At 62.5% G+C, this 56499-nt stretch carries 54 protein-coding genes and 3 tRNA genes (2 of these 57 cut by a window edge); 24 read left to right on the top strand and 33 right to left on the bottom strand.

Features of this window, described 5'->3' with window-relative positions; all coding sequences use genetic code 11:
• The 7 genes from Q0D44_RS02315 to Q0D44_RS02285 form a co-directional block, all read right to left on the bottom strand.
• Positions 1-533, bottom strand: partial view of a toprim domain-containing protein gene (locus Q0D44_RS02315; protein ID WP_294131736.1) — the 5' portion only. 394 nt of this gene lie to the left of the window's left edge; only the first 533 of its 927 coding nucleotides appear in the window; the start codon lies at positions 531-533; its stop codon lies off the left edge, out of view.
• Positions 534-658: 125 nt separating this feature from the next.
• Positions 659-1423 carry a Fe-Mn family superoxide dismutase gene (locus Q0D44_RS02310; RefSeq protein WP_294131734.1) on the bottom strand — a complete coding sequence of 255 codons (765 nt, stop codon included), beginning with the start codon at positions 1421-1423 and terminating at the stop codon, positions 659-661.
• Entirely contained in the window at positions 1420-2826 is a 1407-nt protein-coding gene (gene chrA / locus Q0D44_RS02305; RefSeq protein ID WP_294131732.1) for a chromate efflux transporter, read from the bottom strand. The genes Q0D44_RS02310 and chrA overlap by 4 nt, the downstream gene beginning before the upstream one ends.
• Positions 2823-3674, bottom strand: coding sequence for a sulfurtransferase/chromate resistance protein (locus tag Q0D44_RS02300; protein WP_294131731.1), 852 nt, complete (start codon positions 3672-3674; stop codon positions 2823-2825). The genes chrA and Q0D44_RS02300 overlap by 4 nt, the downstream gene beginning before the upstream one ends.
• Before the next feature lie 234 nt (positions 3675-3908).
• Complete coding sequence (locus Q0D44_RS02295; RefSeq protein ID WP_294131729.1) at positions 3909-5870, bottom strand: DUF3732 domain-containing protein; 1962 nt, start codon at positions 5868-5870, stop codon at positions 3909-3911.
• Positions 5870-6379 (bottom strand): three component ABC system middle component, encoded by a 510-nt coding sequence (locus tag Q0D44_RS02290; RefSeq protein WP_294131728.1) that lies wholly within the window; start codon positions 6377-6379, stop codon positions 5870-5872. Before Q0D44_RS02290 ends, Q0D44_RS02295 begins: the two co-directional genes overlap by 1 nt.
• Positions 6376-7545, bottom strand: coding sequence for an ABC-three component system protein (locus tag Q0D44_RS02285; protein ID WP_294131726.1), 1170 nt, complete (start codon positions 7543-7545; stop codon positions 6376-6378). The genes Q0D44_RS02290 and Q0D44_RS02285 overlap by 4 nt, the downstream gene beginning before the upstream one ends.
• A gap of 333 nt (positions 7546-7878) precedes the next feature.
• Here Q0D44_RS02285 and Q0D44_RS02280 point away from each other — a divergent pair, with 333 nt between their 5' ends.
• From Q0D44_RS02280 to Q0D44_RS02265, 4 genes are read left to right on the top strand one after another with little or no spacing between them, the layout of a single operon-like run.
• Positions 7879-9060 carry a Fic family protein gene (locus Q0D44_RS02280; protein WP_294131724.1) on the top strand — a complete coding sequence of 394 codons (1182 nt, stop codon included), beginning with the start codon at positions 7879-7881 and terminating at the stop codon, positions 9058-9060.
• A gap of 13 nt (positions 9061-9073) precedes the next feature.
• Positions 9074-11056, top strand: coding sequence for an AAA family ATPase (locus tag Q0D44_RS02275; RefSeq protein WP_294131720.1), 1983 nt, complete (start codon positions 9074-9076; stop codon positions 11054-11056).
• Positions 11057-11058: 2 nt separating this feature from the next.
• A complete protein-coding gene (locus tag Q0D44_RS02270) occupies positions 11059-12963 on the top strand; it encodes an ATP-dependent helicase (RefSeq protein ID WP_294131719.1) in 1905 nt (634 codons plus the stop codon).
• A gap of 33 nt (positions 12964-12996) precedes the next feature.
• Positions 12997-14010 (top strand): hypothetical protein, encoded by a 1014-nt coding sequence (locus tag Q0D44_RS02265; RefSeq protein WP_294131718.1) that lies wholly within the window; start codon positions 12997-12999, stop codon positions 14008-14010.
• A 187-nt stretch (positions 14011-14197) separates the two neighbouring features.
• On the opposite strand, the gene Q0D44_RS02260 is transcribed toward Q0D44_RS02265, so the two are convergent.
• The 10 genes from Q0D44_RS02260 to Q0D44_RS02215 all read right to left on the bottom strand — a co-directional run bounded on the left by Q0D44_RS02260 (position 14198) and on the right by Q0D44_RS02215 (position 25422).
• On the bottom strand, positions 14198-15412 hold the full coding sequence (locus tag Q0D44_RS02260) for a hypothetical protein (RefSeq protein ID WP_294131717.1): 1215 nt from the start codon (positions 15410-15412) through the stop codon (positions 14198-14200).
• A 149-nt stretch (positions 15413-15561) separates the two neighbouring features.
• A complete protein-coding gene (locus Q0D44_RS02255) occupies positions 15562-15984 on the bottom strand; it encodes a hypothetical protein (RefSeq protein ID WP_294131715.1) in 423 nt (140 codons plus the stop codon).
• Between the two features lie 29 nt (positions 15985-16013).
• Positions 16014-16487, bottom strand: coding sequence for a hypothetical protein (locus Q0D44_RS02250; RefSeq protein WP_294131714.1), 474 nt, complete (start codon positions 16485-16487; stop codon positions 16014-16016).
• Positions 16488-16626: 139 nt separating this feature from the next.
• Positions 16627-19938, bottom strand: coding sequence for an NERD domain-containing protein (locus Q0D44_RS02245; protein ID WP_294131712.1), 3312 nt, complete (start codon positions 19936-19938; stop codon positions 16627-16629).
• Positions 19939-20076: 138 nt separating this feature from the next.
• Positions 20077-20937 (bottom strand): hypothetical protein, encoded by an 861-nt coding sequence (locus tag Q0D44_RS02240; RefSeq protein ID WP_294131710.1) that lies wholly within the window; start codon positions 20935-20937, stop codon positions 20077-20079.
• A gap of 5 nt (positions 20938-20942) precedes the next feature.
• Positions 20943-21431, bottom strand: a complete 489-nt coding sequence (locus Q0D44_RS02235; RefSeq protein ID WP_294131709.1) for a hypothetical protein — start codon at positions 21429-21431, stop codon at positions 20943-20945.
• Between the two features lie 70 nt (positions 21432-21501).
• Complete coding sequence (locus Q0D44_RS02230; RefSeq protein ID WP_294131708.1) at positions 21502-21801, bottom strand: hypothetical protein; 300 nt, start codon at positions 21799-21801, stop codon at positions 21502-21504.
• 36 nt (positions 21802-21837) lie between these two features.
• Positions 21838-22389, bottom strand: a complete 552-nt coding sequence (locus Q0D44_RS02225; protein WP_294131707.1) for a hypothetical protein — start codon at positions 22387-22389, stop codon at positions 21838-21840.
• A 546-nt stretch (positions 22390-22935) separates the two neighbouring features.
• Positions 22936-24225 carry an integrase family protein gene (locus Q0D44_RS02220; protein ID WP_294131706.1) on the bottom strand — a complete coding sequence of 430 codons (1290 nt, stop codon included), beginning with the start codon at positions 24223-24225 and terminating at the stop codon, positions 22936-22938.
• Between the two features lie 534 nt (positions 24226-24759).
• Positions 24760-25422, bottom strand: coding sequence for an OmpW family outer membrane protein (locus tag Q0D44_RS02215; protein ID WP_294131705.1), 663 nt, complete (start codon positions 25420-25422; stop codon positions 24760-24762).
• Positions 25423-25557: 135 nt separating this feature from the next.
• Between Q0D44_RS02215 and hemN the strand changes: the two genes are divergently transcribed.
• Together hemN and Q0D44_RS02205 are read left to right on the top strand one after the other, a co-directional pair.
• A complete protein-coding gene (gene hemN, locus Q0D44_RS02210; RefSeq protein WP_294131703.1) occupies positions 25558-26865 on the top strand; it encodes an oxygen-independent coproporphyrinogen III oxidase in 1308 nt (435 codons plus the stop codon).
• Positions 26866-26887: 22 nt separating this feature from the next.
• A complete protein-coding gene (locus tag Q0D44_RS02205; protein ID WP_294131702.1) occupies positions 26888-27067 on the top strand; it encodes a hypothetical protein in 180 nt (59 codons plus the stop codon).
• Between the two features lie 57 nt (positions 27068-27124).
• Here the strand turns inward: Q0D44_RS02205 and Q0D44_RS02200 are convergent.
• From Q0D44_RS02200 to Q0D44_RS02190, 3 genes are all read right to left on the bottom strand, one after another.
• Positions 27125-27201: transfer RNA gene (locus Q0D44_RS02200), tRNA-Ile, on the bottom strand.
• Positions 27202-27233: 32 nt separating this feature from the next.
• Complete coding sequence (locus Q0D44_RS02195; protein ID WP_294131701.1) at positions 27234-28271, bottom strand: polysaccharide deacetylase family protein; 1038 nt, start codon at positions 28269-28271, stop codon at positions 27234-27236.
• 46 nt (positions 28272-28317) lie between these two features.
• The gene (locus tag Q0D44_RS02190; RefSeq protein WP_294131699.1) at positions 28318-30045 is read right to left on the bottom strand and encodes a HAMP domain-containing sensor histidine kinase; all 1728 of its coding nucleotides are present in this window, start codon (positions 30043-30045) and stop codon (positions 28318-28320) included.
• Positions 30046-30244: 199 nt separating this feature from the next.
• Here Q0D44_RS02190 and Q0D44_RS02185 point away from each other — a divergent pair, with 199 nt between their 5' ends.
• The gene (locus Q0D44_RS02185; protein ID WP_006950751.1) at positions 30245-30718 is read left to right on the top strand and encodes an Lrp/AsnC family transcriptional regulator; all 474 of its coding nucleotides are present in this window, start codon (positions 30245-30247) and stop codon (positions 30716-30718) included.
• Positions 30719-30762: 44 nt separating this feature from the next.
• On the opposite strand, the gene Q0D44_RS02180 is transcribed toward Q0D44_RS02185, so the two are convergent.
• Both Q0D44_RS02180 and Q0D44_RS02175 read right to left on the bottom strand, forming a co-directional pair.
• On the bottom strand, positions 30763-32004 hold the full coding sequence (locus Q0D44_RS02180; RefSeq protein ID WP_294131694.1) for a hypothetical protein: 1242 nt from the start codon (positions 32002-32004) through the stop codon (positions 30763-30765).
• Positions 32005-32091: 87 nt separating this feature from the next.
• Positions 32092-33366, bottom strand: a complete 1275-nt coding sequence (locus Q0D44_RS02175) for a hypothetical protein (protein ID WP_294131692.1) — start codon at positions 33364-33366, stop codon at positions 32092-32094.
• Positions 33367-33649: 283 nt separating this feature from the next.
• Between Q0D44_RS02175 and gyrA the strand changes: the two genes are divergently transcribed.
• Positions 33650-36325, top strand: coding sequence for a DNA gyrase subunit A (gyrA, locus tag Q0D44_RS02170; RefSeq protein ID WP_119748179.1), 2676 nt, complete (start codon positions 33650-33652; stop codon positions 36323-36325).
• Entirely contained in the window at positions 36322-36669 is a 348-nt protein-coding gene (locus Q0D44_RS02165) for a DUF952 domain-containing protein (protein WP_294131686.1), read from the top strand. Before gyrA ends, Q0D44_RS02165 begins: the two co-directional genes overlap by 4 nt.
• Here Q0D44_RS02165 and Q0D44_RS02160 read toward each other — a convergent pair.
• A complete protein-coding gene (locus Q0D44_RS02160; protein WP_294131684.1) occupies positions 36648-37781 on the bottom strand; it encodes a glycosyltransferase in 1134 nt (377 codons plus the stop codon). The two genes, Q0D44_RS02165 and Q0D44_RS02160, sit on opposite strands and share 22 nt — an antisense overlap.
• Positions 37782-37834: 53 nt before the next feature.
• On the opposite strand from Q0D44_RS02160, the gene Q0D44_RS02155 reads away from it, so the two are divergent.
• From Q0D44_RS02155 to Q0D44_RS02120, 8 genes are all read left to right on the top strand, one after another.
• Complete coding sequence (locus Q0D44_RS02155; protein WP_294131682.1) at positions 37835-38728, top strand: lauroyl acyltransferase; 894 nt, start codon at positions 37835-37837, stop codon at positions 38726-38728.
• 32 nt (positions 38729-38760) lie between these two features.
• The gene (locus Q0D44_RS02150; protein WP_294131680.1) at positions 38761-39405 is read left to right on the top strand and encodes a phosphoribosylanthranilate isomerase; all 645 of its coding nucleotides are present in this window, start codon (positions 38761-38763) and stop codon (positions 39403-39405) included.
• Positions 39406-39504: 99 nt separating this feature from the next.
• Positions 39505-40746 carry a tryptophan synthase subunit beta gene (trpB, locus tag Q0D44_RS02145; protein ID WP_294131679.1) on the top strand — a complete coding sequence of 414 codons (1242 nt, stop codon included), beginning with the start codon at positions 39505-39507 and terminating at the stop codon, positions 40744-40746.
• A gap of 60 nt (positions 40747-40806) precedes the next feature.
• Positions 40807-41187 carry an endonuclease domain-containing protein gene (locus Q0D44_RS02140; RefSeq protein WP_294131678.1) on the top strand — a complete coding sequence of 127 codons (381 nt, stop codon included), beginning with the start codon at positions 40807-40809 and terminating at the stop codon, positions 41185-41187.
• The gene (gene trpA, locus Q0D44_RS02135) at positions 41184-42002 is read left to right on the top strand and encodes a tryptophan synthase subunit alpha (RefSeq protein ID WP_294131675.1); all 819 of its coding nucleotides are present in this window, start codon (positions 41184-41186) and stop codon (positions 42000-42002) included. Before Q0D44_RS02140 ends, trpA begins: the two co-directional genes overlap by 4 nt.
• On the top strand, positions 41999-42850 hold the full coding sequence (gene accD / locus Q0D44_RS02130; protein ID WP_294131673.1) for an acetyl-CoA carboxylase, carboxyltransferase subunit beta: 852 nt from the start codon (positions 41999-42001) through the stop codon (positions 42848-42850). Before trpA ends, accD begins: the two co-directional genes overlap by 4 nt.
• Positions 42851-42877: 27 nt before the next feature.
• Positions 42878-44200 (top strand): folylpolyglutamate synthase/dihydrofolate synthase family protein, encoded by a 1323-nt coding sequence (locus tag Q0D44_RS02125; protein WP_294131671.1) that lies wholly within the window; start codon positions 42878-42880, stop codon positions 44198-44200.
• A gap of 68 nt (positions 44201-44268) precedes the next feature.
• Positions 44269-44712 (top strand): DUF6628 family protein, encoded by a 444-nt coding sequence (locus Q0D44_RS02120; protein WP_294131669.1) that lies wholly within the window; start codon positions 44269-44271, stop codon positions 44710-44712.
• Here the strand turns inward: Q0D44_RS02120 and Q0D44_RS02115 are convergent.
• Positions 44697-46022, bottom strand: a complete 1326-nt coding sequence (locus Q0D44_RS02115; protein WP_294131667.1) for an MFS transporter — start codon at positions 46020-46022, stop codon at positions 44697-44699. The two genes, Q0D44_RS02120 and Q0D44_RS02115, sit on opposite strands and share 16 nt — an antisense overlap.
• Before the next feature lie 76 nt (positions 46023-46098).
• Positions 46099-46557, bottom strand: coding sequence for a response regulator (locus tag Q0D44_RS02110; RefSeq protein ID WP_294131665.1), 459 nt, complete (start codon positions 46555-46557; stop codon positions 46099-46101).
• Between the two features lie 175 nt (positions 46558-46732).
• On the opposite strand from Q0D44_RS02110, the gene Q0D44_RS02105 reads away from it, so the two are divergent.
• A complete protein-coding gene (locus Q0D44_RS02105) occupies positions 46733-47722 on the top strand; it encodes a pseudouridine synthase (protein WP_294131663.1) in 990 nt (329 codons plus the stop codon).
• Positions 47719-48270, top strand: a complete 552-nt coding sequence (gene rsmD, locus Q0D44_RS02100) for a 16S rRNA (guanine(966)-N(2))-methyltransferase RsmD (RefSeq protein WP_294131661.1) — start codon at positions 47719-47721, stop codon at positions 48268-48270. Before Q0D44_RS02105 ends, rsmD begins: the two co-directional genes overlap by 4 nt.
• On the opposite strand, the gene Q0D44_RS02095 is transcribed toward rsmD, so the two are convergent.
• Positions 48255-48698 carry a globin domain-containing protein gene (locus Q0D44_RS02095; protein ID WP_294131657.1) on the bottom strand — a complete coding sequence of 148 codons (444 nt, stop codon included), beginning with the start codon at positions 48696-48698 and terminating at the stop codon, positions 48255-48257. The genes rsmD and Q0D44_RS02095 overlap by 16 nt on opposite strands.
• A 108-nt stretch (positions 48699-48806) precedes the next feature.
• On the opposite strand from Q0D44_RS02095, the gene Q0D44_RS02090 reads away from it, so the two are divergent.
• Entirely contained in the window at positions 48807-49280 is a 474-nt protein-coding gene (locus tag Q0D44_RS02090) for an Rrf2 family transcriptional regulator (protein WP_294131655.1), read from the top strand.
• Here Q0D44_RS02090 and Q0D44_RS02085 read toward each other — a convergent pair.
• Entirely contained in the window at positions 49243-49677 is a 435-nt protein-coding gene (locus Q0D44_RS02085) for a Fe-S oxidoreductase (RefSeq protein WP_294131653.1), read from the bottom strand. The two genes, Q0D44_RS02090 and Q0D44_RS02085, sit on opposite strands and share 38 nt — an antisense overlap.
• 213 nt (positions 49678-49890) lie before the next feature.
• The gene (locus tag Q0D44_RS02080; RefSeq protein WP_294131651.1) at positions 49891-50286 is read right to left on the bottom strand and encodes a GFA family protein; all 396 of its coding nucleotides are present in this window, start codon (positions 50284-50286) and stop codon (positions 49891-49893) included.
• Positions 50287-50389: 103 nt separating this feature from the next.
• On the opposite strand from Q0D44_RS02080, the gene Q0D44_RS02075 reads away from it, so the two are divergent.
• Positions 50390-52666: a UvrD-helicase domain-containing protein gene (locus tag Q0D44_RS02075; RefSeq protein WP_294131649.1), complete on the top strand. Its 2277-nt coding sequence runs from the start codon at positions 50390-50392 to the stop codon at positions 52664-52666.
• Between the two features lie 63 nt (positions 52667-52729).
• Here the strand turns inward: Q0D44_RS02075 and Q0D44_RS02070 are convergent, their stop codons facing one another.
• The 5 genes from Q0D44_RS02070 to Q0D44_RS02050 all read right to left on the bottom strand — a co-directional run bounded on the left by Q0D44_RS02070 (position 52730) and on the right by Q0D44_RS02050 (position 54702).
• Entirely contained in the window at positions 52730-53194 is a 465-nt protein-coding gene (locus tag Q0D44_RS02070) for a cache domain-containing protein (RefSeq protein WP_294131647.1), read from the bottom strand.
• Positions 53195-53462: 268 nt separating this feature from the next.
• Positions 53463-53927 (bottom strand): GAF domain-containing protein, encoded by a 465-nt coding sequence (locus Q0D44_RS02065; RefSeq protein ID WP_294131645.1) that lies wholly within the window; start codon positions 53925-53927, stop codon positions 53463-53465.
• An 84-nt stretch (positions 53928-54011) separates the two neighbouring features.
• A tRNA-Ala gene (locus Q0D44_RS02060) sits at positions 54012-54087 on the bottom strand.
• A 114-nt stretch (positions 54088-54201) separates the two neighbouring features.
• A tRNA-Ala gene (locus tag Q0D44_RS02055) sits at positions 54202-54277 on the bottom strand.
• Between the two features lie 89 nt (positions 54278-54366).
• Positions 54367-54702 (bottom strand): TIGR02300 family protein, encoded by a 336-nt coding sequence (locus tag Q0D44_RS02050; RefSeq protein WP_119748216.1) that lies wholly within the window; start codon positions 54700-54702, stop codon positions 54367-54369.
• A 181-nt stretch (positions 54703-54883) separates the two neighbouring features.
• On the opposite strand from Q0D44_RS02050, the gene aroA reads away from it, so the two are divergent.
• The 3 genes in view from aroA to cmk are tightly spaced (each overlapping or abutting the next) and all read left to right on the top strand, a layout consistent with a single transcriptional unit that may run on beyond the window.
• A complete protein-coding gene (gene aroA, locus Q0D44_RS02045) occupies positions 54884-56194 on the top strand; it encodes a 3-phosphoshikimate 1-carboxyvinyltransferase (protein ID WP_294131642.1) in 1311 nt (436 codons plus the stop codon).
• The gene (locus Q0D44_RS02040; protein WP_294131640.1) at positions 56191-56442 is read left to right on the top strand and encodes a hypothetical protein; all 252 of its coding nucleotides are present in this window, start codon (positions 56191-56193) and stop codon (positions 56440-56442) included. The genes aroA and Q0D44_RS02040 overlap by 4 nt, the downstream gene beginning before the upstream one ends.
• A protein-coding gene (gene cmk, locus Q0D44_RS02035; protein WP_294131639.1) for a (d)CMP kinase crosses the window boundary here: on the top strand, positions 56439-56499 show its beginning. 575 nt of this gene lie beyond the right edge of the window; the window shows 61 of its 636 coding nt (coding positions 1-61); the start codon lies at positions 56439-56441; its stop codon lies beyond the right edge, outside the window. Before Q0D44_RS02040 ends, cmk begins: the two co-directional genes overlap by 4 nt.

Here is a 56499-nt window from a genome sequence, read left to right as displayed (position 1 = left end):
GGTTCGTCAGGATCAAGAAATGTCCGCTGGAGCGCGACCAGGCGTTCCCGCTCGTGTAGCGCAGCGAGCATGGCGGGTCTGAACACCGCGTGCTGCCCTCGGCCAAGCGGCGTGCGTCGGTAGAAACGCAACGCAGATGGTGACAGGATGATCGAGCGGCGGCGCAGATACTGCTCGGCCGGCGTTCCCACGAGAGGGAGCGCACCATCCCATAGGCCCAGTGCTCGCTGCCGCAGCCATGCGGGGCTGAGAAATGTATGAGATGTCGAAAATGCCGTCGCGCCATTCAACGGGATGTTCCGATCGAGCCGCCTGATCGCCCGAATGACGTCAATCGTGTCGCAACCAGCGAAGCATTTGAACAGCATCGCTTTCTCGCCCACGCGGACGGACAAGCTGGGCGACCGGTCATCATGGGCGGGGCAATGGCACATCGCGCCATTCGAGGACCATTTGCCGCCGAGGCGTTTGACGAGATCGGCGGCTTGGGCTTCGAGGTCTGAGGCCCGTCCCACGAGGGATGGATTGTACATAAAGTCTCCCGAAAAGCTCTTAAGCCTTTCCCCCTTCCCTCCATGTTCTCGGCGTCAGGACCAGCCGATCACCAGCAAAACCGCACTGTACCGACCGCATTTTCTGGAACGCCGATCAGGATTACCTAACGACTGTCGGCCGCATGCGCAAAAGAGGCATCTGCGTGCGACCAATTCACCGCGCCCATGAATGCATCGACATAGGCCGCCGCCTTGGCACCGTAGTCGATGGCATAGGCGTGCTCATACATGTCGAGCACCAGGACCGGCGTTGCCCCGGCCAGCGCCATCGTGTGATCGGCAGCCCATTGATTGACCAGGCGATTGTCGCGGTGGCTGTAGGTGAGCACAACCCAGCCCGAGCCGCCGCCCAGTGCCTTGCCCATGGCAGCGAATTCGGCTCGCCAACGCGCCTCGCTGCCAAAACTGTGCTCGATCGCCGATGCCAAGGCGCGGCCGGGCCGGTTTGGTGCGCCAATCCCCGCGAAGTAGATTTCGTGGAGGATCATCGAGTTCCAGGCGATCAACTCTTCGCGCTTGAGGCCGTTCAAGGTGAAGTTTGGTGCCGTTGCCGGATCGAGCGCGGCAAGCTGGCTCTTGATTGCACCGAGTCGCTTTACCGCGCCGACGTAGTTGTTGTCGTGATGGCTGACGAGCAGCTTCTCGGACAGGCCGGTGATCGTCTTGGGATCGAATGGCAGGGGCAGCGCCTCCGGTGCGAACGCCGTGCCGCCACCCGGCGCGACAGCCCCTTGCGCGGCAGCCCCAGTCGATCCGAGCAGCGCGGCACCTGCGGTCAGCATGGCGCCTGCCGTCAGCAGGTCGCGGCGGTCAATCGCTCGCTCGGTCATGGCAGTTTCCTTTTGGTTGGCCGGAATGGATTTGGTCATGCCAGCACTCCGGCAAAATGCAGGGCAATGCCGGCGGCAGAGGCTCCGCCCAACGTCGCGAAGATGCCGATCTTCATGCGGAACATGGCGACGATCGCGGCCACCGAAATCGCCAGAGCCCAGAGGTCAACACTGGCCAGCATTGGCATGTCGAAATGGAGCGGACCGGCGGTGAATTGACGTACCTCACGGAAGATCGTGTGGATTGCAAACCAGATCGCGAGATTCAACACCACACCAACAACGGCGGCGGTGATAGCCGATAGCGCACCCGATAACGCCTTGTTGCCGCGCATGCGTTCGATGAACGGTGCGCCAAGGAATATCCACAGGAAGCAGGGGATGAACGTCACCCAGGTCGCCAGCAGCCCGCCCAGTGTCCCCGCCAGCAGAGGGGAGAGCATGCCGGGATTGCGATAGGCGCCCATGAAGCCGACAAATTGCAGCACCATGATCAGCGGCCCTGGCGTGGTCTCGGCCATGCCAAGCCCGTCGAGCATTTCACGGGCGGACAGCCAGTGATAGTGCTCGACCGCCTGCTGCGCGACATAGGCAAGCACGGCATAGGCGCCGCCAAATGTCACCACCGCCATCTTCGAAAAGAATGTGGCGATCTGGGTAAAGACGCTGCCTTCACCGGCGAGCAGGATCAGGGCTGCCACCGGAGCGAGCCAGAGGACCAGCCAGACCAGCGCCTGGCGCAGCGATTGGCCGATGGTCGGATTGGCATGGGCAGGCAGTTCCTCGCCGAGCAAGGTGTCAGCATCGGCAACGATCTTGCCGCTTGCAGCGCCATGCCCGCCACCAACCTGGAAAGCAGCGACGCCTGCGCGCCCGCCGAAAAAGCCAATCACACCGGCTCCCAGCACGATCAGCGGGAATGGCACGTTGAAGAAGAAGATCAGCACGAAGGCTGCTGCTGCGAGACTGCGCATCACCATGTTCTTGAGTGACCGGCTACCGATCCGGATAACCGCCTGAAGCACCACAGCGAGTACGGCGCATTTTAAGCCGAAGAACAGCCCGGAAATGATCCCGACATGGCCATAGAGCGCGTAGATCCAGCTCAGCGCCATGATCGCGATCGCGCCCGGCAGCACGAACAGTCCGCCAGCGACAAGGCCGCCGCGCGTTTTATGCATCAGCCAGCCAATATAGGTGGCCAGCTGCTGCGCCTCAGGTCCGGGCAGGAGCATGCAGTAGTTAAGCGCATGCAGAAAGCGATGCTCACCGATCCAGCGTTTCTCATCAACAAGGATACGGTGCATCACCGCAATCTGCCCGGCGGGGCCGCCGAAAGAGAGCGCGGCGATTCTCAGCCAGACCCAGAAGGCCTCGCGTAAGGTAACCGGGCCGGGAACCTCGACGGCCGGCGGTGCAGCGGCGGTCAGGTTGGCGCTCATGCCTTTGCCCCCTTTGCTCGTGTGCTTTTGGGCTGGTGCGAAACCCAGTCATGGGTTTCACCGGTCGCATCGCGGCACCAGCGATAGAGCGCGTCATAGATCAGCATTCCGGCATCGAGCTGTTCATGATCGTCAGCAAACATACGCGACAGACCGAGCGACAATGCGACGAGCCCTGCCGCTTCGGGCACGATGTCGGGCCGGGCAGTATCGGCACCGCGCACAATCAGGGCGAGATGCGCAAGCGGTACCACTTCCGCCAGCCCGAAGCCGTCGAGCATGACATCGAAGGTGCAGCGCTCACCATCATGGCTCCAGACGACACCCTCAGCTTCGACATCGAAGGGCGTCGCGCCAAAGCGTTCGGCGACGCCAGCCACCTCGCTGGGCGGTACGAACAGGAATTGGGCATCGGGATCGACAAACCGCCGGATCAGCCAAGGGCAGGCAATGCGATCGACCTTTGGACGGGCGCGCGTCACCCATACCGTGCGCCCCTTAGCATCGCGCGCCGGCAAGGCAACCTCGGGCACCATCGGCAGGCCTGCGCCGGCCCAGGCAACGGCCCCTCCGTCCAGCGCCTCAGCGTCAGCGCCCGCCTGGCGCAGCCAAGCCGCTGTGCCGTGGCTGAGTTTATGGCCCTCGCGGCACACGGCGACGACAGTACGTCCGCGAAAATCAGCAGCCCATTCGGCCACGTCTTCAGCCCGCCTGCGGACGGCACCCGGGATCAAGCGCGGGGCGGCAGAAAATGCCTCGTCCGTCCGCACATCGACGATAATCGGTGCGGTTGCGGTGCCGATAAGGCGAGCAAGTTTATCAATGGAAATTGTATTCAGAGCAGACATGGGGCGTCCTCGATAAGAGCAGGACGCGATACTTCAGCATGTCGCCTCATGGGGTGATCGCGATCCCCATGCGCCGATAGAGCAAATTTAAGGACGTGCTGTCAACGCCTTCATGGGAGCATCCGTGGGACCGTCCTGGTAGTCGGCAGGAATACGATTGGCTACTTTTTCGCCACTTCTGTTCCCCCCTTACTCCCCCGACCCCACTTCAAATTGCTTATTTCAAACGGCTTCTCAAGCTGAGAGCCATTCATACGGAACTAGTGCGTGGTCACGCCACTGTTCTGCCAAAACAACACCTGCAATATCGCCCCAGACATCCTCATCGGCATGGTCCAGGACGACGATCTGCAACCGGCCGTTGGCGGCAGCAGCCTGTTCGCCAAGCAATTCAAATACCTTGCGGACCGCGACAACATCCTCGTCTCGCCATGCCACTGGATCGGTGGCCTCGTCACCAGCAGCACGACGAGGGAAATATACCTGACTGGGCTGATCGTAGATCAGTAGGCCGGGAACGGGGTGATGAGGCAATTCAAGGAAGAAGGTCTGCAACGCAAGCGTCAGCGCAACATGATAGGCTAGCCAGTTTGCGCCGCTACCGATCTCCCAGAGATAGTCATCGCGCGTCCCCCTGATGACCTTGACAGTCAAGTCCGCGACCATCAGGCGCACTGGTGCATCTGGCCATTCCGCGTCCAGTCGGGGAATCAACCGGCCGGTCGTTGCCTCGATACCATCCAGGGCGTTACGCATCTTGCGCTCAATTTCGTTCTCGGACACGCGGCGCCGAAGCTCTGCCATCTGCGACTTGATTGCGTCGATCTCTTGTCGAAGCCCCGCCGACTGGTCGGTGCGATCATAGAGCAGAAGGGCCTGTTCAAGCCGGCCAAGGAAGCGTTCCATCCGATCGAAGCGATCAATGGCCTGTTTCGCCTGCTGCGAATTGCGCTCCAGCATGCCGATTTCCCGGCGAATCTCGTTCAGACGGGCAAGCAGGACTTCCGCATCACCCCGCAGGCGCAGGATTTCCTTGTCGAGCGTGTCGGACACGCTGGGATGTGTGCGCAGCCGGACCTCAATCGCAGCAAGCGCATCGCTTAGCTGCTCAACTTTATCCCGACCACCGTCGCCCAGGATCGCCACTGTATCATCCCGCCTGTCATCGGGAATAAGTTGCTTGAGCCAGTCTGAAAGGGCCAGGCGATCGCGTTGGATGCGTAGCGCGCTGCCATAGGCATCGCTGCTCTCGATAAGGCGCCGAAGTTCACTCAATCGTTGCCGGTGCTGGGTGAGATTGGCCGCGACAACACTTTCCTCGGTGCGCAATTCCTGAAGCCGACCGAGAGCAGCGTCGATCCCTGCGATATTGGGATGAGCCGCTTCGCTGTTCGCCTCGACGACGCCGCGCAGCATGTCGACTATGTCAGGCCAGTCGCTTGGAATCGCCCGGTCGGATGGCAGCAGGCCGAACTCGATCGCTTGCCTCAACCAGGACTGAGCTTCCATCCGCCAGGCATTTCCGGCAGCCATTAGGGCCCGAAGCTCGTTTTCGCGTCGCCGCAGGAGCCGGCCCAAACGATCGAGTTCATAACGTGCCTGCAGAACCTCGGCGGTGACAGCCTGCAGAATATAGGGGAAGATGGTCTTCAGCTTCTCGCGATGCTCGGTCGTGTCGGCCTTGAAGAACATGACGTCGGGGTTGGCCACGATATTCTGGGGCTGAAAGGTGAAGGCCATGAGATCGCGGAAACTCGGCCGAGACTTGAAGCCCCCTTCTGCTTCAGGTTCGAAGTCGAGATTGGTGAGGCCCGCAAGCCGGTTCAGCATGGCCTTCACGTTCGAGGCGGACGTCCCCTTGCTATCGATGCGCTGCGGAACCTCGACCTCATCCCCCTCAATGAGCACCATGTCCCCTGTAGTCTGCTGATCACCAGGTTCACGTCGGGCGAGCAGTTTCTGCCCTTCGACCGTATCGATCACGACGCCGAACCAGCTACAATTCTCTCGAATGACGCCGACCGGAATCGCGCACTTGTCCGCGGCAAGGCAATAGTCGATGATCGGGATGACCGCCGATTTACCCGTTTTCGACGCACCACTGATGACGTTGACCACGCCTGGATGGAAATCGACGATGCGTGGCTGGCCGTCGTGACGGGGCCAGAGGATCAATTTACGCAGCTGGAAGTACATCAGAAATCGATCCTTAGGGTCGAAGCGATTTGCGGAATGCCAAGCTTGGAAAACCAGTAGCCCAACTTGTCGGCAGCGCCGGAGAACCCCTTCAGTCGCTCGGGGATAACGGGCTTCCTGACGCCGAGCAGATCGAGCGGATAGCCGTGCAGCACCGCATTTTCATAGTCGATCTTGATCAGACGCGAGGTCGCCGCCATGCCAACTGACTGCAGGCTTAGCGGCCGTAGTTGGAGCGCACGACCGTGCAGTTCCATCAGCACTTCGCGCTCTTTATCGAACTTGGCCGCAAACAACGACAATCCTGATGCCTTGCGGGTCGAGGCGACCGCATCGAATGTCAGACGATGGAGCAGCATCGGCAGAACGAGGAAGGCTAGCGGGAGCGGCACGGCGTCGGCACCGTCTTCCTGATAGCCGAGAGTAAAATGCCAGATCAAAAAGGCACCGATCGCGGGATTCTGGACGATGTCGAGTTCGCTGAGGCCAACTGCCGAGGTGATCGTCACCCTGCATCACCATCAAGCAGAGTCTCATAGTCCGTATGCCAGCCGATGCGTCGGCGATCGGCGAGGTCGTTAAAGCTGCCATGTACGAAATGCCCAGGCACCACCCGTCCATCCAGCGGGGCCTGGTGCTGCGCACATTGACGATAGACGAGACGCCCCTGAACCTCTGCGGCCTTGTGCCCGTGCAGATCGGCGACATCGCCGCGGGCCATACTGTGCCGACGCACAAGGTCATCGTCCCAACCATCCAGACTTCCTGAAAATACCAGGCCACGCTCCGCCCAGTCGGCCTTATCGGCCGAGGTGCGCAGGAAATCGCTGACGGCGCGCAGACGATCCTCGTCGCTCGCCTGGACCAGTTCGAGTTGCCTGATAAAGATCGGGCGGGTTGAGGCGATGTCCGCCACGAACTCATCGCTGGGTGCCTCAGCCAGCGAGGTCAGCAGGCCGGGCAGGTTGTTCTGGCGGATAAATGCGTGAAAGTCCTTTCGAAATGCGTCGGCATCGAGCATCGGCACTTCGCCGCGCTGTATGAGTCGATCGAGCGCCTGCTTGGCCTGCCCAATTCCAGACTTGACCAATATGTCGACATGCTCCTCGGCAATGGTGGGCAGGAGCACCGCGCGAATGGCATCGAGTGGGTCCGAGGCGTTGGCCTCCAGCTCGAAATGTCCGACGATGGCGGCTAGCTGTCCCTTCGGCGCGTCTAGAAACGGCTGGAGGTGGGCTGCGCAGGCGGGAGGGGTCTTCTGCTTTGCGAGTTTCGCCCGGATCATCGTCAGAACGGCTTCGACGTCATCGGCGTTCGCGGCGCCTGCCAGCGCCTCAGCGAACGCCCCCTTTTTTGCAGGCGTGACGTACAGGCGAAAACGCGTGGCCTCGGCCTTGCATTCCTTCGCCTCAAGCATCGTCAGCCAGTTGTGGAAGGCCTTCCACAGATCGATTGCCCAGTCAGAAATGGGATTCTGCTTCAGCGCACTTTTGGTCTGCTCGAGACAAAGGCTGCCATCGGCATAGTGGATGGCGACGTCGTCCTGCAATTCCAGCGACACCTTGGCCCCTTTCGGGCAGGTAAGAAGATGATAGAAGATCCGGACTGGCTGAAGAGCAAAACCGAGATATTGTCCTGGTGCGCTGTGCTTCGCTGGTTTAATTTCGGCATTCATAGCATGCGCCCCCTCCGATGAATGCTGAGCGACCAGCCTTTCTTGGTCAAGAGACAACATAAGCCCTGGGCATGGCGACCTTTTGTGGTGCGACCGGTCACAGCGGGAAGCGCTGATCGCATCAGGCGTTGCTTGCCATCTTTGGTAAAACCGCCCAAACTATCTGACTGACACATCAAAAGGCGGTAGCCGGCTTCGGAATATGCTCCAGCGGCCCCCATCAAGTGGCCCATGGCGGTGTCACCTCCTATTTAAGAGCACTTACCTTAGCTCAATTGCTATTTAAGCCAAGAGGGCATTGCTTAAATAAGGCCGCGCCATCATATTAGGTTCATGTCTGAACCCGCCCCCAATCTCCGGCTAGGCCATTTTGTCGAAACCCCTGTTGCGGGAGAGATGGTGCGCGCGTTCGTGCCGCCGCCCTTGCCGCCCGAACCGTCGATTGACGTTCTTGCTCTGCTGGAGCGGTTGAGCCTGGCGGAAAGAGCATTGGGGCGTCTGGACGGCATCACCATGCTGCTCCCGCGTCAGGAACTGTTCCTCTACATGTATGTGCGGAAGGAAGCCGTTCTCTCATCCCAGATCGAGGGCACGCAATCTACGCTTTCGGATCTGCTCCGTTTCGAGACCGAGGCGCAAGCTGGCCAACCGGTCGACGACATTCGCGAAGTTTCGAACTACGTCGATGCCATGATGTATGGCCTGGAGCGGCTGGAAGACTTGCCCCTGTCATTGCGTCTAATCCGGGAGATGCACGCACGACTGCTGCAAAGCGGGCGTGGCGGCACGAAGAGCCCTGGCGAATTCCGGCGCTCGCAGAATTGGATCGGCGGCACACGTCCCGGAAATGCACTGTTCGTACCACCGCCACCGACCGAGATGGATGGCTGTCTCGATGCGCTTGAACGCTTCATGCACGAGGAAGGGTCACGGCTACCCGCACTGATCAAGGCCGGCCTGCTGCACGTTCAGTTCGAGACCATCCATCCGTTCCTGGACGGCAATGGTAGGATCGGCCGGTTGCTGGTCACGCTTTATCTCTGCGTCAACGAGGTGCTGCGCAAGCCGTTGCTCTATCTGAGCCTTTATCTCAAAACCCATCGCGCCGACTATTACCGCCTGCTTCAGGAGGTGCGCGAGCATGGCGCTTGGGAAGCCTGGCTCGACTTCTTCCTCACGGGCGTCGCGGACACCGCCAATCAGGCGTTCGATGCCGCCACCCGGATAGTTAGGCTGTTCAAGGAAGACCGTGAACGGATCACGGCAGAGAGTGACCGGGCTGGTTCGGCGCTTCGTATACACGATCACTTGCAACAGAACCCATTCCTGACGGCCAATCAGCTCGTCCAGCACACGGGTCTCTCTGCCCCCACGGTCAATGCGGCGCTCGCCGATCTGGAGCGGTTTGGCATCGTCGAGGAAATCACTGGCCGCAAAAGAGGCCGCGTTTTCAGTTACCGGCGGTATCTCGCAATCCTGAGTGAGGGCACCGACCCGCTCCCCGCTGCGACCTGACGGAAGGAAGCCTGTGCGTATCGAATCTGTAACCCTGTCGGGCTTCCGTTGTTTCGGCCCCGATCCGATCACAGTGCCGATTTCATCGGAGATCACGGCCGTTGTCGGCCCGAATGCGGCGGGCAAGACCGCGCTCCTGCACGCACTGTCGAAGCTGTTTGGCGTATCGCGCGCGCAGCGCACCGTTCAGCGTTCAGATTTTCACCTGGGCGCAGACGACGATCCAGATGATCGCGAACCGAAAGATCTGTTCATCGACGTGCTGATCGGTTTACCCGAACTGGCCGATGGCACCGCGACGCCGGAGACGATCGCACCCTCATTCCGACACATGCAGATCGAACGGGAGGGCGAATCGCCGGTCTGCCGACTGCGTCTCGAAGCGCGATGGGAAGATGACGGGACGGTCGAGGGCGAGGTTTCGCAGGAACTCTTTTGGGTCGATACGCTCGATGACGATCCGGCCGAAGACAAGTGTCACCCGGTTTCGGCGGCGGATCGTGGCCTCATCCAACTCTATTATACGCCTGCCAGCCGGGACGCGGCGGCCCAGATTAGGGCGACGACGGGCGCACTAGCCGCTCGCCTGCTCCGCGCTATCGAATGGTCGTCCGAGACCGAGGAGGCTGTCCAGGAAGCCACTGAGAATCTGGCCACGGCATTCGAGGGCGAGTCGGCGATTGCCGCGATCGGCAAAGCCTTGCAGGCGCGCTGGTCAGGCCTTCACGACGATGTTGTCGATACGAAGCCTAGGCTCAGCCTGGTCAGCCGCCGGTTTGAGGATGTCGTCAACAAAATCGCCGTCATCTTCGAGCAGGGACCGGACGGTCAGGAACGCGGTCTCGACGCTCTGAGTGATGGGCAGCAATCCTTATTCTATTTCGCGCTGGCCGCAGCCGTTTTCGATCTGGAGCGCGAGGTTGTCGCTGGCACAGTCGAGGGGTTCCGCGACGATACTCTGCGCATTCCCGCCCTCACGATCTTCGCGCTGGAAGAGCCGGAAAACCATCTCTCCCCTTATTTCCTGGCACGCATCATCCGTCAGGTCCGCTCGCTGACCGATGCCGGTGGCGCTCAGGCCATCGTCACCAGTCATTCGCCCGCGGTTTTGAGCCGCGTCAATCCGCGGGAGGTTCGCTACTGCCGCTGCGATCCGGAGACGCGCATCTCGTCGGTCAAGACGATCAAGATGCCAGCAGGTGTCGATGAGGCAGCCAAATTCGTTCGCGGTGCCGTACTCGCCTATCCAGAACTCTACTTCGCCCGGTTCGTGCTGCTCGTCGAAGGAGATTCAGAGCGGATCGTCCTGCCTCGTTTGGCAGAAGCCCTCGATCTCCTAATTGATCCCGCCTTCGTCGCCATTGTACCGCTGGGCGGACGGCATGTGCAGCATTTCTGGCGGTTGCTGAAGCATCTGGGTATTCCCCATGCAACCCTCCTGGATCTCGATCTGGGTCGCGACGGTGGCGGCTTTGGCCGAGTGAAGACGGTGATCGAGAAGCTCATCGAATTTGGCGTGCCAAAAGCCAAACTTCTTAAAATCGATGGGGGTGTGTTGTCGGACGAACGGCTTGCAACGATGCACACTTGGCAGGATCCGGAGGATCGCAAGATCCTGCAAGGCTGGGTCGATTGCCTCAAGCCACATGGGGTCTACTTCTCAGCGCCTCTCGACCTCGATCTTGCCATGCTCGAAGCCTTTCCGGAGGCCTACGAAGCGATCATTCCCAAGGGTGGCGGTCCGAAAATGGCGGCGGATAAGGCTGCGGAAGTTGTGATCGGGACAGCTGGACCGGGGCTCACGCTCTACACTGGCCCATTCAAGGACTATCAGGACCTGCTGCCAGCATACCGCTATCACTTTCTGACACGTAGCAAGCCGGCAACCCATCTCGCGGCGCTGACGCACATCAAACCCAAGGCGTTGCGCGAAGATATGCCTTCTGTTCTCGCCCAGGTTCTCAAGCACATCGCCAAGTCATTGCGGCGGGACTAACAATGGCGGTGCTGTCGCGACGGGTTCGCCCGGATGATTGGAAACCGGTGGGCGTGGACGCGCTCGAAGCGAACGCTCTGAAGGTCGTCCGCTCGGCGGACAATCGATCCGTCATCGCAGGCCCCGGCGCGGGCAAGACCGAGTTGCTCGCACAACGCGCTGCATATCTCCTGCAAACGGGCACTGCACCTGCGCCAAGGCGTATACTCGCGATCAGCTTCAAGCGCGACGCCGCGACGAACCTCGCCGCGCGCGTCCGTCAGCGGTGCCATCGCAATCATGCCGGGCGCTTCGACTCCATGACGTTCGACGCCTTCGCGAAGGGGCTGATCGACCGCTTCGGTCAGGCACTACCTGGACGTTGGCGGCCACGACCCGACTACGAAATCATGTTCCCCAATGATCGGGACTACCGCGATTTCCTTCAACAGCAGCTAGGCGCGCCTCCGGCATCGGTCGGCACCTATGCCGACATTCAGGCAATAACGGTGAAGACCTTCGAGCGCCGTTATTTGGTGGGATTGCCGCTCCCGTTGGACGGCTGGCGAAATCCCACGCCTGGCCAATGGGCGGCAGATCGCTTCTGGCAAACATCGCTACACGAGGGCAGGAAAAGCCTCCTGTCATTCCCCATGATCGGGCGCCTCACGGAACTCCTGCTGCGGGTCAATCCGATGGCGCGCGACGCGCTTCGTTTGACTTATTCTCACCTGTTCATGGACGAATTCCAGGACACGACACAGATTCAATACGATCTGGTTCGCACCATCTTTCTTGGGACCGACACGGTGATCACGGCCGTTGGGGACAACAAGCAGCAGATCATGCGCTGGGCGATGGCAATGGGCGATCCGTTCACCGATTTCGACGCCGACTTTGGCGGGAAACGAACCCCACTCTACAACAACTATCGCTCATCGCCCGAGTTGGTGCGTATTCAGCATGTTCTGGCCCAAGCTTTGGACGCCCGCACCGTAGCGCCAGTATCGAAGACCGTGGGCACGATCGCCGGGGACAGTTGTGCGATCTGGGACTTTTCAACACCGGAGGTGGAGGCGGATCGCTTGGCGGCGTTCGTTGCCGCCGAGATGAAAGCCCACAAGCTCGGCCCCCGCGATTTCGTTCTGCTTGTCCGTCAAAAGGCTGTCGACTACGCGGCTGTCCTTGAACCAGCATTCATGGCTGCAGGCATTCCCCTGCGCAACGAGGCCGGGGCCGTCGGCGCGGTCATGCTGCAAGAATTGCTGGCGGAAGAAGCATCGGAGTTGGTCATCGCCATCCTGCGCCTAGCGATGACCAAGCGGGCTGGCCGATACTGGACGGACTGTCAGGAGGCGCTGGCCGCACTCCACGGCGTTGCGCCCGATGAGGAGGCTGCACAGGCCAAACTTGCCCGTGAACTGGATGCATACGCGATCAAACTCAGCGCCGCGCATCCCAATCCACCAAAATCAAAGGCGATGGCGCGATCCATCGTGGACGACATTCTGGCCTTCATCGGACGCGAACGGCTGATCGCCGTTCATCCCGCTTATGGCCAGGGCGGCTGGTTAGAAAAGGTAGTCGATGCGGTGGTCGTCCATCTGCTGGCGTCATCGGGCGATGGCGTCGATTGGCCATCCGCTCTTGATGCCTATGAAGGCATTCACGCGATTCCGCTGATGACGATCCATAAAAGCAAGGGGCTCGAATACCACAGCGTCATATTCGTCGGCCTGGACGATGGCGCATGGTGGAGTTTCTCCAACGATCAGATCGAGGCTACCGCAGGTTTCTTTGTTGCATTCACCCGCGCCAAACAGCGCGTCGTTTTCACCTATTGTGCCCATCGCGGTGCACGAACCAAGATCGTAACACTATATGATCTTTTGAGTAAGGCGGGGGTGCAGAGTGTTCGTATCGCTTGAGTTAATAGACAGAGAGCATGGAGGAGAATATTTATGACCATCACCTTCGATGTCCATGGGGAAAACGGCCTCTTCTCTTACCCCGCTGGCCACGATGACATCCAGCAGCAGTTTGACGATCTTCTGGATGAACGCGATGCCGGGAAGCTCAGCCAAACTGGTTACGTCGCCAAGCTCAAGGAATTACTCACCGCCGATCCGGACTTCATCGATGGGCATGCTCATCTCGGATACGCACTCTTTGATCAGGGTAAGTACAAGCTCGCACTCCAAGCCTGTCAGCGAGGCGTTCAGGTCGGTGAAGGCGTTCTATCGCCTGGTTTCGACGGCTTGATCGAATGGGGCTACCTCGAAAATCGGCCATTCCTACGGGCGATGCACGGCGTTGTGCTCAACCATCTGCGGCTAGGCCAGCATCTGAAGGCATTGCCGCTGATGGAACAGATGCTGTCCTGGAATCCCGACGACAATCAGGGAATCCGCTACCTTATCGGTTCGGAGTATCTGCGCGCAGGCAAGACCGGGGAGGCGCACATCCGCCTGTTGGCGAACTCCGAAAGCTATCCGCCATGCCAATACGATCTGGCGCTCTTGCATTTCCGGCAGGGCAAATATGCCGCAGCCGCCACCAGCCTTCGCCGTGGATTTATGGCCAACGGCTATGTTGCCGAAATACTGTGCGGAAACCCCGCCCCCGCCCCTATCCCCATCTGGCATGGATCCAACCACGCCGAACCGGAACTGGCATGCGACTATGTGGCGCAATATGGCGAGCTGTGGCGCAAGACGCCCGACGCCATCCCCTTTCTTCGCTGGCTTCATACTCATCCCAAAGTGATGGCAGAACGGGCCGCCTACCTCGAAGGCCGGGAAGCCTTGTTGTGGAACCATGACGTCGAAGAGCGGCGCGTCATCCTCATGCGGGAAGAAGCCATGCTACATGGAATCGACGACTGTCTGTCGGATTTGATCGTGCAACTTCGAAACGATCGGGACGGTTCGTCTGCTAGGCCCTGGAAATACGTGCAGAAGATCTGTCGTTTCTAGCGGCACGGGGATGATCCGAGCTACGCCACGACGTGGGACACGCCCCTGTCCAACCGGCTGCCGTCAAGGTTTCGTTGGCGGCGAACCCGGCTGGGTTTGCCACACGGCGAGGCCTGGTCTGAAAATCGGCAATTGCGGTCGCATATGCCATCGGCCACTGCCTTCCCGAAAACGAACGCGCGACCGGTCAGTAGTCCATGTTGGCGTGCCGCTCCCAGCGATGGGACCATACGTCGATATAGGCCTCGATGTCGTCGAGGCCGCCGGCGATCACCTTGGCATATTGCGCGCAATGCTGAGCATCGAAAACGGGATCAACAGTGCCCTTGATGAACTGGTCTGGTCCGACGAGATCGCCTGCGGCCAGCAGCGCGTCGAGTGCGTCGAATGTCGCGCAGCTTTCGGCATGATCGTCTGCATCAACGGGGAGCATCGAGAAGCGCACGCTGTCGCCGAATCGAGTGAAGTTCCCAGGAACTGAGCCGATGCCGGGTAAGCGGAAGAAGAGCGAACCCTGGTCATTCTCGACCCCACCATGGGCGAATGGATTGCGGATCCGCTCCTTGATCCGGCGCATCCGGGCGACGACCTGGGCGGCGTCGGCGGGCAGCGGGGTCGGCAGGACGAGTTTCAGCTTGTCGGCCCATTTCATGCCGAGCAGCCCGAGCACTTCGCCTTGGGCGAATGGCCGACCCATGAAGGCGCGAAGCAGCACTAGGCGATGTTCGAGGCAGCTGAAATAGGCGTCAATCATCGCGGTGGAATGGAAGAATCCCTCACGCTCGGCCGACAGGATCGCATTGATCCGCTCAGTCATATCCAAGCTGATCAGGCGCGCGCGGGTGCGTTCGTCATGAGATTCGTCGCCGGACGCCTTGGGCGGCTGCGGTTCCGCTGCGCGCCGATAGGCCACGTCGGCCAGCTCGCGATGGAAGCGATAACGCTCGTCGAACTCAATGAAACGGTTGACGATCATCACTTCGCCCTGGTCGACCTGGGCCTTGGCGAAAGGCCTCAAATAGGCTTCTACGAGGCGAAGGGCCCCGCGCAGTTGGCCTTCGACGCGCGATCGGAGATCCAGTCGTTCCTTCGGCAGAAAAACGGTGAAGCCAAATTTCTGATGTTCGAAGGCGACGCGCTGGCCATCAATCGCGCCATAGACAGTCCAGCGCACCTTCTCGCCATGTCCGTGCCATTGCCATCCCAATCCCTCTCGCAATGCGAAAAGGACGAGCTCGGGCACGGGAAACAGCGCGCGCACCGGCTTGTAGCTGGCCATCGGGGTTCGCGCATTCTCTTCCGGAATCTCGGCAGTGAAGCCGCTGAGTTTCCGGCCAAGGCGCAGGCGTAGCACCTCAAGGTGGCGATCACCGTTCGGGGTGGCGGCGGGCTGATCGGGCATTGAATCTTCTCCAATGGGCGAGGAAGCGATTGCCATGCTCGCCCTAAGACAGCGTAGCAGGCCCGCCAGCCTTTCGCGGTAATGGAGTGCCATACTCCGCGCGGCGGCGGCGCTGCGCCCGTATCGGTCGTTCGCCCCCCGGCGATTGTCTAGAATGGGATAACGCCGCTCCGGTAAAGTTCAATGATCTGCTCCCGTTCGACAAAATCGCGCCCATTTTCGATCATCCAATCTTTGTAGCGGAAGTGAAGCGGCGAGAAGAGCGCTCCGATGATCTTCTTCTGGTTGCGAAACTGATGTGCGGTCAGATCATAGACCCAGTCGCCGACCGTCACCCATAGGTGATGCTCATGTTTCTTCGGCGTCGTTCCCTTGATCAATCGCACGTTCGAGGCGCCATACTTCTCTTCGATCAGAAAGATGAGGATGAGCGACACGCTCTCGCAACAGTTCACAGGAAAAGAATGGCCGAAGGGATATTCGAAAATCCGCTCTCGACGGTTCAGCTCCAGGAATTCCGCCAGCTTCAGGACGGATGCGTCAAGATCCTGCTTCAATGTCTTCGCAACCATGCTTTTCCAACCCGGTTAGCGCGAGGTGATCAATACGGTGGGTCGAGCACTGCGTTCGGAAGTGGATCGACATGGCCCCAGAACCGCACGATCGCGCGCACGTAGCGCCTGAGATCGTCGGGTCGGATCCGAAGCTCCTCGCTGACAGGAACCGGGGCGGGCGCAAGATCATAATAGTCGAGCAGTGGATTGTCCCAAAGCTGCGGCGCGTTGGCCTTGAGCTTGTCGCATGAACCTCCTTCGCCATGGCGGGCGACGTTGGCCACTAGGTGCAATTCAATGAGGTCATCGGCCATTCCTGCCTTCACGAGATCGAAAGAGCCAATCCGTTCAGCGGCTTTGAAAGCCGCATCGAGATTCTTGGTCTGCACGCCATGCGCATTGGTCCAGCGGGAAAGTTGCCGCTCGAACATGCCGTCCAAGGTAAGTGCGAAGGCCTTTGCAGCTTCGTTAGCCGTGTGGTTGTCAACCTGAGCGGCACATCGGTCCAGGAACTCGCCCAAGTCGGGTTTGTCCCACTACCAGTGCATCGTGCGTCGGGAGGTCGCCGAGCGCCCTCAGGACCACGCATTGATAGAAGCGGTCGGCATTCGCTTGAAACACGCGCGGAAGCTGGTCGGCAACATTCATGATCAGCTTTCCTCAATCGGATCGACGTTCGAGTTCACGCGCCGTCGCCAGCGCGCGTTCGCCGTGCCTCGGGTGGGTCAGCCAGGCGCTGACGAGCGCGACATCGGTTGGGCGCCCAACCTTTGCGATCAGCGCGAGCGCGAGATCGAAATGGTCGTCAGCCAACGTGCGGTCGAAATAGATGCGCTCGAACAGGGACACGGGCGCATAGCCCGGCGACAGCGCGCTCCGGCAGAGATCGAGGACCAACTCGGGCCAGACGCTCTCGAACGCGACATTGGCCGGATGCCCGATGTTGCGTGCTTCACGCGCCAAGCGCTGGACGACGTCGAACGCCTCGGCCGCACCGCAGGCGCTTAGCGCGGCGACCTCCGCGGCCATCGCATGGGAGGACCGCACAGGGTCGGAGTTGAGCGCATGAATTAGCGGCGCGGCGCGATACCAGGCTCGGCGCGCCGGATCGTCGGGCGGCGGCTCGGGCGGCGCAAGCGGGATGGCGAGCTTGGCCAGAAGCGCGATCGCATCGGCGTAGACGTGAAGGGCGTGCTGGTGCGAGTGGCCTTCAACGATCGGTCTCAGGGCGAGCTTTTGCAGCTCGGGCGCAGCGGCTGCGGTCGGATTGCGGTGCAGCGCGCGCAGAATGTCGTCGATGAACCAGGCGTCGCGTTGCTCGTCGCGCAGGCCCCGCAGCAGCAGGGCCTGACGCTTCTCGACCGGAAGAACCTCGTAAAAGGCTTCCCAATAGATGTCCCGGAAGGGATGATCATAGGTGCGCGTGACAGCGCTCACCGCCATGCTGCACGCCTCCGGCGATTCCGGAAGCGCAAGCATTGCCTCATATTCTTGGACCGCCGCCTCGAGCGTCAGCGTGGTCTCGATGCCGTCGACCCCTTCGAGCGCATCAAAGAGGATGCTGTTCATGACGATGTTGTCGTTGGACAGCCATCCGTCGAGCGCGTCCCGCACCGCCTCCCGCTGGTCCGGCGGCAGATCGGATCCGCGAAAGCGGATGATATCGCAGATATAGAGACGCAGATGATAAACCCGGAGCTCCCAAATATGGTGCAGCACTTCGGGAAAACGGTAGGGTAGTGGCTCGATGTTGGCACTGTGCAGCGCGGACACCAGAAAGAAGAGCTGTCCGGGGCTCAGCGCTTCGAAGGCATTCAGATAGTCCCGCAGGCCAAGGTCCGGCGCGCCGTCCTGTTCGCCGAACCAGGCGTTCTGGATTGCATTGAGCAGATCTTGAAGATCGCGGCCACCCGGCGAGTGATGATGCATCCCATAGACCGTGCCATAGGCGGCGGCGCGCCAGGCGATGCGCACGTCGGGGTGCGCGTCGCGCAGGCGCTGGGCTTCGCCGACCAGGCGGCGGTCAACCGCGGCGAACAGGTCAAGCAGATCGGCCATCAGCCCGTCGCCGAGCGCAAAGGGGATCAGGTGCAGATAGGCCTTCTCGATCCCAGCGCCGTTCGCATCGTTCGGCAAACTGGGGATCAGCGAGTGCAGATCGCGAGCGGTCGTTACGCCGTCGGGAAGCGACAGGCTGATTTGCCCATAGCGATGTTTGAGTTTGCCGATCAGGTCGCGCATTCGGCCAAGGACATAGGCTCGGGCCTTGCCGCTCGCCCGGCCTGACAGGGCGGCGCGCAGCAGGCGGGAGTCGGGCGCCGGGCCAATCAGCGCGTCAATCTCGGCGGTCGTCGCGCAGCCGCCGAGCAGGAATTCGCGAAGCTCCGCGTTGATCGGTCGGTTAGCGAGCGCGCTGAGCTCCGCAGGGGTCGCGGCATGGCGCAGGACATCGTCGGCAGCGAAGAAGTCGGCGATCAGATCGTGGCGAAAGGCAAGCCGGTTGGCGTCGATGCGAACAAGACCCACTTCGCGTGCGATTACGGCATCCACATCGTTGTCGCGATTGAGAATCCGCTCGGCGGCTGCGCGCGGCATGGACGCGACAAAGCCGGTGCGCATGGTCGTCGCCAGTGCCGACAGGGATCGCTTCATCTGCTGCCGCCCGCGCACGTCGAGGCGCGCGTCTGTGAAGCCATGATAAAGCGCGAAGCGCCCGTCGATTGCAGCGGGCATCTCGAGCATGGCCGCCAATATGGCAGCGTCATGGGCGGTCGCAACGATCTCGACGGCGCCGAGTTCGTGATCAGCGAGCGGGCGGCCGAGATGGGCGGCCACAAGGCGCCGGGCCTGCGCATGGTCGGGTTGGGCGAGACGGATTTCATCGCCGGTTAGCATGGCGGGTAGCGACGTCGGCTCCTGTCCGGCCAGGATGATCCGCGCCCCATAGTTGATGCGGGCCGCCTGCAGGGCTGCGATCAGGTCGTTTCGCCGATCGGCCGGACACTCGTTCAAGCCGTCGACAAAGAAGATGATTTCGGCCCCCGCGCGCATGGCCGCTTTGAACAGCTCCGTGCTCCCCGATGGCGAGCATCGGGCGATCGCGGCCTGAAGGAGTGGTGCGAGCCGCCTCTCGAAATCGCCGGCCCGGATCATGACCGGCAGGTTGCCGGACCGGGTAGTCGATCGCGCGAGGGCTTTCAACAGCTCGGATTTGCCGCTGCCCGATGGTCCGACGATCTGGAGTTGCGCGCCGGCGGCGATTTGCGCGGCAAGCGCGTCCGTGGTGAACGCACCCTCGAATTGGGGTTCGATATAGGGGCTCGCGGCTGCGTCGGCGAGATCGGCAAAGGCGCCGAGATAGCCGGCGATTGCCGCTTCGGCCTCGCTGGGGGGTGCCGCGCTGGCGTCGCTGAGGTCCGCTGATTGCGCGAGGCGTCGCCACGCTTCCAGTGGCAGCGCGCCGGGGCGCGCCTTGGAAAGCAACCCTATCAGGTCCGCATAGCCGCCGATCTCCAGCTTGAAGTCGGATTGCGGGATTTGCGAACTCGGAACGGGCGCAGGGAACAGGCAGAGCATCCCGCCGACGGCCTTCTTGGTGGCGTCGCTCCCGAGGCCGAGCAGCGACGCCATGCTGTCGGTGACCGCGTAGCGGTTGGTCAACGCCTGTTGATAGGGGTTGGTTGGCCCCAGGCGCGTCCGCGCGCTGTTCTGGGCGTCAAGCTCCCAGGGTCCGTTCACGCCGCCATGAACGGCGTGTACATAGCCCTTGATCTCGATCACGAGCGCCGTGTTTGCCGTCGCAACGACAAGATCGATCTGGCGCCGCTTCGGTCCGAGCGTGAAATTCGCGAGAATGACGGCATCGATGTCGAGGGCTTGAAGGTCCTGCAGCAGCCGGCGCAGGCAGGCCGTCTCGGTCGCATTCTCGATCGGATCGCCCAGGAATATGCTGATGTGCCCCCCGCGAGTCATGCCGACACGATACGGTGCGAAGCGGAAGGATCATTGCGGGGTGGGATGCCGTGCACGGTGTTGTTCCGCCGGGCCGATCGCACGAGCGGTTGCGCGCCAGTTCCGGAAACGATCTGCCCGCCGGATGTCATGCGCCGCTCAGGCATCGCTTGAAGCATGTGCACAGGCCGCACAATCCGCTTGGCGCGTCGGAACGGAGCGCCTCCCTTCATGGGGATCGTGAACCGCGAGTGGATGGAAATGGCCGGCGACCCAGGCGGCCGGAATCGGCTCTTGGAGGCAGAAGCTGAAATCGAGATAGCGCGGTTCGGCGCGTGGCCGTCGCAGGATTTTCGCCCATTCGCCAACCAGCGTGCGCGAGAATTCGCGCAGCTGCGACGGCGGGACGCGCGAGAGCGGCAGATCGACCTCGATCACGGTCGGGGCGCAATCGCTAAGCACAGACCGCGCGGCCTGTGGTCCGAGGATCCCCTGAACGAACTCACTCCCACCAAGGAGATAGTGGCCGCATTCCTCAATCAGGACGCGCTCGTCGACGACGACGAAGCAACGGCCGTGATCGATGAGATGGGCGGTGCGGGCGAACGCCTCATCAAGGCGGTCGGCCATCCCATGGAGGGTGGGCTCCCTCGCGACCAGCGATCGAACCTCGGCTTCGAGCTTAGGCCGGTCGTGGAGCCGGATGCCCTCATGGGTGAAGCTGCGGGCGTCGGCTGTCCGGGTCCCGTGGAAGGTCCGCACGCGGGACCATTCAAGCGCCTGATCGACGAGCTCGAGAAATGCTTTTTCGTTCCCGGAAAATTCACCGAGCACGAGTTCGAGCCATTCGGAATCGTCATCATAAAGCTCACTGGACTCGACGGCACTCAGCCGGTCCACTGCGCCGGGCCGGAGAACATCGCTCAACGCCGATGTCAACTGGGGGTGCCAGCTGGCGAGGTCGGTCCAGCGAATCGGCGGACGCGCGTCGTTCACCGGCGAATTGGGCTTGTGGGCCATTGTGGCTAGGCCTCGCCCTGCTCGTCACCGTCCATCGCCGCGCGCACATGATCGGCGATGCGGTCGAGTTGGACGAGGACCGCGACATCGCCGGCTTCGCCAAGCCGGTTAGGCAGATGGCGAAGATCGTCGCCGGCAAAAACGATGAAGTCGTAGTGTGGCGGCCACGTCATCAGCGTAGCACCGGGCAGACCCCGGGGATGGGAGTAGACGCGGCGGACATCCTCGCGCGAAGCGATTCCGTTAGCCTCGTCGAACGAGAGGCCGAGATCGATCAATTGCTTGGCGAGGCGTATGAGGCAAAGGTCGACGACACCAAAGCGCTTCCATTTGGCGCGGGCGCGGCTGAGGTCGGGCGCCGGCGCATCGCGGTGCACAAACGGTGCCATGAGACCACCCGATCCCAGCAGCCCACGCTTGAGGTAGGAGCGCAGCCCTTCATAGCCAATGGAGACGATCTCGGCGGCGCGGGCGGTGGTTACGGTCGGTTCCATAGGCCTCGTTAAAATCGGTCTTATGAGAACCAATATGGATATGCACCATTTGGTGTCAAGAGGACCGATTCTATCCGTGCGGCGCTCGGCCTGGTTTCGGGTCCTGGATTTGTACTGTCTTGAGGCCGGCCTGGAATGCCCATTCCATGGCGCGGGCAATCTCACCATTCGTGTCGGAGTTGAAGCCGTACTTCGAGCGCTCGGCCTTTCCTGACGTGATCTTCTTTGCCACGCGGCGAAACACCTCCTTGCGCAAGCGTCCGTCGGCTTTCTCGACCGGAATGTCGCCCAAAACCCAGGCCGCAACCTCTTGGGGTGGAAGCTGCTTCATGCGAATGTAGAAGGGGTGATCCTTGATGCTGCCAACCATGATGCCTTCCGTCCCTGTGATCTGCCTACCCGATCCTCAACGCACCTGCTTGACCGATTCCATCACGACCAACGCCGGTGCCAGATTCAGGCCGATATCAAGGGCGAGTTTGAAAAATTCCTCGGCTGCCGTTGCGCCAATCATGCCATTTTCGCGAACCTGTTTACGGGCGTATTTACCGAGCGTGATGGCATCGCTCGAACTAACCCATTGGGGATCGCCAGTCTCACGCATGAATGCTGACCGGATGTGATCGGGCAACTCGCTGCCAAACAACAGGTAGCGCAAATGCCGGATAAAATTGGGGTGAATGTATATGTCGGTTCCCGAACAACCGTTGCGTTCGAAGAGGCCTTGGCGCGATGCTTTGATCCGTCCCGGATTATAGGCGGGATCGGTCCAGTAACGGATCCAGTGCTCCGAAATAGCGTTCCGCTGTTCAAGCGATGAAAGCAGAGCAAGGATTGGTTCCTGGTTCTTAAGATAGGCGTCATGCGCCGCGGCATGGCTTTGATGCGTGCCTGAGAGGTCGATCTGCTGAACCAGCGCAGTTTCTTCCTTCGTGAGAGGCAATCGATATTCGCTCACATCTTCTCCTCTTCCAGCCGGAAAGCATAGCCGGTCAGAGCTATTTGGCGAAGTCGCTTTCGGAACAAAAAGCGAATTCACAGATGTAACCGCCGCTCATCGTCGCTCCGCACCGGCTAGCGAGAATCATAGCCATCTCTGGAGGATTTTTTCCGCTAAATCGGCGCGAGCGGTCTGCTCCATATCGACCCGCAAATGGAGGCGGTGGGCATCGCTGAAGGAGAAATCAAGTAATCCGCGTTTCTCCCGTCGCGGTGGCCGCTTGGAATTGCCCGTGGACTTTGTGCGCCAACGTGATGGGCGCAATACTGCCCAGTAGCGTGAAGCCCGAAATGCTAGCGGACGATCACCGATTCGACGCAGGCAAGCTCCGCCTTCACGTCTTTGCCGGAAGGCTTCTCGTGGGAGCATCCGTGGGAGCGATGTGGTAACAGGCGGGATTGGGCGGGAATTCAACTGGCGGTTTTCCGCCGTTTTTCTCCCCTAGCCTCCCCCTCAATCCCTTGAACCCCGGGTTCGGGGCTCATAGGGCAACCGAATTCAACCCTATGATATCACACGGTTTGAAAGTAGATCGGCCCAATCGCACAGGGCTGTCTTACGAGCATCGAACATTTCGGACTTGTTGTAGACACGCATGATTTTCGACCGTGTCGCAGTCGCCACATGGTTGAGTATCCGATCCGCGACGTGGGGCGGGACGCCCAATATCTCGCAAGCGTGTGTATTGAAGGTCGTCCGCAGATCATGAACCGTCCAGTGGGGCATGCGTCCGACCGTTTCTGGATCGACCCCCGCCTCTTCTGCATCCTTGATGCGGGCGCCGTGGATTGCCTTGTCGATCCGGCGCTTGGCTTTCGTGAAACCCGAGACCGATGTTTCACCAGTGGTCGAAAACAGGAGCTTCGACTCCTTCGGCCGCTCCTCGTGGTTGAGTGCCTTGAGAATGATGGAGCGAGCCAATGGCGAAAGCGGGACACGCAGAGCCTTGGCGTTCTTCGTCCTGCCGGCAGGAAGAGCCCATATGCCCTGGTCTGGCGTGTCGTCATCCCCGATGGTTAGGTCCACGATCGGCATTGCAGATATTTCTTCCCGCCGCATCGGTAGAACGATGAGCAAGCGGTACAGCTGCTCGAATGGATACCCGAGGCCGGTGGTTGCGGCCCAAACCTCGCGTAGTTCCTCAAGGGTGTGAAAGCGATCGCGCTCGTTTTCCTTCGCGGGCTTGCGGATATTTTTTGCCGGTGAGTCCGTGAGAATTTCCTCCTCGACGCACCAGTTGAAAAATGCGGATGCATAAGCGAGCTTCCGGTTGGCCGATATCGGTGCCTGCCGGGCATGCTTCCTGACGAGATCGCTGATCTCGGCGCGGGTTATCGAGGCCGGCTTCCGGTTGGCTAGGGTCGTCATCAGACCCTTTTTGCCGTCAAGTGCGCGCCGGGTCTGAGTGCCACGACGGTGTTGCGCGAGAATGAGTTCCTCATACAGGTCCAGAACGTCCTTGAGCGTTGTCCTGGTCCGTATCTCAAGAGCTGCTTCACGTGTCGCAACCCGCTTCTCTTCGTTGAGGTCATGGCCCTGCACGATCTTGGCCCGCGCTTCCTGAGCGGCTATCCGCGCCTCGGCAATACCCATGCCGGGCCAGGAACCGAGTTTGATCCGTGTGGGCTGACCGTTTTTCAACCGTGCCCAATACGACCAGCTTGCGGATCGTTGACCTGCGCGGATCCGCAAGCCCGGCTCTCGGTCATCGTGAAGTTCAAGTTGTCCGGCGGAACCATTTTTGGCCTTCAGGATCAGGGCCTCAATGCCGTTTTTTGTAAGTGAGGCAGCCACTCGAACACTCCCTTGACCCAAAAACTAGGTTGCATATAGGTTGCACCAGAGCTCCGACTGACCGGAGTTGACGCAAGCCAACGCTGGACGATCAGGGACGAGACCCTGTGAATTTTCTATTATATATCAGTATGTTGGAGATTCAAAATCGGACGCCGGGGGACACTGAAGGACATCGCGGGACGTTCGAAAAATCGCTTTTGGACGCCTCTTAATCAGCGGGTCCTTGGTTCGAGCCCAAGTGCGTCCACCAAATTTCCTAGCACATATAATTCGCTATGCCTTTGGCGGGTTGCTAGACGTAGTTATATTTTCCAGCAAAAAGCACATCGCAAGCCACCCTCCGAAAGTGAGCGGTCGTCGTGCTTCCAGTGAATGTGAGCGCAGTCCGGGTCGGAATATCAAGCGATCGCTGGTCACCCTCACCTCCAGAGTCATCGCTCTACAAGCGCGCGCGAATTTACGCGATGCGCAAACGGAAAATGGCTCAGACGACGGAGTCGTCCGAGCCTTTTCCCCTGAGCCAGTTGGCGATCAGAAGCGCATACCGACGCCGACGCCGAATACGAACGGGTCGAGGCCCAGCTTGACGCGCTGGACGCCTGCCGCCGTGGTTGCCAGTCGTGCCCTCGTGTCGATGTCGATATATTTGACGTCGATATTGAGGAAAATTTTGTCGTTCAGGTCGATATCGACGCCCACCTGCCCCGCCCAGCCGACGCTATCCTTCATATGCACCTTGGTCTTGCCCACGGCTGTTTCCAGGGCGGTGGATGCATCTTCGGCATAGAATAGCGTATAGTTGATGCCCGCACCGACATAAGGGCGGATATGGCCATCGACCACGGGGTGATATTGCATCGTCAACGTCGGCGGCAGCACCCAGGTCGAGGCGAGCTTGCCGATGCTGCCGGTCGTCCCGGTGCGACCGCTGGCGCTATGTTTCGTGGTCGCGGCGATCAACTCGAAACCGATATGGTCGGTCGCCATGTAGGTGACATCGATTTCGGGCATGATGCTGTTGTCCACCGACACCTTTTCGCCCGGAAATGCGGGCAGAATACTGCCGCTCTTCTCGTTAGGCGCGACCATGATCGTGCGCACGCGCAACAGAATGTCACCCTGTTTGGCCTGGGCCGGTCCGGCAATCAGTGCGCCGGTCATGGCGCTGGCCAGCAAGAAAGTCTTTATGCGCATTATCGTCTCCGTCCCTGACGTTGTGGTCAATAATGGCTTGTAGGCTTGGCCTGCCGGTCGTTCCTTGACGCGGCGCAATCGGAAATTTGATCCTGCGCAATGCGTTGGCACGCGGCTGGTGGCAGGCCGCATTCCATGTTCCGATACCATCCCGATCTGTTGGCGGACCCCGTGCCGCGCTACACCAGCTATCCCACCGCAGCGCAGTTCACCGACGCCGTCGGGGCGCAGGCGCTGGCGGAGCGGCTCGATACGCTGCCGCAGGACGCAGGTATCTCGCTCTATCTGCACATCCCCTATTGCCACGACATCTGCTGGTATTGCGGCTGCAACACCGGTGCCGCGATCCGGCCTCGACGGCTGGCCACTTATGTCGATGCGCTGGAGCAGGAAATCGCGATGGTCGCGTCACGCCTGGGCGGGCGGAGGCGCGTGACCCATATCGCCTTTGGCGGTGGTAGCCCCAATTCGCTGCCGCTGGTCGACTGGGTCCGGCTCAATCACCAGTTGCTGCTATGTTTTGATACCAGTGCGGCTGCCCTGTCGGTCGAAATCGATCCGCGTCGCCTGGACGAGGCATGGATCGACACCATGGGCCAGATCGGCGTGTCGCGCGTCAATCTGGGTGTCCAGACCTTTGCGCCGCACGTCCAGCAGGCGATAGGGCGGGTGCAGCCGGTCGATATGGTGGAAACGGCGGTTGCCGGGCTGCGCCGGGTTCAAATCGACGTGGGCTTCGACCTGATGTACGGCCTGCCGGGCCAGAGCGAGGCGGATCTGGCGGAGACTCTGGAAACAAGCATCCGTCTGGCGCCGTCGCGGATCGCCCTGTTCGGCTATGCGCATATGCCGCACCTGCTGCACCGCCAGCGCCGGATTGCGCAGGCCGACCTTCCCGACATGGCCATGCGGTTCGCAATGGCGACGCAGGGTCATAAGATGCTGACCGCTGCGGGCTATCGCGCCATCGGTTTCGATCATTTCGCGCTGCCCCACGATCCTCTGGCGCAGGCCGCGACCAGCGGAACGCTGCGACGCAATTTTCAGGGATTTACCGAGGATGACAGCGACGTTCTGATCGGCCTGGGCGCCAGCGCAATCAGCCAGTTTCCAGACCTGATCGTGCAGAATGAGAAAAATGCCGGTGCCTATAGGGAGATGGTCGCCCAGGCGCGGCTGACCGCGACGCGCGGCGTCAGGCGCAGCGCTGACGACCAGCAACGCGGCCGACTGATCGAGCGCTTGCTATGCGACGGCGCAGCGCCAAGCGAGGGGATTGGGCAAACCCGCGACCTGGCCAGATTTGTCGCCATGGGCATCGCTCGTGTGAACGACGGGATGATCGAGATTCGCCCGGAGGCGCAACCCTATGCCCGGTCCGTCGCGGCCTGCTTCGACGCCTATCTTCGCCCGGCCGAGGGGCGATTCAGCCATGCGGTCTAGCAGGCTGATATTGGCGCTGGGCATGATGGCCACGACGCTCTCGACATCGGCTGATGCGAAAAGCAGTGCCGGGCCGGGACGCTATTTTTGCGGCAAAGCGCCTATTGACTGGTCGCCACCATGGGAAAAAAACCCGACCGATGGCCATGACAGCCTTGCCTGTCATCTGATGCTCAGGGAGCAACGGAAGAAAGCGAAATGAGGGTGCGTGTCTGCCGCGCAAGGGGTGCGTGCCAGCATGGATGTGGAATGATGGAGTTGGTGGGCCCGGCAGGACTTGAACCCGCAACCTATCCGTTATGAGCGGACAGCTCTAACCAGTTGAGCTACAGGCCCCACCTTGTCAACGAACGCCCGATTAGGCAGCATCACGCCGCTTGGCAAGCCTCGATACGCATGGGAATGGCGTTAAGAAACTGATCCAGGCTGGCTGCTCTTAGTCCCCGTTTCGCCAGATGCGCCAGCACCGCGTCCCACCAGCGGTAAAAGGCGGTGCGGTCGGCTTCGTCACGGACATAGGGGGTATGGCCCGGCTCCAGCGTGGGCGAATGGAAGCTGAAATTGAGCACGGGGACGCCCTCCTCGATTAGGGCGTCGATCGCGGCTATGGCCTCAGTGGCGGATATGCCTTCGGGGGTTAGCGGCACGCGGCTCAGCATCCGGGCGCGCGACAGGGCGCCGGCGAGTGGCCCCATGGACTGGGCTGCGCGGTAAAGCCGCTCTCCCGCGCCGCGCAACAGGCCGACAAAGGCGGTGGAGAGCGGCAATTCCAACAATGTCCGGTCAGGACCAGCCCAATAGGGCGTCTGGGGCAAGCCGTAAAAATCCGGGCCATGCTGGTGGCTGTAATCGAAGCGGCTGCGCACCGAACTGTCGAGCCGGAACCCGGCTTCGCTCAGCAACCGCGCGCTGTTTGGACCAACGCCATAGCGACCGGCGCGATAGGCAATGGGACGCTGGCCAAAGCGCTCCTCGATCCGGCGGCAGAGCGCCTCGAGCTTGGCGCGCTCTACCGCTTCGGGCAGGAAGCCGACATAGGAGTTGGCGGCGCTGACGTCCTCGACATGGGGCGGGTTGACCCAGGGGTGGAGATGCGCGCCGATATCGGCCGTGCCGTCGCTGACCCATTCCGCCATCATCGCTGACGCGGCTTCGCAATCGATTACGGGATAATCGGTGACATAGACGGGCTTGACGCCTGCTGCCGCGAAATAGGCCTGCCCCCGCGCCATGCCCGGCAGGGCGGTGACGCCATGGCCGGTCCGGCTGAACGGGGCGTTCCAGTCAAATTCTTCTTCGGTATCGACAAACAGCATGAATCGCGTGCCGAACGCGGGATCGAGGGTGATCCTGTCCTGCGGCAAGGGCGGGGCCAGCAGGTTGCCGTCATGGGGGGGAACAGTCATGCGCTACCCATAGCGCGCAATGGTTGCCATAGGGTTGCCGTGTGCGTCAGGCGTGGGCCGTGTCTTCGGCAACGCTGGCGGCGGGAATGGCGAGCAGCAGCCGCCCAGGCTCCACGTCCAGACTGCCGCCGCATGTCCCGGCGAGGCTGCGGATCAGCCGTAGCGAAAAGCCCAGCCCCAGCAGCGGGCCATCGGCCCAGTCGCCTTCGGAGGTATAGCCCGGATCGAGCAGTTGCGCTTCTTCCATGCCCGCCAGGCTGGAGGGACGGTCGATGGCCAGCACAACCCGGCCATTGGCGCCTTCGGGCTGGAACCAGCAGGCACCGGTCACCGCCTCCCCCTTTGGCGCGACGGAAATCAGCGTGCGCAACAGATGCTGGACCATGCGTTCGCCTTGCACCGGATCGATCCGCACTGGCGGCAGGTCAGGTGCCATAGCGATGTCCACCGGCGCGGCACCCTGATCGCGGAAGCGGTTGGCGATCTGGCGCACCAGCGGTTCGGGATCGAGCAGTTGCGGAGTGCTGACATCGTCGCCGCGCGATACGCGGGCGGCAAGGTCCAGATCGTCAAAGGCCGCCAGCAGATGACGCGCATCGACCGCGATATTGCCCGCCATGTCGCGATATTCCGCACCCGCCGGGCCGAACAATTCCTGCTCGATAATCTCGGCAAAGCCCAAAATGGCGTTCAGCGGTGTGCGCAGTTCATGCACCAGTTGGCGCAGCGAATCCGCCGACAGGCCGCTCAGCCCGTCCGGCGCAGGCGCGTGCTGCGCGGCTACTTCGTGCAGGAACGGACGACGCGCCTGACCGCGATAGCCTTGAAAGCGGCCTGAACGGGGATCGAAAAAGGGCGTGGCGGACAATCGCCATTCGCCCGCCATCGTCCCGCCGACAATGGCGAACCGGCCATTCTGGAAGCCGCTGCGCCGGGCAAAGGCTCCCGCGACATGGCCATCCGGCCCGCTGCCGCCCTCCAACGCTACTTCGCCCAGCGACAGGCCGATCAGCGCCGCGCGCGGTCCCTGGTCGATCCAAAGGATGGTGCCAGCGGCGTCCGTCTCGAACGCGAAGTCGCGCGGCGGTGTGCTGCTGTCAGGTTCCTCTGCCACCAGTGGTTCCAGCGGCGGGGGTGGCGGCCGGGTGCTGGTGAAATGGGCGATCCGGTCGACCAGATTGCGGATCTGGTCCTTGTCGCCGACAGGCGCGCGCAGCGGTGTGACCGTGCAGGTCTCAGCCTCCAAATCCAGCGCGTCGTTCGCCGGGACCATGTCTGCGGTGAGCAGCATATCGCTGTCGCCCACCATATCCTGCCGCACGGTGGTCAGCACCAGATCGGAAGGACCAAAGGCTTCGAGCGCCAGTCGCGCCGCCGGACCGATATCCCGCCGCCCGCGCAGGACGCCGCGCGCCGTGGGCGTCAGCCGGGGCAGCAAATCTTCCCACATCGTGTCGGGCAGTTGCGCCCGTGCCATCGCGGCGGCGGCAATCGAGGGGCGATCATGGGCAAAAAACTCGACCAGACTGGCCGACCGCAGCCGCCCGCCCAGTTCGACGACGGTGGCAATACGCTGCGTTTCCGACAGCTTGGCGCGCAATCCTGCCAGCCGGTCGAGCAATGCCGCCCGCTGGTCCGCCGCCATCGGCGCGCGATCGGCGCGGTCATGCTGCGCCAGCAGATCCACGCACTGACGCCACAACGTCACTGCGCCCAGCCCGGCACGGTCCTCGGCGGCCAGCACTGTCTGCATCAGATCGTTGAAACGCACCAATAATCCCCATATGGCCGTGGCGCAGGCAGGTGCCCGGTGCGCTCAGCGGCTGTCACGACCTACCGATAAGCCCTCGCCCCGCAAAGGAAAAGGGGCTGGTTACGCGAACGAAAGCGATCGTCGCATAGTGGGACAATTGCATTGCCCTGAAACATTATTATGATGGGACAGGAAAACAGGACAGGAAATAAGCACAATAATGGCCGGCCCGAATATCGACGACATTGATCTGCAAATTCTGGGTGAATTGCAGCAGGATGGCAGGATGACCAACGTGGAACTGGCACGCAAGGTCGGACTGACCGCGCCGCCATGCCTGCGCCGCGTCCGATCACTGGAGGAAGCGGGTGCCATCACCTCCTACCATGCTGTGGTCGATCCGGGGATGCTGGGCTACACCATCACGGTGTTCGCGATGGTGAGCCTGAAAAGCCAGGCGGAAGCGGACCTCAAAGCCTTTCAGGACCATGTTGCGGAACTGCCAGAGGTTCGCGAATGTCACATGCTGAACGGTGAAATCGATTTCATTCTGAAGGTCGTGGCGAAAGACCTTCAGAGCTTTCAGCAATTCCTGACGTCCAAATTGACGCCAGCACCCAATGTGGTGAGCGTCAAGACGTCGCTCACCATCCGCACGTCCAAGAATCTGCCGGGCGTGCCTTTGCCGGTGTGAATTGTCAGGGGCGGTGCCGGATCATGAGCTGATCCGGCCCGCGATCACGCGGCCTTGCGGCTTTGCTGATCGACCCAGACCGACCAGAAACCCGCCACGCTGGCCCAGTTGCCGCTGGCCTGGCTCAGAGCCGCCTGCGCGCCGGGCAGGTCGCCTGATCGCGCCAGCGCGACGCCCAGTCGGGCATTCACCCGGCCTGCATCGACACCACCCTTGGCCAGCGCCAGCCGATATTGCTCGACCGCCTGGGGGAATTGCCCCAGCGAGAAATAGCTGTCGGCCACGGCCTGCGCATCCTTGCCAGTCGCCGCGCCCGCCGCCTTCTTCGCCTGCGCGGGCAAGGCCGCGATTTCCTTGGTCGCCTTGGGCGTGACCGCTTTCAGCAGCGACGTGGTCGCAGGCTGGGTCGCGGTCAGCTTGCCGGCCTTGCGGCCAGCCTCGATGATGGACTTGGCTTCGGCAAAATAGCCGGATTTCTCGGCCAGTTGGGCATAGGCCTGATAATCCCGCTCACTCGCCATCGCGCCATTGGCGGCTTGCAGGCGGTAGAGGTCGAGCTGGAGCTGCGAATCTATGCCCGCGGCCGACAGATAATTGGTGATCGCCGAACGCCAATCCTCCCGCGCGCCTGCCTGGGTCAGCCGTTCGCGATAAAGCTGGCCGACTTCGGTCCAGTCCCCGGCCTGATAGGCCATGGAAATGGCGCGGTCGGACCAGGCGAGCGGCATGGGCTGACCGGAGGCGCGCTGACGGGCGAGCGCTTGCTGGACGAACGGGCGTGCCTCCTTGGGCTTGTTGCGGCGCAGGGCAATGTCGGCGCGCAGGAAGGTAGCGTCGATGCCGTCATAGCCCAGCGTCTTGGCATAATCGAGCTGCGCCACCGCATCGTCATAATTGCCCACGGCATAGGACAGATAGCCCGCGACATAACGCAGCCGTGGTGCATCCTTTTTGGGCAGGGCGCTGGTCTTGAACAGATCGGTCAGGGCGATCCGCTGCGCCTGCACATCGCGGCGCTGCGCCGCCAGTTCGAACCGAAGCCCGGCCGCGACATAATTTTCAAAGTCCGACATGGGTGCCAGTGCCGCGATGCGCGCATTGGCGGTGGTCACGTCACGCGCTTGCAGCGCGGCCTGCGCCGCCGTCACATTGGCGCGAAACGCATCGGACATGCCAATGACGGGACCGACCGCGACCTGCTTTTTTGCAAGGCCGGGCGTCGCCATCAGCAACGCCCCTGCCAAGGCAACCGGCAGGCCCGCAAAAGTGAATGTATGAAATCGCATGGCCCCAAAAGCCTCCCCGGAACGCAACTTTATCAATATAGTATAAGGCGCGCCGTCGCCACCGGAGCGGCGACGGCGCGCACCATGTCAGGCGCCCTTGGTGCCCAGATAGGCTAGCCACAGACCGGCAATCTGCTTGCGCGCGCCGCCCTGCACGGCTTCAAACGCTGCCTTCGCCGCCGCATTGTCGCCGCTCATCAGCTTCGCGATGCCCATGCGGGTGTTGATCTCGTCCGCGTCGACGCCGCCCTTCTGCTTGGCCAGTTCGAACATCGCAGCTGCTTTGGCATAGTCGCCATAGCCCAGATAGGCGTCAGCCGTTGCGGCCGCGATCTTGCCGTTGGCGGCCTTCTTCGCATCGGCTTCCGCGGCTCCCAATGAGCCTTTGTCGCCAGCGATCCGGCCCGTCGCGGTCTGGTAGAGATCACCGCCCTGGCTGGCGTTCAACACGCCCTTCGAACGGCCCAGGTCGATCGAGGATTTGACCTCTCCATAAATGCCGGTTTTGGACGCCATTTCGGCATATTCGACAAAGTCACCGGCAACGACCAGACCACCGGACGCGGACAGGAGGCGCAGCACGTCGAGATTTTCGCGATTCGTGATGGTCGGATTGGCGCGCTGGAACAGCCGCACCAGCGTCCGCAAATTCGTGCCGCTCGGCTCTGCCTGATAGGCCATCTTCGCCCATTCGGTCACTTCGGGCAGCTTGGCCGCTTCGGCCCGGCCAACGCCGATCTGATACCATTGGGCCGGTACTTGCTGTCCGGCCGCCTTCAAGGCATCAGCCGCAGCCTTGAGTGCGGCAAGCCCCTGAACGTTGAAACCGCGCGCTGGCTCGACCGACGCGTTGCCCGTGCCTGCCTTGCCAAAATAGGCCTGGGCGAGGGTCGGATTGACCGCTTCGGGCTTGTAACCCGCTGCCAGGGCCGCCTGGGCGCGTTTGATAGCGAGATCGTAATTTTTGGCACCCATCGCCTGATCGGCGGCGACAGCGTTGAACTGGCCCGCCTGTTCGGGCGGCGTGAGGCCGCTGTCGAGCATCTGGCTCAGCGCTTCACCTTGCAGCGCGGTGTCCTTGCTCGCGATCGAGGTGTTGAGCTTGATCGCGCCGATCTGATATTTGTCGTCATTGCTGACAGCCTTGGTATCGGCATCGGCCAGCGCTGCCTTGGCACCGGCAAAATCCTGCGCTTCGGCGGCCTTTTGCGCGGTCTGGAGCGCCTTGATGACTTCGGGCGAGACGTTGAGCTTCGGCCCGGCCTTCTTCTCTTCCTTCTTCGCGGCAAAAGCGGGGGCGGTGATCGCACCGCCGCTTACTGCCAGAGCCAGCACGAGCGCCACCGGGGTAACAAAACGCATGATCCTCATCTCCTTTATGCGCCGGGCGGGGGAAGCCATGGGCGACTGAAAAGCTGTTGTGCGCCGATTAGGGGGCGGCGCGTGAATGGCCATTGAACAAGCCTATATCGGCGGATTTTGCAACTGTCATGCGCCCGCTTCGTTCCGCATGGGCCGGTCGTCATCCCCTGCCCTATTTGTTTGCGCGTGCGGGCGCGCGCGTGAGCGCGCGAGGGGTGACAGATTTGTTTCGCTCGGCTAGTGCGAACGCAGAAACACATTCCATCCAAAAAAGAGAATCGCCTTGAACGACGAGACCAGCCTCGCCGACCCTTCGGACATCAGCCCCGTCAGCATCGTAGACGAGATGAAGGCGAGCTATCTCGACTATGCCATGTCGGTCATCGTGTCCCGCGCCCTGCCGGACGTGCGCGACGGGTTGAAGCCGGTGCATCGCCGCATTCTCTTTTCCGCCCAGGAATCGGGCTTCGTCTATAACCGCCCCTATCGCAAATCGGCGCGTCTGGTCGGTGAAGTCATGGGTAAATATCACCCCCATGGCGACAGTTCGATTTACGACGCGTTGGCGCGGATGACGCAGGACTGGTCGATGCGGGTGCCGTTGATCGACGGTCAGGGGAACTTCGGTTCGATGGACCCCGATCCGCCAGCCGCCATGCGCTACACCGAAGCGCGTCTGGCCAAGGTCGCCAATGCGCTGCTGGAGGATCTCGACAAGGACACCGTCGATTTCACGCCCAACTATGACGCATCGGAAAGCGAGCCGCAGGTGCTGCCCGCGCGCTTCCCCAACCTGCTGGTCAATGGTGCTGGCGGCATCGCTGTCGGCATGGCGACCAACATCCCGCCGCACAATCTGGGCGAAGTCATCCGTGCTTGCCTGGCCTATATCGACAATACCGGCATCACCATCGATGAACTGATCCAGATCGTCCCCGGCCCCGATTTCCCGACCGCGCCGCTGATCCTGGGCCAGTCGGGTGCCCGGAGCGCTTACCATACCGGACGCGGTTCCATCATGATGCGGTCGCGCCATGTCATCGAGGAAGGACGCGGTGATCGCCAGTCAATCGTACTGACCGCCATCCCTTATCAGGTCGGCAAGAATGGCCTCGTTGAAAAGATCGCCGAAGCCGCCAAGGAAAAGCGGATCGAGGGGATCAGCGACATTCGCGACGAATCCAGCCGCGAAGGCGTGCGGATCGTCATGGACCTGAAGCGCGACGCGACCCCCGAAGTCGTGCTGAACCAGTTGTGGCGCAACACGCCCGCGCAATCGAGTTTCCCGGCCAATATGCTGGCGATCCGTGGCGGTCGCCCCGAATTGCTGAACCTGCGCGACATCATCGAAGCCTTCGTCAAGTTCCGCGAAGAGGTGATCACCCGCCGCACAAAGTTCGAGCTGAACAAGGCGCGCGACCGGGCGCATATCTTGCTGGGTCTGGTCGTTGCGGTCAGCAATCTCGATGAGATGGTCCGCATCATCCGCGGATCGTCCAGCCCCGCCGAAGCGCGCGAAAAGCTGCTGACGCGCGAATGGCCGATCGGCGAGATCGCGCCTTATATCCGGCTGGTCGAGGCGATCGACATCGAAGTTTCGGGTGATTTCTACAAATTGTCCGACCTTCAGGTCCGCGCCATCCTGGACCTGCGCCTGCATCGCCTGACGGCGCTGGGCCGTGACGAAATCGGCAAGGAACTGGCCGAACTGGCCGACGCGATCGCTGAATATCTGGCGATCCTGGGCGACCGGGTCAAACTCTATGCCGTGATGCGCGAAGAGTTTGAGGCGATCGAGCGCGAGTTCGCCACCCCGCGCCTGTCCGAAATCACCGCCGCAGCCGACGGGATTGAGGATGAGGATCTGATCGAGCGCGAGGATATGGTCGTCACCGTCACGGTGCAGGGCTATATCAAGCGCACCCCGCTGGAGAGCTTCCGCGCGCAGGCGCGGGGCGGCAAGGGCCGGTCGGGCATGGCCACCAAGGATGAGGATGCGATCACCGAGTTGTTCGTGACCTCGACCCATACGCCGGTGCTGTTCTTCTCGACCGCGGGCAAAGTCTATCGCCTGAAAGTATGGCGCCTGCCCGAAGGCGGGCCGGCGACGCGGGGGCGGCCGATGGTCAACCTGCTGCCGCTTGCGGCCGGCGAAACCATCCGTACCGTGCTGCCGCTGCCCGAAGATGAGGATAGCTGGAAGGATCTGCACGTCATGTTCGCGACCGCGAACGGCACCGTGCGCCGCAACAGCATGGACGCCTTCGCCAATGTACCGAGCAACGGCAAGCTGGCGATGCGTTTTGACGAAGGCAGCGAGGACCGGCTGATCGGCGTGGCGCTGCTGACCGAAGAGGATGACGTGCTGCTTGCCACCCGGCAGGGCAAGGCGATCCGCTTTGCCGCGACCGATGTGCGCGAGTTCCAGAGCCGCACATCGACCGGCGTGCGCGGCATGACGCTCAAGAGCGACGATGAGGTTATTTCGCTGTCCATCCTGCATCGTTCGGGGGCCAATCAGGAGCAGCGCGAGGAATATCTGCGCTTCGCCCCGTGGAAGCCGGAAAAGGAAGGCGAAATGGCCGATCAGGCGATGTTCGCCCATATGCGCGAGCATGAGCAGTTCATCCTGACCGTCTGCGCCAATGGCTATGGCAAATTGTCGTCGGCCTATGATTATCGTCGCACCGGGCGCGGTGGCCAGGGCATCACCAATATCGACAATATCGGTCGCAATGGCCCTGTCGTCGGCAGCTTCGCCGCAACCCATGGCGACCAGTTGATGCTGGTGACCGATCAGGCCAAGCTGATCCGCATGGGTCTCGACAGCCTGCGCGTCATCGGCCGCAATTCGGCGGGCGTGCGCCTGTTCGACGTGGCCAAGGACGAGCATGTCGTCAGCGCCGCGCGGATCGAGGAAAGCGACGAGGGCGAGACCGAAGCGGCCGTCGAGGCATGAGTGACCTGTTTGCCTACAAGATATTGACGGCGGACCAATATGCGCAGTTGAAGGCCGACGGCGTGTTTGCGGGCGCGCCGGTCGATCTAGCCGACGGCTATATCCATATGTCGACCCGCGATCAGGCGGCAGAGACGGCAGCGAAGCATTTTGCCGGGCAGGACCGGCTGGTGATGCTGATGGTCGATCTCGCGCCATTTGGCGAGGCCATCAAATGGGAAGAATCGCGCGGCGGTGCCTTGTTCCCGCATCTCTATGGCGACCTGCCCTTGAGTGCAGTTGCGGGCAAGGTCGTGCTGCGGATCGGCGATGATGGGCTGCATCAATTCCCGGCAGGTTTTTGATCCACCCGCTTCATCCGCACGACCAGTCCCTGCCTGACCCAATAATCCCAGCCGCCCCAGCGGATGCGCGATGATGACGCGGCGGCGAGTTGTACAATCAGATGCGCCCAGGTGACCGCGAAGGGCGCGACACAATCCCACCAGAGCGACCGACGCGCGCGGCTGGCCTGCTCCGGCTCCAGCACGCTGGCGAGGATCGCCCGTCGCGCCAGCACCCGGCCCCATGCCGCGCCATAGCCGATCGCGATCATCGCCCAGCCACCCCAGACCAAAGCCCAACCCCACGCCGCTGCCTGCACCGCCACCACCACAGTCGCCAGCGCCCACATGCCGGGGCTGTTCGTGATGATATGCCGATATTGCCTGACGCCAAAGCCCAATACCTGCGTCGCGCTCCCCTCCAATGGGCTGGCGACGAGCAGGTCGCGCACCGGTCGCAACCGCATTTTCGTGCGCCAGCCCGCCAGGCCGATCGCCATGTCATCGGACAGTCGCCCCGCCATCGCCCGGTCGAGGTCCAGCCGGTCGGCCACCTCCCGCGTCACGGCCATCGCGCCGCCCCATGGCATGGTCGCACTGGCGAAGCGGGGTAGTGTCGCCAGCTGCATCTCGACCGCGCCGACCAGCGCCAGCATCGGCCCGCGTTCGGGCAAGAGCATTCGGTAGCCGGTAACGATGTCAGCCTTGCCCCGGACCAGCGGAAACAGCAGCCGCCCGACCAGCCGGGTGGGCGGTTCGATATCGGCGTCAATGAACAGGACATAGCGATCGTCCGCTCGCAATGCCCGCAGCGCCGCGCGCAGCTTGTGGACTTTCTGGCCTTCGTCGCTGGCTTTCCCGGCATGGACGACCTGCACCCAATCGCCTTCGCGCGCAGCCAGCGCATCGGCAGCGGCGCACGCACCCGATGTGGCAATCAGCAGGCGAAAGCGCGCTGTCTGGGCTTTCAGTCGAGCGATCAGCTCCGGCCCGCCGTCCCAATCGTCGCGTACCGACAGCAGCATGACTACGCCGTCTGGCGTCTCGATCTTGCGGTCCGTCGGCAGGTGGCGCCAGTAATTGACGACGCCCAGCAGGCTCAGCCCCTGAAGCAATATCCATAGCCACAGCATGTTACGCCAGCCCCCCTTTACCGTCTCGGTCGCTTCTGTATGACGCTATCCCTATGCTCTCCAACCCCTTTCTCTTCGCCCTGCTGCGGCTTTTGCCCGCAAGCATCGCCTCCTGGCTGGGTGGCTGGCTGTCTGTCACCTTTGCCCGCCCGCGCATGAAGATGCGTGACTCCCGCGCCCGCGCCAATCTGGCGATCCTGCGCCCGGACCTTCCGCAAGCGGAGCGGGAGGCGATGTTGACGCAGCGCTGGTTCAACATCGGGCGGACGCTGGGCGAACTGGCCAACATCGACCGGCTGGTGAACGAGCGACATGTGAACGTCATCGACCGGGCGGGGTATCAGGCCGTGCTGGATGGGCCGGGACCGATGATCAGCCTGACGGTCCATACCGGCAATTGGGATTTGCTGGCCGCCCATATCAAGGCGTCGACCGACCGGCCGGGGCTGGGCATCTATGATCCGCCGGACAATCCGGCGCAGGCCGCCCTGCTAAAGAAAGCGCGGCAAAGCTATATGGGGGAAGCGATCAGCGGCGAAGGCGCGGCGCGGGGCGTGTTCAAGCATCTGACCCAGAAGGACCGGGCGACGCTCTATATCTTGGTGGACGAACGGCGCGAGCTTCAGGTCTGGTTCCCGACCTTTGGGCGCGCTCTTGCGCCGTCGGGAAATCTGTCGGTCGCGCTGCGGCTGGCGCGCAAGGTGGGGGCAAAATTCCTGCCCTTCTATCTCGCCCGCACCGATGGCCCCCATTTCGACCTGCACTGGCATCCGCCGCTCGATCCGCGCATCGACAGTGACGCAGACATAGTCGCGACGCTCGACCGGTTTCTGGGGCAGGCCTGCATCGACCATGCCGACCAGTGGCTGGCCCTGCATGATATGGACCTGACCCAGCCGGGCCACATGCCCCCGATTCTGCCTGCCAATGCCCCTCCGGTCATGTGACTTCGCGCGGTATCGCGGCTAAAGCCTCTGCCATGTCCCGACTCGCGATCAAGATTTGCGGCCTTTCGACCGCCGACACGGTGGGTGCCGCCGTGCGTGCGGGGGCGAGCCATATCGGCTTTGTCCATTTTCCCAAAAGCCCGCGCCATGTCGATGCCGATCAGATCAGGGCGCTGGCCGCCATCGCCCCCGCTCATGTCGAGCGGGTCGGCGTGGTGGTCGATCCAACCGACGAGATGCTGGACGAACTGGTCGCAACCGGTGCGCTGACCGCGCTGCAACTCCATGGCAAGGAAAGCCTGCAACGGGCTGCCGCCATTCGCCATCGTTTCGGCCTGTCGGTGTGGAAGGCGATTTCGGTCAAGACCCGCGCGGACATCGACGCCGCCAGCGCCTATGCCGGCGCGGTCGATCTGCTTCTGTTCGACGCCAAGACGCCCGATGGCGCGGCATTGCCCGGCGGCATGGGGCTGCGGTTCGACTGGACGCTGCTGCGCGGCGTGGCGGTGCCGGGACCATGGGGTCTTTCGGGTGGCCTGTCGGTGGACAATGTCGCCGAGGCTGTCCGCATCACCGGCGCGCCACTGATCGACGTTTCGTCGGGCGTGGAAAGCGCGCCGGGCATCAAGGATATGGACAAGATCATCACCTTCTGCAAAGCGGTTTCGCAATGTTGACGCCGCCCGCCCTTGTCGCGCGCATCGGGACACGATGGCGCTGATCGCTTCCCCCATCCGAAGCGAACGCCCATTTAGACCCAAGAGACTGAAACGATCATGACCGACACCATTAGCTTGCCCAACAGCCTGCGCAGCCAGCCGGACGCCAGTGGCCATTTCGGCCAGTTTGGCGGCCGCTATGTCGCCGAAACATTGATGCCGCTGATCCTGGAACTGGAAAAAGTCTATCGCGCGGCGAAGGACGATCCGGCGTTTGAGGAGGAATATGATTATCTCCTCAAGCAATATGTCGGCCGCCCCAACCCGCTATATTATGCGGCGCGGCTGACGCAGGCGCTGCGCGAGGGCGCGCCAGCGGGCAAGGGCGCCAAGATCTACCTCAAGCGCGAGGAGTTGAACCATACCGGCGCGCACAAGATCAACAATTGCATCGGGCAGGCGCTGCTCGCCCGCCGCATGGGCAAGAAGAAGGTGATCGCGGAGACTGGCGCTGGCCAGCATGGCGTCGCGACCGCCACTGTCGCCGCCTTGTTCGGCATGGAATGCAAGATTTTCATGGGCGCCAAGGATGTCGAACGGCAGAAGCCCAATGTGTTCCGCATGAAGCTGCTGGGGGCGGAGGTCATTCCGGTGACGTCCGGCTCGGCAACGCTGAAAGATTCGATGAACGATGCGCTGCGCCACTGGGTGTCGAACGTGCATGACACATTCTATATCATCGGCACGGCGGCAGGCCCGCACCCCTACCCCGAACTGGTGCGCGATTTTCAGTCGATCATCGGCAAGGAAATCAAGACCCAGATGATGGAGGCTGAAGGGCGGCTGCCCGATATGCTCATCGCGCCGGTCGGCGGCGGCTCCAATGCCATCGGCATGTTCCACCCGTTTCTGGACGACACGGACGTCGCGATGATCGGCGTCGAAGCGGCGGGCGAAGGGCTGACCGGCAAGCACGCGGCGTCGCTGGCGGGCGGCGCGTCGGGCATTTTGCACGGCAACCGCACCTATCTGCTTCAGGATGAGGACGGCCAGATTACCGAGGCGCACAGCATTTCGGCGGGACTGGATTATCCGGGCATCGGGCCGGAGCATAGCTGGCTGCATGAAATCGGCCGGGTGCAATATATGCCGATCACCGACGATGAAGCGCTGGCCAGTTTCCAGAAACTGTCCGCGCTGGAGGGGATTATTCCTGCCCTTGAATCCGCCCATGCCATTGCCGCTGCGGAGCAGGTTGCGCCGACGATGGATGCGGACAAGATCATCGTCGTCAACCTGTCTGGCCGTGGGGACAAGGATATTTTCACCGTCGCCGATGCGCTGGGAGCCGAGATGTGAATAACCGCCGCTCTTCCAAAGCCCTCTCCCCTTTAGGGGGGAGGGTCGGGAGGGGGGAATATGCGTGACCCTGTCCTGACGGCGCACGCCCGCACCATGCGCAAAGCGCCCACTGAACCGGAACAGCGACTGTGGCTCGCACTACGGGCTGAACGATTGGGCGGACTGAAATTTCGACGGCAAAAAGTGATTGGTCCCTTCATCGTCGATTTTGCGGTGAGAAATCCGATGCTGGTGGTCGAAATTGATGGAGACAGTCATGGGCATCAGGAAATTTACGATGAAAGGCGCAGTGCCTTTCTCCGCGAATGCGGCTATCGGGTGCTGCGATTTACGAACCAAGATGTGATGACCAACATGGAATCTGTCCTTATGCGCATTTTGGAGACGGCAGGCCTTGCCCCTCTCCCAACCCTCTGCCCTGAAGGGGAGAGGGCATGACTGACCGGATGGCCACCCGCTTCGCGGCCTGCAAGGCGCAGGGCCGCGCGGCGTTGATCACTTTCGTCACCGCCGGTGATCCGACCGTCGCGGCAACCCCCGCCATTCTCGACGCGCTGGTTGAAGGTGGCGCGGACATTATCGAGCTGGGGATGCCCTTTACCGATCCGATGGCCGATGGTCCCGCGATCGAACTGGCCAATCTGCGCAGTCTGGGGTCCGGCACGAAAACCGCGCATATCTTTGCGATTGCCACCGATTTCCGCGCCCGCCACCCTGACACGCCACTGGTGCTGATGGGCTATGCCAATCCGATGCTGGTGCGCGGGTCCGACTGGTTTGCCGACCAGTGCAAGGCGGCAGGCGTCGATGGCGTCATCTGCGTCGACGTGCCGCCGGAGGAAGATGCCGAGCTTGGCCCGGCGCTACGTGGCGCCGGCGTTCACCTCATTCGCCTCGCTACACCGACGACCGACGCCTCCCGTCTGCCGACCGTGCTGAATGGCGCGACCGGTTTCCTTTATTATGTCTCGGTCGCCGGGATCACCGGCAAGCAGCAGGCCGCGCAGGCCAATATCGAACTGGCGGTCCAGAAGCTGAAGGCCGCAACCGACCTGCCCATCGCAGTCGGCTTTGGCGTTCGCACGCCCGAACAGGCCGCCGCGATCGGGCGCATTGCCGATGGCGTCGTCGTTGGTTCCGCGATCGTCGATCTGGTCGGGTCGCATGGCGATGCCGCCGCGCCCTTCGTCCAGCAATTCGTCGCCGCCCTGAGCGGTGCGCTCACCGTCCATTCACGGGAAACCGCCGCATGAGCTGGATAAACCGCGTTCGCAAGGCCATCCCCTTCATCGCCAAGAAGGAGCAAACCGCCGAGACGCTGTGGCACAAATGCCCGTCCTGTTCGGAGATGATCTTCATCAAGGAATGGGAAGAAAATCTGTCCGTCTGCCCGCGGTGCGACCATCATGGCCGCATCGGGCCGTCGGAGCGGTTCGAGCATATCCTGGACGCGGGTTTCATCCTGCTGCCGACCCCGCATGTGCAGGAAGACCCGCTCAAATTCCGCGACAGCAAGCGTTACCCTGACCGGATCAGGGCGGCACGGCTTGCGACCGGCGATCATGACGCGCTGATCAATGCGCGAGGCGCGATCGACGATGTGCCGCTGGTGATGGGCGTGCAGAATTTCGCCTTCATGGGCGGGTCCATGGGCATGGGCGTGGGCGCGGCCTTCATCCAGGGCGTCAATGACGCGATCGCGCATAAATGCCCCTATGTCATCTTCACCGCGGCGGGCGGCGCGCGGATGCAGGAGGGTATCCTTTCCCTCATGCAGATGCCGCGCGCGACCGTGGCGATCCAGAAGCTCCATGCAGCGGGCCTGCCCTATATCGTCGTTTTGACCGATCCGACCACCGGCGGCGTGACGGCCAGCTATGCGATGCTGGGTGACATTCAGATTTCCGAGCCCAATGCGCTGATCGGCTTTGCCGGACAGCGGGTGATCGAAAGCACGATCCGTGAAAAGCTGCCCGAAGGATTCCAGCGCGCCGAATATCTGCTCGACCATGGCATGATCGACATGGTGGTGCATCGCGCCGAATTGCGCGACACGCTGGCGCGGGTGATCGATTATCTGACGCCACGGGCCGCCGCCTGACATCACGCATTTAGGGGGACGGGGCGCATGGCCGATCACGCGGTATCGGATCATCCTGCGGTGCAGGCGCAACTCGACCGGCTGTGGTCGCTGTCCCCCGGCGCCGACATATTGGGGCTGGAGCGGATCACCATGCTGCTGGACCGGCTGGGCAATCCGCACCGTGCGCTGCCGCCGGTGTTTCATGTCGCGGGGACCAACGGCAAGGGTTCGACCTGCGCCTTCCTGCGCGCGGCGATGGAAGCAGATGGCAAAAGCGTCCATGTCTTTACCTCGCCCCATTTGGTGCGTTTCAACGAGCGTATCCGGGTGGCGGGCCAGTTGATCAGCGACGATGCGCTAGCGCGCTATCTGGAGCGGGTGCTGGATATTGCCGAGGGCGTTGACGCGAGTTTCTTTGAGGTCACGACAGCCGCCGCGTTCCTGGCCTTTGCCGAACATCCCGCTGATGCCTGCATCATAGAGGTTGGTCTTGGCGGACGGCTGGACGCCACCAATGTCATTGCCAATCCGGTGGTATGCGGCATCGCGCAACTGGGCATCGACCATCAGGCGTTTCTGGGCGACACGCTGGCCGCCATTGCGGCGGAGAAGGCAGGGATCGCCAAGCCGGGCGCGCCGCTGGTCACCCAGCGCTACGCCGAATCGCTGTTTCCGGTGATGATGGACGCAGTAGCCCGTGCGCGGACCAGCTGGATCGGTCAGGGCGATGGCTGGGACGCGGCGGCCTATCGCGACCGGCTGCATTATCGCGATGAGCAAGGGCGGCTCGACACGCCGCTGCCCCGGCTGGCGGGGGCGCATCAGGTGCAGAATGCGGCGCTGGCTTTTGCGATGTTGCGGCATCAGAATGCGGTGCCGTTGTCCGAAGCCGCGCTCAAGGCTGCGCCGCTGTGGGCGCATTGGCCCGCGCGGCTCCAGCGGCTCGACCATGGCCCCCTGCTCGCGCCCCTGCCCGATGCGACAACCGCCTGGCTCGACGGCGGGCATAATGCCGGTGCGGGTGAGGCGATCAGCGCCTTCTTCACGAGTGATCGGCTGGAGGGACAGAAGCTCCAGCTGATGATCGGGATGCTTGCCAACAAGGATGTCGATGCGTTCCTGTCGCCCTTCGCCGGGCGGATCGCGCATATCCACGCCCTGCCGGTGCCGGGGCATGAGCATCATGAGGCTGATCGATTCGCGGCGATCGCGACGCGCTGGGGCATCGGCTGCACCGCGCATGACGAACCGACCAGTGCAATCCGCGCCATTGCGGCGTTGGGAGAACCGGCGCCCAAGCTGTTGATCGGCGGTTCGCTCTATCTGGCGGGTGAAATTTTGCGGCTGAACGATCAACTGCCTGACTGATTCTACTTGCGATTGACTCGCAATAGCCTAACCTGCGGAAACCAGACCACCGCAGAAGGCGTAACATCATGGCACATGGAGAGACTTCCTCCCTCGACGACCTGCCCCGGCCGATGCCGTCGGGCTATGGCAACCGGCTGTTCCTGTTCGTGATGCGGCGGATGGCAAGTGCGGGCGTCAATGACGCCCATGCCGCCAATGCTATGCTGGGTGCGTTCGGGCGCAGCTATCGCCGGCCGCTGGTGCTGATGCGGGCGATGATGCTGGAACTGGCGCGGGCGTCGAGCCGCAAGATCTTGGTTGCGCCCTGCTGCTGCGCACGGATGACGGCGGACGAGGCACTGATGATGCAGGCGACCGGCGACGCGCTGAGCGATCCCAGCGCGGCCTACGCGCAGGTGAGCCGGTTGCTGGGCAATGATCATGCGCTGGGCGCGCTGACCTGCTTGCAGGCGGTGGCGCAGGCCCATGCTGACCTGGGCCGACCGCTTGAACTTTATGGCGAGGGGTGATCGCCCGGATCGGTCGCGGCGCTGCCGACGCTGGCGTCGATCAGGCCAGCGCGCATCATCAGCCAGAACAGGATGATGCCCGGCACTGCCGCCGCCGTGGTGAGCAGGTAGAAATCGACATAGCCGAATTGCTCGATCAGCCCGCCCGCCGTCGTCCCGGTCAGGAAACGGCCAACGATGCTGGCGGCGGCAGAGATCAGCGCATATTGGGTGGCGGTGAAGCGCAGGTCGCACAGGGCGGAGAAATAGGCGACGACGGTGACGCCGCCGATGCCGCTGGCGAAATTCTCGAACCCGATCGCGCCGGCCATGCCCCAATTGCTCTTCCCCAGCGCCGCCAGTGCCGCAAAGGCGAAGTTCGATACGCCCATCAGGATCAGGCTGAGCAGCACCGATCGCTTCATGCCGATCCGGGCGTACAGAATGCCGCCAACGAAGATGCCGATCAGATAGGCCCAGAAGCCGATGCCGATGTCGTAAATGGCGATCTCGTCATTGCTATAGCCCATATCGTCGAACAGCAGGCGGAAGGTGAGGTTCGCCAGCGTGTCGCCGATCTTGTGCAGCAGGATGAACAGCAGCACGAGCAGCGCGCCCTTGCGCTGGAAAAATTCCACCAATGGTCCGGCGATCGACTGCCAGACTTCGCCCAGTCCGCGCCGTGCGAGCGGGTCGCGATGGCGTTCCGGTTCGCCCAGAAGCAGGCCGGTCAGCATGGCGGGCAAGGCGAAGATGGCGCAGGCGAGATAGGCGCCTTCCCAGCCGATCCGCGCCGCCAGCACCAGCGCCAGCGCGCCCGCCGCGACAGATCCGATGCGCCAGCCATATTGGGACATGCCCGACCCGACGCCCAGCTGTTCGGGCTTCAATAGCTCGATGCGATAGGCGTCGATCACAATGTCGAAGGTCGCGCCCGCAATCCCGACCAATATGGCGGCATAGGCGGTCTGGATCAGGCTGCTGGTAGGATCGACCAATGCCAGATTGGCGACCGCCGCCATCACCAGCACGCCTGCCAGGAGCAGCCAGGAGACACGCTGGCCCAGTCGACCGATCACGGGCAAGCGGACGCCATCGACCACCCAGGCCCAAAGCCATTTGAGATTATAGACGAGGAAAGCCAGGGTGAAGGCGGTGACGGCTTTCTTGTCGATGCCGTCCTGCGCGAGGCGCGTCGTCAGTGTCGCGCCGATCATCGCGAAGGGAAAGCCCGACGACACGCCCAGGAAGAAGGCCGCCAGCGGGGCTTTCTGAGCATAGGGCTTTACCGCATTAAGCCAGCTGTTCGTGCCGGTTGTGGCGTCGGTCATGATGGTGCGCGTTCCCCGAAGGCGTCTGTTGCGCGCCACCATATGGCCTGATGCGGTGCTGGCAAGCCTTGTGGGATCAATCGGCCGTGTCGAACAGGGTGAGGCCGACGGGCAGGCGTGGGCGGCGGGCGCCGCGCAGCAGGGCGTCGATCACGCCGATCGCCGCGACCAGATCACGCGGGGCATAGGGTTTGGCGAGGCAGCCGAGTGCCAGCGCACGGGCGTCGATCGGGCAGGCACCGGTGACGAACAGCACCGGCAGTCCCTTGGTCGCGGCATGGCGGGCGACGTCGATGCCGCTGCGGTCGCCCTTCAGGCTCACGTCGGCGATCACCAGATCGACCCCGCCGCCGTCGATGACGGCGATAGCGTGGCTGTAATCGTCCACGGTCGCGGCGATGCGGTAGCCGGCCTGTTCGAGCGCATGTTCATTGTCGAAGGCGACGAGGGGTTCATCCTCCACCACCAGCACGGTGCGGATCGCCTTGCAACGTCCGGTGCGCGCGCCTTCGCCCTTCACCAACCCGAAAAACATTTGCCGATCCGCCCTGTTTCCGCCATGCCCACCGATCAAACGCCGCGCCCCCGCGCCGGGTTGCGGGGCGGATGCCACACCGCCCTCATCCAAGCGCCGGGGCGGCACCGTTCAGCCTGTTGCTGGCTTTCCTGTCATATGGGAAGGGCCAGTGCCCACGAAAAGGAAGCCGCCCTTGGAACCGCCGAAAAAATCTGGACCGCCCCGCAGGGCTGGCCCCGGCGGCCCGAAACGCCCCTCCGGCCCCGGTGCGGGTAGGCCGGGTCGGACGCCGGACGGCAAGCCTCGCTTTGGCAAGCCGGGCGAAGCCAGGGCCGGTCCCGCCGCCAGCGCCAAGCCATGGGGCCGCAAGCCCGGTTTCAAGAAGCCGGGTGCCGGGGTCAAGACGCCCGCCAACCCGCACCCCGCGCGCGCCGCCGCAACCAGCGATGGCAAGGGCGAGCCGCAGCGTATCGCCAAGCTGCTGGCGCGGGCCGGGGTGGCGTCCCGCCGTGAGGTCGAGCGGATGATCGAGGAAGGGCGCGTGACGCTGAATGGCGTGGCGGTTGAGACGCCTGCGACCTTGCTAGCCTCGCTCTATGGCGTGGCGGTGGATGGCGTGGCGATTGCCGCGCCGCCCCCTGCCCGGCTGTTCCTGTTCCACAAGCCTTCCGGCTTCCTGACGACCGAGCGCGATCCCGCCGGGCGGCCGACCATCTATGACAAGCTGCCCGCCGATCTACCGCGTGTCATGCCGATCGGGCGGCTGGACATGACGACCGAAGGGCTGTTGCTGCTGACCACCGATGGCGGGTTCAAACGGCAGATGGAATTGCCCTCATCCGGGGTGCCGCGCACTTACCGGGCGCGCGCCTTTGGGGAGGTGAGCCAGCAGCAGCTGGAGGATCTGTTCGACGGGATCGAGATTGAGGGCGTCCGCTATGGCCCGATCGAGGCCAATCTGGAGCGGCGCACCGGGCGCAACCAGTGGATCGAGATGACGCTGACCGAGGGCAAGAACCGCGAAGTGCGGCGGGTGCTGGAACATCTGGGGTTGCAGGTCAACCGGCTGATCCGCACCAGCTATGGTCCGTTCCTGCTGGGCGATCTGCCGCCCGGCGCGGTCGAGGAAATACGCCAGCATGACCTGGTCCAGTTCAAGGCCAGCCTGAAGGACAGCAAATGAGGATCATATCGGGCCAATGGCGCGGTCGCCCGCTGACCGCGCCGAAGGGTGACGCGACCCGACCGACCGCCGACCGGACCCGCGAGACGCTGTTTTCGATGCTGGTCAGCCGGATCGGATCGTTCGAGGGACTAGCCGTGGGCGACTTCTTTGCCGGGTCCGGGGCGTTGGGGTTTGAGGCGCTGTCGCGCGGCGCGGCCTCCTGCCTGTTCGTCGAGCAGGACAAGCCGGCGATCGATTCGATCCGTGCGAATGCGGAGCGACTGGGCATCAAGCCCGATATCCGGGCGTCGAGCGTGCTATCGCTGGGGTCCGCGCCCAAGCCATTGGACCTCATTTTCATGGACCCGCCCTATGGCACGGGGGCTGGGCAGGTCGCGCTCGACAAGCTGGGGCGGCTGGGCTGGACCGGGCCTGCGACCTGGATCAGCATAGAGACCGACCGGCGCGAGGATGTCGAGGTGAAGGGCTTTGCGATCGACGCCGTGCGCGACGCTGGCAAAGCGCGGATCACCTTGTTGCGGGCGGTGGATCAGGCGGCTTCGTAGGCCGCCATCTCCTTCGCGATCAGGATGTTGGCGAGGAAGGTGTAAGCCTCCGCCCAGGCGTCCAGCACCGCGTCGGTCGCGACCTCTTCGCCCAATATCTCGCGGATGGAGGGGAGCAGGGCGGCGGCGACCTTGGGATAATGTTCCGGCTTCACCCCGGTTTCGACATGGCGTGCGACCATGCGGGCGACCGCGCCGTCGAGCGCGCCGAGCTTGTCGATATTCTCCGCATAGCCCAGAATCGCGGCGGCCAGGCGCTTGGGCTGTTCGCCGCTGGCCTGGGCAGCCTGATCGAACATCGCCTTCACTTCGGAGTCCTGAAACAGTCTGGCGTACATGGCGGTGGTGATGGCGACGCCATGCTGGCGCAGGGCCGGACCGGTCGATTTGACGATCGCTATGGTGGAAGCCGACAGTGAGCTGGACATATGTACGCCTTTCGATGGACTCGATAAGCGGTATTTAATTTGCATCTTTTAAGATGTAAATATGATATATGTTTCACACCGCCTGTAGCGCCGTTATCGGACAAGCCCATGCAACTGACCCGCCACACCGACTATGCGCTGCGCGTGCTGATCCATCTGGCGGCAGCGCCGGAGGGACGCGCGACGATCCCGCAGATTGCCGACGCTTATGGGCTGTCTCGCAATCATCTGATGAAGGTGGTGCATGGGCTGGCGCAGGGCGGGTTCATTGCGACCCAGCGGGGGCGCGGCGGCGGTTTTGCGCTGGCGCGCCCGCCGGAGGAGATCAGCATCGGCTCGGTGATTCGGCATAGTGAGCCGGACATGAAGATGGCGGATTGCGCAGCCTGCGCGATCCGCCCGTCCTGCGGGCTGACCGGGATATTGGCGCAAGCGACGGCGGCTTTTCTGGCGGTGCTGGATCAGCACAGCCTGAGCGATGCGACGCGTGACCGGGCCGGGCTGGCGGCGATTATCGCTGCTCTGCCCGGCCCAGAGTCCTCACTTAGCGACGACGCGCCTTGCGCGCCTCGCCCGGATTGATGCAACTGTCCTGCACCGTTTTCGAGCAGACCGGATAATCCTTCGCCTCAGCCGGAGGCGGGGTCATGTTGCCGCCGACGGTGACGGGATTGGACGACGATCCGACCGGGGCCGCAGGATCATTGGGAACGCCTGCGGGCGCTGGCGCCATGCCGGGATCGGCGGGAACGGCACCGGTGGGCTGGCCTGCATTGGGGTCAGCCGCGCTCGCAGGGTTGGCCGGTGGCGTCATGGCCGGGTCGGCAGGCGGTGGCGGCGCGGCGGGATCAGCGGGCGGGGCCATGTCGCCAGCGGGTGGCTGGCTCATCGGGGCCGGGGTTTCCTGCGCGATAGCGACGCCTGCAATGGCGGTGGTGAAACTGAGCATCGCGGCACTGGCCAGCATGATGGACTTCATCGGGAATATCCTTTCCTTCTTTTCTCACGGCCCCGTTGTGCGGGGAGCGGTGAGCGAAGAACCGGAGTCGTGACATGTCCGTTCCGGCAGCGGCGATGAACCGTGGCGGATGCACCATGAAAGGAAGGGGCTGTGGCGTTATCAAGAGGCCGCCCCCTCCGTCTGGCCTGCGGCTAGCTACCCGTCTCAATGGAGGAGATTTGATTTTTGCCCTCACTCGCCGGGGAAGCGATCGAATTTTGGCAGGTCGTTGGCGGTCGCGGCCCATGGCGGGGCGTCGGCCAGTTGGATATGGGCCTGGGGCGGGAAGGCGGACTGATCATCCAGCGTTGCCGTCTGAATATCGATGCCGCCGGGGAAAATGGCGGGATTGGTGTAGAACAGGCCGGTGCCACAAGTGCCGCAGAAGTGGCGGGTCGCATTTTCCGACGACTGATAGGCGACCGGCGTGCCGTCTATCTTTACCGCGTCCTGTTGAAACAAGGCCCAGCCCACCATCGGCGCGCCCGAACTGGCGCGGCAATCGGCGCAATGGCAGATGGCGCTGTGCGCAGGATCGCCGCTGACTTCATAGCGGATCGCTCCGCACTGGCATTTACCCGTCGCCATGATTCGTCCTCCCTTGCATGATTCGCCTTTTGTTCTCATAGAAGGGGCGTCGCTGCAAGGCGGATGCCTTGCCCCCGTCCCCGCCCATGCCTAGTTGAGGCTAATGACATTTCCAGCCCCTTCCCCGTCCGACCCAGACTATATCAAGGGGCTGAACCCGCCGCAGCGGGAGGCCGTGCTGACGACCGAGGGCCCGGTGCTGGTGCTGGCGGGGGCGGGAACGGGCAAGACGGCGGCGCTGACGGCGCGGCTGGCGCATCTGGTCGCGACGCAGCGGGCCTGGCCATCCGAAATCCTCTCCGTCACCTTCACCAACAAGGCCGCGCGAGAAATGCGCGAGCGGGTCGGCCGGATGATTGGCCCGGCGGTCGAGGGGATGCCGTGGCTGGGGACGTTCCATGCCATCGCGGCCAAGATGTTGCGGCGTCATGCCGAACTGGTCGGGCTGCAATCCAATTTCACGATCCTGGATACGGACGATCAGTTGCGGCTGATGAAGCAGCTGATTCAGGCTGAGGGGATTGACGAGAAACGCTGGCCCGCGCGGCAGCTGGGCGGGCTGATCGACCAGTGGAAGAATAAGGGCTGGACCCCGCAGGACATCAGCGCGGGTGAGAGCGAAGGCTATGCCAATGGCAAGGGGCAGAAGCTGTATGCCGCCTATCAGGCGCGATTGCGCCAGGTAAATGCCTGCGATTTCGGGGACTTGCTGCTGCATGTTCTGACGATATTGAAAAGGCATCGCGACGTGCTGGAAAGCTATCAGCAGCGGTTCAAATATATCATGGTGGACGAATATCAGGACACCAATAGCAGCCAATATCTGTGGCTGCGACTGTTGGCGCAGACGCGCAAGAATCTGTGCTGCGTGGGCGATGACGACCAGTCCATCTATTCATGGCGCGGGGCGGAAGTCGCCAATATCCTGCGGTTCGAAAAGGATTTTCCCGGCGCGAAGATTATCAGGCTGGAACAGAATTACCGATCCACCCCGCATATTTTGGGCGCGGCGTCGGGCGTGATTGCCGAAAATGGCAATCGGCTGGGCAAGACATTGTGGACCGACATCGACGTGGGCGAAAAGGTGCGCGTCATCGGCATATGGGACGGGCCAGAAGAAGCGCGGCGGGTCGGCGAGGAGATTGAGGCGATCCAGCGCGACGGCGGGTCGCTGGACGAGGTGGCGATACTCGTGCGGGCGCAGCACCAGACCCGCGAGTTCGAGGACCGGTTCATCCAGATCGGGATGCCCTACCGCATCGTGGGCGGTTTCCGATTCTATGAGCGGGCGGAAATCCGCGATGCGCTGGCCTATTTGCGGCTGGTCAACCAGCCCGCCGACGATCTGGCGTTCGAGCGGATCGTCAATGTCCCCAAGCGGGGCCTTGGCGACAAGGCGGTGGAGAAATTGCACCGGCTGGCGCGGGCGGAGTGGATACCGCTTGTCCATGCGGCGGCGCGGATACTGGATACGGATGAGCTGACGCCGCAGGCGCGGCGGTCATTGGGCGCATTTGTCGGCGATCTGGCGCGCTGGCGCGACCGGGCGACTACCCTGCCCCATGCCGAACTGGCGCGCCTGATATTGGACGAGAGCGGTTACACCGCGATGTTACAGGCGGAGCGATCGACCGAGAGCGCGGGGCGGCTGGAGAATCTGGGCGAACTCGCGCGCGCGATGGAGGAATATGAGACGCTGGGGGCGTTTCTGGAGCATGTCTCGCTCGTCATGGACAATGAGGCGCAGCAGGAAGAGCGCAAGGTCACGATCATGACGATCCATGCCGCCAAGGGGCTGGAGTATGATTCGACCTTCCTGGTCGGCTGGGAGGAAGGGATTTTCCCGTCGCAGCGGGCGCTGGACGAAGGCGGCCTCAACAGCCTGGAGGAGGAAAGGCGGCTCGCCTATGTCGCGATCACGCGGGCGCGCAAGCGTTGCACCATCCTTCATGCGGCGAATCGGCGTATCTACGGCCAGTGGACCAGCAGCATCCCGTCGCGCTTCGTGGGCGAATTGCCGCCGGAGCATGTCGACGCGGAAAGCAGCATGAGCGGCGGCGCGTCGCTGTGGCGGGCCAACTGGTCGGAGCGGGACGATCCGTTCGCCCACGTCGGGCGCGGCGAAGGGCGCGGGCCGGGCTGGCAGCGGGCGCAATCGTCGGGCCAGTTCAGCCGGGAGCCGGTGCGGATCGTGGAGGCGCGCGCGTCGGCAGTGTCGATCGGTAACAAGGGGCGCAGCGACATGGCATTGGGGCTGCGGGTGTTTCACCAGAAATTCGGTTATGGCACCGTCGCAGAGATCGAGGGCAACAAGCTGGAGATTGATTTCGAGACGGCCGGGCGCAAGCGGGTGATGGACAGTTTCGTGTCCATTCCCTGATCCGTCACGATGGACAGTGGGTAGCGCGACAGGCTGGCCCCGCCGCCCGGAGCGGAGATCGACTTATTGGGCGTAATAGCCGACGCCCACGACATGATCACCGACCAGTTCAATCAGCGACATTTTGCGTTCGATCCGGTTGTCCGCCCGGTTGAGCCAGACATAGTTGATCTTGCCATGTCCGCTGGTGCGGGCAATCTCTATCATGTCGCGCACGATGGGCTTGCCCTCCGCATCGGTCAGATCACTGACGTCGCGCCCGACCAGGCCAGGATGCGCGCCATAGGCTTCATAGACGCCGTTCAGGTCGAACACGAACACATAGAGTTCGCCGGTGTTGAACGCCCCCTCCTTCCGGTTGAAGGCGGCAAAGGCAGGGGTAGCCCCGGCGGTCTTGATCGTCGCCACCGCTTTTTCCAGCATGGCCTTTGCCTGTGCCGCATCGGCGTGGGGCGCTGCCATGGCCGATGCCGTGGGCAGCGCGAGCGTGCAGGCCATGGCCAGGAGGATGCGTGAAAATGGGAACATGGGCCAAATCTCCTCTGGTCATCGGCGCATAAGCGCTGGAACCGGACGCGGGCTGAACATCAATCCCGATCCCATTGCCGATGATGGGGCGCAATTAGCCCGATCCGTGCGCCGGCATTGTGACGCAGATCAAATCGACCTTTGGTATGAGACGGTGCACATGGACAGGCACCGGCGACTGTGCGACCCACAGCTTGATATTGATTTCGGAACCGTCGGGCGCAAACCGGTGATGGACAGTTTCGGCTTCATCCCGTGTCGGACAGCTTCATTTGGCGGATAATATCGCGCCGATAGCGCGGGCATAATCCTGCATCGCAGCCACTATGGCTGGCCCACTGACCGACCGGGGACTGGGATCGATGGCGCAGAGCGTGCCGTAGAAGCTGCCGTCCGGGAGGATTACCGGCAGCGAGGCATAGCTTTGGAAGCCGTAGAAGATGGGGACATGGTGGGTGCGCCAGTCCTGATCCATGGCGACATGATCGATATAAATGCCCTCACCGCAGCGGCGAATATCGTCGCACAGGGTCTTTTTGATTTCCAGCTCTCCGCCGGGATCAAGGCCGAACTCGATCCGGTCGATGATCTGGCAGGCGATCCAGCGATCTTCGGTCACTCTGGCGACCGCAGCGAAACCCATGCCGGTGGTCTGGCAGACCTGTTCCAATATCGCCCGAATCCGGTCGTCATCGCCCTGTGCTGCGACTGATGCAGCCAAATCGTCCCGCATAGATGCACCCCTGATGACACGACGCTGATCGCAGCGCGGCATCCGGCAGATATGTAGGATTATGCGGAATATTGCGCAAGAATTTGGTGGAGCCTAGCGGGATCGAACCGCTGACCTCCTGCATGCCATGCAGGCGCTCTCCCAGCTGAGCTAAGGCCCCATCCGGTGCGGCAGCGAGGCTGCGGAACCCGTTGGTATATGCTTGGACCCTTCGCATTCGCTCAGGGATTTTTTCGGGAAAATGTCCCCCGGACATTTTCTGATTCCGAAAAAATGGTGGAGCCTAGCGGGATCGAACCGCTGACCTCCTGCATGCCATGCAGGCGCTCTCCCAGCTGAGCTAAGGCCCCATTTCCATCGCTAAAGCGCCGTTTGGGTCCGGCGCTTCGGAGGCGCTGCCATTAGGTCGCAGCGCCATCCTTGGCAAGAACAAAATGACTTAATTATCGTCCGCGTCGTCGTCGCTCGCGGCTTCGACGCCCAGGTCGTCATCGCCGCCCAGATCGACGTCATTGTCCGGCGAATCGCCGTCATCATCGACATCGATGTCGAGGTCCAGATCGTCATCAGCCGTTTCCAGCTCGCCGTCTGCGGTCTCGATCACCTTCTTGGGCGCTTCCTCATAGGGGAGCGGCTGCTTCGACTTCAGCACCGGTTCCGGTTCCCAGGCGGCGTTGCAGTTGATGCAGACGACCGGGTTGTCATTGCCCAGGTCATAGAAGCGCGTGGCGCATTTCGGGCAGGTCCGCTTCGTGCCCCATTCAGCCTTCACCATGTCCGGCCTAATCCTTTTTTGATGCTCAAATAACAACTACGCGGCGCAACGGTGAAGTTGCCCGCGAAACGTCGCGCGCCTTGCCATAGAGGGACGGCGCTGTCAAAAGCCGGGCGCATTTTTTCGCCCCCGACATGATCGGAACGCTTCAGTGACTGCCTCTTCCCCATCGCCGACCCCCATGACTTTCGCCGCCGCCCCTGCCCTGTCGGGCAGCGTGACCGTGCCGGGGGACAAGAGCATTTCCCACCGGTCGCTGATGCTGTCGGCGCTGGCGGTGGGGGAAAGCCGGGTCGAAGGGCTGCTGGAGGGCGAGGATGTGCTGGCCACGGCGGCCGCAATGCGGGCGATGGGTGCGGACATAGAGCGCGACGCGGACGGCATCTGGCATATCCATGGCGTGGGCGTGGGCGGATTGCTCCAGCCGGAGCAGGCGCTGGAAATGGGCAATAGCGGCACGTCGACGCGGCTTTTGATGGGGTTGCTGGCGAGTCATGACCTGACCGCGACTTTCATTGGCGACGCTTCCTTGAGCAAGCGACCGATGGCACGGGTGACCGAACCGCTGGCGCGGATGGGGGCGAGTTTCACGACCAGTCCGGGCGATCGGCTGCCGCTGACGATGCGCGGTGCCTGCCCCGCTGTGCCGCTGGATTACCGGCTGCCGGTCGCGTCGGCGCAGGTGAAATCCGCGATATTGCTGGCGGGGCTGAACACGCCGGGCATCACCCGCGTTGTCGAGCCGATCCCGACACGCGACCATAGCGAGCGGATGCTGCGTGGATTCGGCGCAGAGCTGAATGTCGAAGTAGAAGCCGACGGGACGCGCATCATAACGCTGGTCGGCGAGGCGGAGTTGAAGCCGCAGCAGATCGTCGTGCCGGGCGATCCGTCCTCGGCGGCATTCCCGATGGTCGCGGCGCTGCTGGTGCCGGGGTCGCAGGTGACGATCGCCAATGTCGGGCTGAATGCGACGCGGGCGGGATTGATCGATCTGCTCCGCGAGATGGGCGGCTCGATTGAGGTGATTAACCCGCGTGAGGTTGGCGGCGAGCCGGTCGGCGATCTGGTCGTCACCGCGTCGGCGCTGAACGGCGTGGAGCCGGACCCGGCGCGCGCGCCCAGCATGATCGACGAATATCCGGTTGCCTTCATCGCCGCCGCGCTGGCGCAGGGGCGCAGCGTGTTTCGCGGGCTGGAGGAGTTGCGGGTCAAGGAATCGGACCGGATCGCAACCATGGCGGCGGGGCTGCGCGCGATCGGCGTGACCGTCGAGGAACTGGAGGATGGCATCATCATCGAGGGCAATGGCGGCGCATTGCTGGCAGGCGGCGGGCCGATCGCGACCAAGCTGGACCATCGGATCGCGATGAGCTTTGCCGTGGCGGGGCTGGTGTCGCGCGATGGGGTGACGATCGACGATATGGCACCGGTGGCCACGAGTTTCCCCACCTTCGTGCCGCTGCTGCGGACGCTGGGGGCGGTGGCGTGACGCTGGACTGGGCCAATATCGTCGGATTGCTGGGCAGCGGGCTGATGGTGGTCGCTTATGCCTATAGTAATATCGCCAGGGAAATGAACTTCCTCTGGTTCAACCTGCTCAATCTGGTCGGGTCGCTGCTGCTGATCGCGTCGCTCACCATCCATTTCAACCTGGCGTCGATGGCGTTGGAGATTGTGTGGGCTGCGATCGCCGTGATCGGCCTCGCCAACACGATACGCAAAGGCAAGGCCCGATGATCATAGCTGTCGATGGTCCCGCAGCGTCGGGCAAGGGGACGATCGCCAAGGCATTGG

The sequence above is a fragment of the Sphingobium sp. genome, from assembly GCA_023266575.1.
Classification (GTDB): Bacteria; Pseudomonadota; Alphaproteobacteria; order Sphingomonadales; family Sphingomonadaceae; genus Sphingobium.
This window is presented reverse-complemented; position numbering and strand designations above follow the sequence as displayed.

What these genes read in the sequence shown, in the direction of transcription:
- Q0D44_RS02310 (WP_294131734.1), bottom strand. Translation starts at nt 1,423, where the DNA reads ATGACCAAATCCATTCCGGCCAACCAAAAGGAAACTGCCATGACCGAG.
- chrA (WP_294131732.1), bottom strand. Translation starts at nt 2,826, where the DNA reads ATGAGCGCCAACCTGACCGCCGCTGCACCGCCGGCCGTCGAGGTTCCC.
- Q0D44_RS02300 (WP_294131731.1), bottom strand. Translation starts at nt 3,674, where the DNA reads ATGTCTGCTCTGAATACAATTTCCATTGATAAACTTGCTCGCCTTATC.
- Q0D44_RS02295 (WP_294131729.1), bottom strand. Translation starts at nt 5,870, where the DNA reads ATGTACTTCCAGCTGCGTAAATTGATCCTCTGGCCCCGTCACGACGGC.
- Q0D44_RS02285 (WP_294131726.1), bottom strand. Translation starts at nt 7,545, where the DNA reads ATGAATGCCGAAATTAAACCAGCGAAGCACAGCGCACCAGGACAATAT.
- Q0D44_RS02280 (WP_294131724.1), top strand. Translation starts at nt 7,879, where the DNA reads ATGTCTGAACCCGCCCCCAATCTCCGGCTAGGCCATTTTGTCGAAACC.
- Q0D44_RS02270 (WP_294131719.1), top strand. Translation starts at nt 11,059, where the DNA reads ATGGCGGTGCTGTCGCGACGGGTTCGCCCGGATGATTGGAAACCGGTG.
- Q0D44_RS02265 (WP_294131718.1), top strand. Translation starts at nt 12,997, where the DNA reads ATGACCATCACCTTCGATGTCCATGGGGAAAACGGCCTCTTCTCTTAC.
- Q0D44_RS02260 (WP_294131717.1), bottom strand. Translation starts at nt 15,412, where the DNA reads ATGCCCGATCAGCCCGCCGCCACCCCGAACGGTGATCGCCACCTTGAG.
- Q0D44_RS02255 (WP_294131715.1), bottom strand. Translation starts at nt 15,984, where the DNA reads ATGGTTGCGAAGACATTGAAGCAGGATCTTGACGCATCCGTCCTGAAG.
- Q0D44_RS02245 (WP_294131712.1), bottom strand. Translation starts at nt 19,938, where the DNA reads ATGACTCGCGGGGGGCACATCAGCATATTCCTGGGCGATCCGATCGAG.
- Q0D44_RS02240 (WP_294131710.1), bottom strand. Translation starts at nt 20,937, where the DNA reads ATGGCCCACAAGCCCAATTCGCCGGTGAACGACGCGCGTCCGCCGATT.
- Q0D44_RS02235 (WP_294131709.1), bottom strand. Translation starts at nt 21,431, where the DNA reads ATGGAACCGACCGTAACCACCGCCCGCGCCGCCGAGATCGTCTCCATT.
- Q0D44_RS02230 (WP_294131708.1), bottom strand. Translation starts at nt 21,801, where the DNA reads ATGGTTGGCAGCATCAAGGATCACCCCTTCTACATTCGCATGAAGCAG.
- Q0D44_RS02215 (WP_294131705.1), bottom strand. Translation starts at nt 25,422, where the DNA reads ATGCGCATAAAGACTTTCTTGCTGGCCAGCGCCATGACCGGCGCACTG.
- hemN (WP_294131703.1), top strand. Translation starts at nt 25,558, where the DNA reads ATGTTCCGATACCATCCCGATCTGTTGGCGGACCCCGTGCCGCGCTAC.
- Q0D44_RS02205 (WP_294131702.1), top strand. Translation starts at nt 26,888, where the DNA reads ATGATGGCCACGACGCTCTCGACATCGGCTGATGCGAAAAGCAGTGCC.
- Q0D44_RS02195 (WP_294131701.1), bottom strand. Translation starts at nt 28,271, where the DNA reads ATGACTGTTCCCCCCCATGACGGCAACCTGCTGGCCCCGCCCTTGCCG.
- Q0D44_RS02185 (WP_006950751.1), top strand. Translation starts at nt 30,245, where the DNA reads ATGGCCGGCCCGAATATCGACGACATTGATCTGCAAATTCTGGGTGAA.
- Q0D44_RS02180 (WP_294131694.1), bottom strand. Translation starts at nt 32,004, where the DNA reads ATGCGATTTCATACATTCACTTTTGCGGGCCTGCCGGTTGCCTTGGCA.
- Q0D44_RS02175 (WP_294131692.1), bottom strand. Translation starts at nt 33,366, where the DNA reads ATGCGTTTTGTTACCCCGGTGGCGCTCGTGCTGGCTCTGGCAGTAAGC.
- Q0D44_RS02165 (WP_294131686.1), top strand. Translation starts at nt 36,322, where the DNA reads ATGAGTGACCTGTTTGCCTACAAGATATTGACGGCGGACCAATATGCG.
- Q0D44_RS02160 (WP_294131684.1), bottom strand. Translation starts at nt 37,781, where the DNA reads ATGCTGTGGCTATGGATATTGCTTCAGGGGCTGAGCCTGCTGGGCGTC.
- Q0D44_RS02155 (WP_294131682.1), top strand. Translation starts at nt 37,835, where the DNA reads ATGCTCTCCAACCCCTTTCTCTTCGCCCTGCTGCGGCTTTTGCCCGCA.
- Q0D44_RS02150 (WP_294131680.1), top strand. Translation starts at nt 38,761, where the DNA reads ATGTCCCGACTCGCGATCAAGATTTGCGGCCTTTCGACCGCCGACACG.
- trpB (WP_294131679.1), top strand. Translation starts at nt 39,505, where the DNA reads ATGACCGACACCATTAGCTTGCCCAACAGCCTGCGCAGCCAGCCGGAC.
- Q0D44_RS02140 (WP_294131678.1), top strand. Translation starts at nt 40,807, where the DNA reads ATGCGTGACCCTGTCCTGACGGCGCACGCCCGCACCATGCGCAAAGCG.
- trpA (WP_294131675.1), top strand. Translation starts at nt 41,184, where the DNA reads ATGACTGACCGGATGGCCACCCGCTTCGCGGCCTGCAAGGCGCAGGGC.
- accD (WP_294131673.1), top strand. Translation starts at nt 41,999, where the DNA reads ATGAGCTGGATAAACCGCGTTCGCAAGGCCATCCCCTTCATCGCCAAG.
- Q0D44_RS02125 (WP_294131671.1), top strand. Translation starts at nt 42,878, where the DNA reads ATGGCCGATCACGCGGTATCGGATCATCCTGCGGTGCAGGCGCAACTC.
- Q0D44_RS02120 (WP_294131669.1), top strand. Translation starts at nt 44,269, where the DNA reads ATGGCACATGGAGAGACTTCCTCCCTCGACGACCTGCCCCGGCCGATG.
- Q0D44_RS02115 (WP_294131667.1), bottom strand. Translation starts at nt 46,022, where the DNA reads ATGACCGACGCCACAACCGGCACGAACAGCTGGCTTAATGCGGTAAAG.
- Q0D44_RS02110 (WP_294131665.1), bottom strand. Translation starts at nt 46,557, where the DNA reads ATGTTTTTCGGGTTGGTGAAGGGCGAAGGCGCGCGCACCGGACGTTGC.
- rsmD (WP_294131661.1), top strand. Translation starts at nt 47,719, where the DNA reads ATGAGGATCATATCGGGCCAATGGCGCGGTCGCCCGCTGACCGCGCCG.
- Q0D44_RS02095 (WP_294131657.1), bottom strand. Translation starts at nt 48,698, where the DNA reads ATGTCCAGCTCACTGTCGGCTTCCACCATAGCGATCGTCAAATCGACC.
- Q0D44_RS02090 (WP_294131655.1), top strand. Translation starts at nt 48,807, where the DNA reads ATGCAACTGACCCGCCACACCGACTATGCGCTGCGCGTGCTGATCCAT.
- Q0D44_RS02085 (WP_294131653.1), bottom strand. Translation starts at nt 49,677, where the DNA reads ATGAAGTCCATCATGCTGGCCAGTGCCGCGATGCTCAGTTTCACCACC.
- Q0D44_RS02080 (WP_294131651.1), bottom strand. Translation starts at nt 50,286, where the DNA reads ATGGCGACGGGTAAATGCCAGTGCGGAGCGATCCGCTATGAAGTCAGC.
- Q0D44_RS02075 (WP_294131649.1), top strand. Translation starts at nt 50,390, where the DNA reads ATGACATTTCCAGCCCCTTCCCCGTCCGACCCAGACTATATCAAGGGG.
- Q0D44_RS02070 (WP_294131647.1), bottom strand. Translation starts at nt 53,194, where the DNA reads ATGTTCCCATTTTCACGCATCCTCCTGGCCATGGCCTGCACGCTCGCG.
- Q0D44_RS02065 (WP_294131645.1), bottom strand. Translation starts at nt 53,927, where the DNA reads ATGCGGGACGATTTGGCTGCATCAGTCGCAGCACAGGGCGATGACGAC.
- Q0D44_RS02050 (WP_119748216.1), bottom strand. Translation starts at nt 54,702, where the DNA reads ATGGTGAAGGCTGAATGGGGCACGAAGCGGACCTGCCCGAAATGCGCC.
- aroA (WP_294131642.1), top strand. Translation starts at nt 54,884, where the DNA reads ATGACTTTCGCCGCCGCCCCTGCCCTGTCGGGCAGCGTGACCGTGCCG.